At 67.3% G+C, this 55894-nt stretch carries 53 protein-coding genes and 1 tRNA gene; 26 read left to right on the plus strand and 28 right to left on the minus strand.

Annotated elements, in window-relative coordinates; genetic code table 11:
• From AC5FRV_RS05810 to AC5FRV_RS05830, 5 genes are all read right to left on the minus strand, one after another.
• The coding region (locus AC5FRV_RS05810) for a pentapeptide repeat-containing protein (protein ID WP_493560159.1) at positions 1-604 on the minus strand (604 nt) is incomplete at its 3' end.
• A gap of 301 nt (positions 605-905) precedes the next feature.
• Positions 906-980, minus strand: a tRNA-Arg gene (locus tag AC5FRV_RS05815).
• A 58-nt stretch (positions 981-1038) separates the two neighbouring features.
• The gene (locus AC5FRV_RS05820) at positions 1039-2079 is read right to left on the minus strand and encodes an alpha/beta hydrolase fold domain-containing protein (RefSeq protein ID WP_493560160.1); all 1041 of its coding nucleotides are present in this window, start codon (positions 2077-2079) and stop codon (positions 1039-1041) included.
• Between the two features lie 59 nt (positions 2080-2138).
• Entirely contained in the window at positions 2139-2441 is a 303-nt protein-coding gene (locus AC5FRV_RS05825) for a hypothetical protein (RefSeq protein WP_493560161.1), read from the minus strand.
• Between the two features lie 715 nt (positions 2442-3156).
• A complete protein-coding gene (locus tag AC5FRV_RS05830) occupies positions 3157-4227 on the minus strand; it encodes a DUF373 family protein (RefSeq protein WP_493560162.1) in 1071 nt (356 codons plus the stop codon).
• Positions 4228-4360: 133 nt separating this feature from the next.
• On the opposite strand from AC5FRV_RS05830, the gene AC5FRV_RS05835 reads away from it, so the two are divergent.
• Positions 4361-5572 carry a polysaccharide deacetylase family protein gene (locus tag AC5FRV_RS05835; protein ID WP_493560163.1) on the plus strand — a complete coding sequence of 404 codons (1212 nt, stop codon included), beginning with the start codon at positions 4361-4363 and terminating at the stop codon, positions 5570-5572.
• Between the two features lie 40 nt (positions 5573-5612).
• Here AC5FRV_RS05835 and AC5FRV_RS05840 read toward each other — a convergent pair whose 3' ends face one another.
• A complete protein-coding gene (locus tag AC5FRV_RS05840; RefSeq protein WP_493560164.1) occupies positions 5613-7403 on the minus strand; it encodes a vWA domain-containing protein in 1791 nt (596 codons plus the stop codon).
• A gap of 171 nt (positions 7404-7574) precedes the next feature.
• Here AC5FRV_RS05840 and AC5FRV_RS05845 point away from each other — a divergent pair, with 171 nt between their 5' ends.
• The gene (locus tag AC5FRV_RS05845) at positions 7575-8609 is read left to right on the plus strand and encodes a radical SAM protein (protein ID WP_493560165.1); all 1035 of its coding nucleotides are present in this window, start codon (positions 7575-7577) and stop codon (positions 8607-8609) included.
• 128 nt (positions 8610-8737) lie between these two features.
• Here AC5FRV_RS05845 and AC5FRV_RS05850 read toward each other — a convergent pair whose 3' ends face one another.
• On the minus strand, positions 8738-9955 hold the full coding sequence (locus AC5FRV_RS05850; RefSeq protein ID WP_493560166.1) for an LGFP repeat-containing protein: 1218 nt from the start codon (positions 9953-9955) through the stop codon (positions 8738-8740).
• A 764-nt stretch (positions 9956-10719) separates the two neighbouring features.
• On the opposite strand from AC5FRV_RS05850, the gene AC5FRV_RS05855 reads away from it, so the two are divergent.
• The 5 genes from AC5FRV_RS05855 (at position 10720) to AC5FRV_RS05875 (ending at position 15042) form a co-directional block, all read left to right on the plus strand.
• Positions 10720-10887: a hypothetical protein gene (locus AC5FRV_RS05855; RefSeq protein ID WP_493560167.1), complete on the plus strand. Its 168-nt coding sequence runs from the start codon at positions 10720-10722 to the stop codon at positions 10885-10887.
• 151 nt (positions 10888-11038) lie between these two features.
• Positions 11039-11866: a hypothetical protein gene (locus tag AC5FRV_RS05860; protein ID WP_493560168.1), complete on the plus strand. Its 828-nt coding sequence runs from the start codon at positions 11039-11041 to the stop codon at positions 11864-11866.
• A 117-nt stretch (positions 11867-11983) separates the two neighbouring features.
• Positions 11984-12826, plus strand: coding sequence for a DUF1109 domain-containing protein (locus tag AC5FRV_RS05865; protein WP_493560169.1), 843 nt, complete (start codon positions 11984-11986; stop codon positions 12824-12826).
• A 101-nt stretch (positions 12827-12927) separates the two neighbouring features.
• Entirely contained in the window at positions 12928-13395 is a 468-nt protein-coding gene (locus AC5FRV_RS05870; protein ID WP_493560170.1) for a TRAM domain-containing protein, read from the plus strand.
• 861 nt (positions 13396-14256) lie between these two features.
• The gene (locus AC5FRV_RS05875; protein ID WP_493560171.1) at positions 14257-15042 is read left to right on the plus strand and encodes an SDR family oxidoreductase; all 786 of its coding nucleotides are present in this window, start codon (positions 14257-14259) and stop codon (positions 15040-15042) included.
• Between the two features lie 27 nt (positions 15043-15069).
• On the opposite strand, the gene AC5FRV_RS05880 is transcribed toward AC5FRV_RS05875, so the two are convergent.
• Positions 15070-16080, minus strand: a complete 1011-nt coding sequence (locus AC5FRV_RS05880) for a mannose-1-phosphate guanylyltransferase (protein WP_493560172.1) — start codon at positions 16078-16080, stop codon at positions 15070-15072.
• A 382-nt stretch (positions 16081-16462) separates the two neighbouring features.
• Entirely contained in the window at positions 16463-16750 is a 288-nt protein-coding gene (locus AC5FRV_RS05885; RefSeq protein WP_493560173.1) for a DUF7091 family protein, read from the minus strand.
• Between the two features lie 192 nt (positions 16751-16942).
• Here AC5FRV_RS05885 and AC5FRV_RS05890 point away from each other — a divergent pair, with 192 nt between their 5' ends.
• Together AC5FRV_RS05890 and AC5FRV_RS05895 are read left to right on the plus strand one after the other, a co-directional pair.
• Entirely contained in the window at positions 16943-17878 is a 936-nt protein-coding gene (locus AC5FRV_RS05890; protein ID WP_493560174.1) for a replication factor A, read from the plus strand.
• Positions 17879-18487, plus strand: a complete 609-nt coding sequence (locus AC5FRV_RS05895) for an RPA family protein (RefSeq protein WP_493560175.1) — start codon at positions 17879-17881, stop codon at positions 18485-18487.
• A gap of 487 nt (positions 18488-18974) precedes the next feature.
• Here AC5FRV_RS05895 and AC5FRV_RS05900 read toward each other — a convergent pair whose 3' ends face one another.
• Positions 18975-20135 carry an acyl-CoA dehydrogenase family protein gene (locus AC5FRV_RS05900; protein WP_493560176.1) on the minus strand — a complete coding sequence of 387 codons (1161 nt, stop codon included), beginning with the start codon at positions 20133-20135 and terminating at the stop codon, positions 18975-18977.
• Between the two features lie 92 nt (positions 20136-20227).
• Between AC5FRV_RS05900 and AC5FRV_RS05905 the strand changes: the two genes are divergently transcribed.
• Positions 20228-20368, plus strand: a complete 141-nt coding sequence (locus tag AC5FRV_RS05905; RefSeq protein ID WP_493560177.1) for a hypothetical protein — start codon at positions 20228-20230, stop codon at positions 20366-20368.
• 64 nt (positions 20369-20432) lie between these two features.
• Positions 20433-20924, plus strand: a complete 492-nt coding sequence (locus AC5FRV_RS05910) for an HPP family protein (protein WP_493560178.1) — start codon at positions 20433-20435, stop codon at positions 20922-20924.
• 218 nt (positions 20925-21142) lie between these two features.
• Here the strand turns inward: AC5FRV_RS05910 and AC5FRV_RS05915 are convergent, their stop codons facing one another.
• The gene (locus AC5FRV_RS05915) at positions 21143-21934 is read right to left on the minus strand and encodes a type 1 glutamine amidotransferase (RefSeq protein WP_493560179.1); all 792 of its coding nucleotides are present in this window, start codon (positions 21932-21934) and stop codon (positions 21143-21145) included.
• Positions 21935-22021: 87 nt separating this feature from the next.
• Positions 22022-22801, minus strand: a complete 780-nt coding sequence (locus tag AC5FRV_RS05920; RefSeq protein WP_493560180.1) for an alpha/beta fold hydrolase — start codon at positions 22799-22801, stop codon at positions 22022-22024.
• A 97-nt stretch (positions 22802-22898) separates the two neighbouring features.
• Between AC5FRV_RS05920 and AC5FRV_RS05925 the strand changes: the two genes are divergently transcribed.
• Entirely contained in the window at positions 22899-24764 is a 1866-nt protein-coding gene (locus tag AC5FRV_RS05925) for a cation:proton antiporter domain-containing protein (RefSeq protein ID WP_493560181.1), read from the plus strand.
• Positions 24765-24971: 207 nt separating this feature from the next.
• Here the strand turns inward: AC5FRV_RS05925 and AC5FRV_RS05930 are convergent, their stop codons facing one another.
• Both AC5FRV_RS05930 and pspAB read right to left on the minus strand, forming a co-directional pair.
• Positions 24972-25280 carry a hypothetical protein gene (locus tag AC5FRV_RS05930; RefSeq protein ID WP_493560182.1) on the minus strand — a complete coding sequence of 103 codons (309 nt, stop codon included), beginning with the start codon at positions 25278-25280 and terminating at the stop codon, positions 24972-24974.
• Positions 25281-25282: 2 nt separating this feature from the next.
• Positions 25283-25900, minus strand: a complete 618-nt coding sequence (pspAB, locus tag AC5FRV_RS05935) for a PspA-associated protein PspAB (protein WP_493560183.1) — start codon at positions 25898-25900, stop codon at positions 25283-25285.
• Between the two features lie 368 nt (positions 25901-26268).
• On the opposite strand from pspAB, the gene AC5FRV_RS05940 reads away from it, so the two are divergent.
• The gene (locus AC5FRV_RS05940; protein WP_493560184.1) at positions 26269-27849 is read left to right on the plus strand and encodes a sensor histidine kinase; all 1581 of its coding nucleotides are present in this window, start codon (positions 26269-26271) and stop codon (positions 27847-27849) included.
• Here the strand turns inward: AC5FRV_RS05940 and AC5FRV_RS05945 are convergent.
• The 5 genes from AC5FRV_RS05945 to AC5FRV_RS05965 form a co-directional block, all read right to left on the minus strand.
• Positions 27827-28705: a M48 family metalloprotease gene (locus tag AC5FRV_RS05945; protein ID WP_493560185.1), complete on the minus strand. Its 879-nt coding sequence runs from the start codon at positions 28703-28705 to the stop codon at positions 27827-27829. The genes AC5FRV_RS05940 and AC5FRV_RS05945 overlap by 23 nt on opposite strands.
• A gap of 88 nt (positions 28706-28793) precedes the next feature.
• Positions 28794-29639 (minus strand): ABC transporter permease subunit, encoded by an 846-nt coding sequence (locus AC5FRV_RS05950; RefSeq protein WP_493560186.1) that lies wholly within the window; start codon positions 29637-29639, stop codon positions 28794-28796.
• Positions 29636-30559, minus strand: coding sequence for an ABC transporter ATP-binding protein (locus tag AC5FRV_RS05955; protein WP_493560187.1), 924 nt, complete (start codon positions 30557-30559; stop codon positions 29636-29638). Before AC5FRV_RS05955 ends, AC5FRV_RS05950 begins: the two co-directional genes overlap by 4 nt.
• Positions 30560-30700: 141 nt before the next feature.
• Positions 30701-31570 carry a zinc metalloprotease HtpX gene (htpX, locus tag AC5FRV_RS05960; RefSeq protein WP_493560188.1) on the minus strand — a complete coding sequence of 290 codons (870 nt, stop codon included), beginning with the start codon at positions 31568-31570 and terminating at the stop codon, positions 30701-30703.
• Positions 31571-31608: 38 nt separating this feature from the next.
• Positions 31609-33567, minus strand: coding sequence for a CheF family chemotaxis protein (locus tag AC5FRV_RS05965; RefSeq protein WP_493560189.1), 1959 nt, complete (start codon positions 33565-33567; stop codon positions 31609-31611).
• Between the two features lie 95 nt (positions 33568-33662).
• Between AC5FRV_RS05965 and AC5FRV_RS05970 the strand changes: the two genes are divergently transcribed.
• Positions 33663-34541, plus strand: a complete 879-nt coding sequence (locus tag AC5FRV_RS05970) for an NAD-dependent epimerase/dehydratase family protein (protein WP_493560190.1) — start codon at positions 33663-33665, stop codon at positions 34539-34541.
• 94 nt (positions 34542-34635) lie between these two features.
• Entirely contained in the window at positions 34636-35145 is a 510-nt protein-coding gene (locus AC5FRV_RS05975) for a TspO/MBR family protein (RefSeq protein ID WP_493560191.1), read from the plus strand.
• Positions 35146-35193: 48 nt separating this feature from the next.
• Here AC5FRV_RS05975 and tatC read toward each other — a convergent pair whose 3' ends face one another.
• Positions 35194-37080, minus strand: a complete 1887-nt coding sequence (gene tatC / locus AC5FRV_RS05980) for a twin-arginine translocase subunit TatC (protein WP_493560192.1) — start codon at positions 37078-37080, stop codon at positions 35194-35196.
• Between the two features lie 112 nt (positions 37081-37192).
• Between tatC and AC5FRV_RS05985 the strand changes: the two genes are divergently transcribed.
• The 3 genes from AC5FRV_RS05985 to AC5FRV_RS05995 all read left to right on the plus strand — a co-directional run bounded on the left by AC5FRV_RS05985 (position 37193) and on the right by AC5FRV_RS05995 (position 40945).
• On the plus strand, positions 37193-39745 hold the full coding sequence (locus tag AC5FRV_RS05985; RefSeq protein ID WP_493560193.1) for a twin-arginine translocase subunit TatC: 2553 nt from the start codon (positions 37193-37195) through the stop codon (positions 39743-39745).
• Positions 39746-40029: 284 nt separating this feature from the next.
• Complete coding sequence (locus AC5FRV_RS05990; RefSeq protein WP_493560194.1) at positions 40030-40221, plus strand: ribbon-helix-helix domain-containing protein; 192 nt, start codon at positions 40030-40032, stop codon at positions 40219-40221.
• A 40-nt stretch (positions 40222-40261) separates the two neighbouring features.
• Positions 40262-40945, plus strand: coding sequence for a queuosine precursor transporter (locus tag AC5FRV_RS05995; protein WP_493560866.1), 684 nt, complete (start codon positions 40262-40264; stop codon positions 40943-40945).
• Positions 40946-40984: 39 nt separating this feature from the next.
• Here AC5FRV_RS05995 and AC5FRV_RS06000 read toward each other — a convergent pair whose 3' ends face one another.
• The 4 genes from AC5FRV_RS06000 to AC5FRV_RS06015 form a co-directional block, all read right to left on the minus strand.
• Positions 40985-41575 carry a peroxidase-related enzyme gene (locus AC5FRV_RS06000; RefSeq protein WP_493560195.1) on the minus strand — a complete coding sequence of 197 codons (591 nt, stop codon included), beginning with the start codon at positions 41573-41575 and terminating at the stop codon, positions 40985-40987.
• A gap of 251 nt (positions 41576-41826) precedes the next feature.
• Positions 41827-42606, minus strand: a complete 780-nt coding sequence (locus AC5FRV_RS06005; protein ID WP_493560196.1) for an SAM-dependent methyltransferase — start codon at positions 42604-42606, stop codon at positions 41827-41829.
• Between the two features lie 60 nt (positions 42607-42666).
• Positions 42667-43089: a hypothetical protein gene (locus AC5FRV_RS06010; protein WP_493560197.1), complete on the minus strand. Its 423-nt coding sequence runs from the start codon at positions 43087-43089 to the stop codon at positions 42667-42669.
• A gap of 561 nt (positions 43090-43650) precedes the next feature.
• Positions 43651-44520, minus strand: a complete 870-nt coding sequence (locus tag AC5FRV_RS06015) for a DNA adenine methylase (protein WP_493560198.1) — start codon at positions 44518-44520, stop codon at positions 43651-43653.
• 242 nt (positions 44521-44762) lie between these two features.
• On the opposite strand from AC5FRV_RS06015, the gene nirK reads away from it, so the two are divergent.
• Entirely contained in the window at positions 44763-45854 is a 1092-nt protein-coding gene (nirK, locus tag AC5FRV_RS06020; protein WP_493560199.1) for a copper-containing nitrite reductase, read from the plus strand.
• A gap of 102 nt (positions 45855-45956) precedes the next feature.
• Here the strand turns inward: nirK and AC5FRV_RS06025 are convergent, their stop codons facing one another.
• A complete protein-coding gene (locus tag AC5FRV_RS06025) occupies positions 45957-46664 on the minus strand; it encodes a hypothetical protein (protein ID WP_493560200.1) in 708 nt (235 codons plus the stop codon).
• Between the two features lie 144 nt (positions 46665-46808).
• Here AC5FRV_RS06025 and AC5FRV_RS06030 point away from each other — a divergent pair, with 144 nt between their 5' ends.
• From AC5FRV_RS06030 to priL, 4 genes are all read left to right on the plus strand, one after another.
• Entirely contained in the window at positions 46809-47552 is a 744-nt protein-coding gene (locus tag AC5FRV_RS06030) for a DNA polymerase sliding clamp (RefSeq protein ID WP_089812837.1), read from the plus strand.
• A 343-nt stretch (positions 47553-47895) separates the two neighbouring features.
• Positions 47896-48507, plus strand: coding sequence for a cell division protein CdpA domain-containing protein (locus AC5FRV_RS06035; RefSeq protein WP_493560201.1), 612 nt, complete (start codon positions 47896-47898; stop codon positions 48505-48507).
• A gap of 88 nt (positions 48508-48595) precedes the next feature.
• Entirely contained in the window at positions 48596-49387 is a 792-nt protein-coding gene (locus tag AC5FRV_RS06040; protein WP_493560202.1) for a sugar phosphate isomerase/epimerase family protein, read from the plus strand.
• A gap of 126 nt (positions 49388-49513) precedes the next feature.
• The gene (gene priL / locus AC5FRV_RS06045; protein WP_493560203.1) at positions 49514-50590 is read left to right on the plus strand and encodes a DNA primase regulatory subunit PriL; all 1077 of its coding nucleotides are present in this window, start codon (positions 49514-49516) and stop codon (positions 50588-50590) included.
• A gap of 47 nt (positions 50591-50637) precedes the next feature.
• Here priL and AC5FRV_RS06050 read toward each other — a convergent pair whose 3' ends face one another.
• Positions 50638-50847 (minus strand): DUF7472 family protein, encoded by a 210-nt coding sequence (locus tag AC5FRV_RS06050; RefSeq protein WP_493560204.1) that lies wholly within the window; start codon positions 50845-50847, stop codon positions 50638-50640.
• A 166-nt stretch (positions 50848-51013) separates the two neighbouring features.
• Between AC5FRV_RS06050 and AC5FRV_RS06055 the strand changes: the two genes are divergently transcribed.
• Positions 51014-51652 (plus strand): SWIM zinc finger family protein, encoded by a 639-nt coding sequence (locus AC5FRV_RS06055; RefSeq protein WP_493560205.1) that lies wholly within the window; start codon positions 51014-51016, stop codon positions 51650-51652.
• Here AC5FRV_RS06055 and AC5FRV_RS06060 read toward each other — a convergent pair.
• Together AC5FRV_RS06060 and hjc are read right to left on the minus strand one after the other, a co-directional pair.
• The gene (locus AC5FRV_RS06060; RefSeq protein WP_493560206.1) at positions 51646-52506 is read right to left on the minus strand and encodes a DUF4013 domain-containing protein; all 861 of its coding nucleotides are present in this window, start codon (positions 52504-52506) and stop codon (positions 51646-51648) included. The two genes, AC5FRV_RS06055 and AC5FRV_RS06060, sit on opposite strands and share 7 nt — an antisense overlap.
• 90 nt (positions 52507-52596) lie before the next feature.
• Entirely contained in the window at positions 52597-53130 is a 534-nt protein-coding gene (gene hjc / locus AC5FRV_RS06065) for a Holliday junction resolvase Hjc (RefSeq protein ID WP_493560207.1), read from the minus strand.
• A 350-nt stretch (positions 53131-53480) separates the two neighbouring features.
• On the opposite strand from hjc, the gene pyrE reads away from it, so the two are divergent.
• Complete coding sequence (gene pyrE / locus AC5FRV_RS06070) at positions 53481-54026, plus strand: orotate phosphoribosyltransferase (RefSeq protein ID WP_493560208.1); 546 nt, start codon at positions 53481-53483, stop codon at positions 54024-54026.
• A 101-nt stretch (positions 54027-54127) separates the two neighbouring features.
• Positions 54128-55558, plus strand: coding sequence for an NCS2 family permease (locus AC5FRV_RS06075; RefSeq protein WP_493560209.1), 1431 nt, complete (start codon positions 54128-54130; stop codon positions 55556-55558).
• The last annotated feature ends 336 nt before the right edge of the window (positions 55559-55894 follow it).

Genomic DNA, 55894 nt, shown 5'->3' on the forward strand with positions numbered 1-55894 from the left:
TCCTAAGAATACTGTCTCTCTTTGCGGTGTCTCGAAGGCGGTCTCCTCCGGGAATATTAAGATTTCTAAATTTGGCTAAATTGATGTTTGTATCCGTCAAATCAGCCTCGTTGAGACTTGAATCCTCAAATACTGTATTCACCAATAATGATTTCGACAGATTAGCGTTATCGAGATTAACATTCAGGAATACTGATCCAGATAGGTCGCTATAACTGAGATCAGAAAAGGATAGGTCCGAAGCTTGAACTCTAGCATTCTGAAATTCAACCTTGACTAAATTGGCCTTTGAAAAGTCAGCATCTATTATTACTCCCTCAGAGAGAATAGAACTACGTAAATCCACATCCGTTAAATTAGCCTTAGTTAGAGTCACTCCTTTGAGATTGGCCCCGACTAAGTACGCACCTTTCAGCGTCGCTTCACTCAAGTCTGCATGAGAAAGATTGGCGCCCTCTAACCGTGCGTTAGATAAATTGGCCTCACGCAGGTTGGCCTCTGAAAGGTCACATTCGGCTAGATCTGCCCCTGACAGGTCACGACCTTGGAGATCCGCTCCTGGTCTAATCTCCTCTGGTGTGACATTTTCATTGGGGATCTCCATGTACAGTCATACGAAGAGAGGGACAAAAAATCTCTGAATAGATGCTTCATCTACAACGCGTTACTATATAATGTCGAATGTAGCTGTTTCATACGGGGAATCCTACGCTCGGACTTCCGGCATGGGCTTTAGCGTGAAGTACTCTTCCGGTGATTTGCTATCTTTTTCAAGGAGTGGTGCCCGCAGCGAACGAAGTGGGCGAGGACATCCGACGAAAAAAGGTCGAAGGGCACGATGGGACTGAGCGAAACCGACGGTTTCGCGAAGGTCATCGTGCGCGTGAGCGACCGAAGGGAGCGAACGGGCACGATGGGATTCGAACCCACGGCCGTCGGATTAGAAGTCCGACGCTCTATCCAGACTGAGCTACGTGCCCTCGCCGGTTCCTACCCGGGCCCGTGCAAAAAGCAGTGTGGATCCGTCGGTGGGGCGCGTCAGGACTCCGAGGATCCGATAGTGGCGTCGAGGAACCGCTTGATCGGCTCCGGCCCTGCTCGTGGCGCCCCCTCGATCAGCGACCGCGGAGCCTCGCCCTCCCCGGCGTGGACGGTCTCCGAGACGGACTGGGCGGGCGTGGGCTCGTCCGTCAGGAGCTCCATCGCGACGCGTTCGGACTCGATGGACTCGGCGTCGCCGTGGGCGAAGACGTGGTTCAGGCCGTGGAGTTCGTACAGCGCTGCATCGACGCCGGCGTCGGCCAGCGCGTCGGCCAGGACGCGGCTGTGGTCGACCGAGACCACCTCGTCGGCGCGGCCGTGCATCATGAGGAAGGGCGGGGCGTCGGGGGAGACGTGGGTCACCGGGCTCGCCGCTTCGTACTTCGCCTCGTTGTCGGCCTTCGGCCCGCCGATCAGGAGCGCCTCGGGCGTGCCGGGGTCGCCCACCGTCAGCGAGAGGTCGTTGACGCCGTACCAGTCGACGACGGCCTGTACCGCGCCGGACGCCTCGGGCGCGACATCCTTGGCCAACTCCGATTCCGGGTACGCCTCGCCAGCCAGGTCCGTCACGTCGTCGACGACGCCGGCGAGCGCGGCGAGGTGGCCGCCGGCCGAGGCGCCCCAGGCGGCGACTCGCTCGGCGTCGTAGCCGAACTCGTCGGCGTGGGCGCGGAGCCACCGGATCGAGGCCTTCGCGTCGACGAAGTGGTCCGGGAAGACGCCACGGGGCACCGGGTTGTCCGGCTCGGCGGTGTACTCTGCATCCACGCCCTCGGGCACCGCGGAGAGCCGGTAGTCCACGCTCGCGATGGCGTAGCCCAGTTCCGCCGCGTAGCGCGCCGGGTCGGGGACGTTGTCGCGCGTCGCCATCACCCAGGCGCCGCCGTGGAAGTAGACGACCAGCGGCGGGTCCTCGCGCTCGGGAACGAACAGGTCGAGTTGCAGGTCGCCGACGTCGCGCTCGGCGTAGGTGATGCCCTCGTGGACGCGGACGTCGCCGGCGTCGGGCGCTTCGCTGGTGTCGGTCTGTCGGTCCATGCTCAACGCCGACGGCCGGCCGGTACGTAAGAGCTGGTGGAGCGGGCCGGGGCGGAGCGTTATCGCTCTTCGTCCGCCGGTTCGAAGTCCTCCTCGGCCTCGTCGGGGTGTATTCCGATGGCGTCGGCGGTCTGGACCGCGTCGACGCCCCTGACGTGACAGACGGCCTCGACGTCCTCGTGGCGGACCGTCGCCAGCAGGTCGTCGAACTGGAGGCGGCGGTCGATGGTGGCGCCGGCGGCTTCGAGGTGGGTGACGACCGACTCCAGGTCGGCGTCGGGGTCGGTCTCGAACACGAGGTCGATCTCCTCGCCAGGGACGGGGTCGTCGCGGATCGTCGCGACGGCTCTGGAGACGTGCATGCGCGAGGCTACTGGCCGACCCGATTTGACTGTGGCGACTCTGGAAACTGAAACCGAACCGTGACCGCCAACAGGGGAAAGCCCTTGGCGCGCTCGCCTCGTGCGACTCGCTGCGCTCCTCACTTCGTTGCGGTGCTTACGTCGTCGGACGTCGGCGACCGCACCTCGCCCTTTCAGTCCACCGTCAGAGCAAGCTCTGACGAGCCCTGCCTCGCTACGCTCGGCAGGACCCCAGGACAGCACCGCAGCTCTGCCCTTCCCCTTCCACGCGAGCGAAGCGAGTGTGGGCTCGAAAGACGAGGTGTGCCGAGTCTTTCGGTGGGTCGCGCGATAAAACGCGCTCTCACGGCTGCGCCGTTCGAGCAAACGCGGTCGCTTCGCGCCCGCTCCGCTCCCGGCCGACCGCCGCGCGGTTGCGGGAGGAAGCGTGATTCGCGGCGGACGCCGCGAATTCGGGGAGGAGTGGCGGTTCAATCGCGAGCGCCTCCGTGGCGCGAGCAATGCGTATTCCTGGCGGATGAAAGGGCGAGGCGTGGTCGGGGAAGCCGGGACCCTCAAGCACCGGAGCGCAGCGAGGAGCGCAGAGTGGTCCCCGCGACCCGAGCGGGCCGAGGGCTTTCCTTTGTTGGCGGTGTCTCAAAGCACTCCTAGCGAGCCGAGGGCTTTCCCTTGTTTGGGTATCGTCGTCTGCAACGAGCAATCCCGAAAAACCCCTCTACGCAGGCTCTGCACGACCAAATCGCGTCTCTGCAACGGCGAACGCAAGCGTGCTCCCCAGTCCAAGTAACGTCCCGCCGGTGAGCGTAATCGCCAAATACGAGATGCCCACGGAGTCGAACAGGAAGTAGGCGCTGACGCCGTGCAGGACGACGGCGATGGCCAGGACGTAGAAGGGGGCGTTGAGGAAGCGCCACTCGAAGCGGCCGTCGAGGTACTCGTCGGTGACGTGGCCGAGGCTGCTCGTGACGCCGGCGGCGGCGAACCACTGGATGGAGCCGTAGACGAGTGCGGCCAGCACGTCGAGCACTGAGGACCTGTCGGCCTGTTCGAGGGTCTGGACGCCGCTGACGCCGCCGATGACCAGCAGCGCCGCGGCGACGACGTAGGTGATGAGCGTGACGCGGCCGCCGAACAGGCCCGAGCGGACGCGCTCGACGGCGGCGTCGAGGGTCTGCTCGGCACCCAGGCCGCGGGCGAGGATGTAGAGGCCCAGCAGGCCGGAGATGATGCCCAGCGCCGAGCCGGGGAGTTCGAGGCTGTCGGCGACGATGGAGAGGGGATAGATCAGCAGGAGGATGCCCAGGGGAACCAGAATCGTCCCGCGGGTCTCGGGGTCGTCGAGCACCTGCTTGATGGTGTAGTACATCGACTCCAGATCCTGGGACTGGCGGACGACGACGCGGCGGACGCCGTCGATGTGGATGCGCGAGCGGATGACGGGGACGACCGACTCGTCCTGGGCGCCGTCGGTCACGAGCAGGGCGCGGACGTCCTCGCTGGAGGACAGCGACGCGAGCACCTGGTCGACCTCCTCGCCGACCGCGCGGTTGGCCGCGACGTCGTTGCCGTCGACGCCGGTGACGGCGGCCACCTCCACGGCCTCGTCGTCGACCTCGTCGTAGATGTGGATGCCCTCGAAGAGGACGTTCACGTCGGAGTCCTCCGGGTCGGTCTCCGCCAGTGCGACGGCGGCCGACTCGACGGCGTCACGGCCGATGACCGGCGTCTCGACGCCCGTCTTCCGGCCGAGGTCGTCGTCGAGGTCGACACAGAGCACCAGCAGCATTAGGTGTGGGTATGCTACCGGTGTTTAACTTCTTTCGGGACTGCGAAGGGGTGCACGCACCCGGTCCGCCCCGTTGCGTCGATCGCGGTCTTTTTGGGGTCACTCCCTGACCACCTGACGATCACGTACGCACATGACCGACCCTGATTCGGACTCGCGTCCCACGATCGATCGACGGAAGTTCCTGACTCTCGCTGGCGCCACCGGTATCGCCGGCCTCGCCGGCTGCGACGGCGGGGGAACGGCGGGTGACACTCCCTCCGGGACGGCGACGGACACGCCGACGGATACCGACACGCCGACCGAGACGTCCACCGACACGCCGACGGAAACCGACACGCCGACCGAGACGGCGACGGAGCCCCCCGCCGAGAACGGGCCGTTCGCCGAGATACCGGCGCCTTCGGGCGAGGACGTCGAGCGCCCGTCCGGCGACGCGGGCACCCTCCAGGTGCTCGACTGGGCGGGCTTCGAGAGCGCCGTCACCTACACCTTCGACGACGGCCAGCCGTCCCACGTCGCCCACTACGACGAACTCGAAGCCACCGGCGCCGACGTGACGTTCTACGTCTCGGTGAACGCCGAGCCCGAGGGTGCACAGGAGACCTGGAAACAGGCCATCGAGGACGGCCACGAGATCGGCAACCACACCGTGAGCCACCCCCACGACGACCTCTCTGGCAGTAGCTTCGGCGAACCCGAGGACAGCCTGGCGGCCGAGATCGAGGGCTGTACCGAGTACATCACAGAGACGCTGGGCCAGGGGGACGTCTGGACCTTCGCCGCCCCCTTCGGCGAGGGCGGGTGGACAGAACCGGCCCGGGAGTCGGACCTGTTCCTCAACCGCGGCGTCGGCGGCGGCTCGATAGCGCCGGGCGACGGGACGGACCCGTACAACCTCTCGTGTTACATGGCCACGGAGGGCGACACCGCCGACACGTTCGACGGGAAGATCGATTCGGCCCGCTCGAACGGCGAGTGGCTGATCTTCCTGTTCCACTCGATCCGGCCGACCGACCAGGAGTGGTACGCACCGGTCGATATCGGCGAGATCACCGGGAGCGTCGAGCACGCGACTGACTACGACGACGTCTGGGTCGACACCGTCGCCAACGTCGGCGCGTACTGGCGCGGCCAGCAGATCCTCGAATCGGCGGAGACCGAGGAGTCCGGCGACGAGACGACCTGGACCTGGACGGTCCCCGAGGACTACCCATCCCACCAGCACGTGCGGGTCACCGTCGACGGCGGGACGCTCTCCCAGAACGGCACCGAACTCGAGTGGAACTCCAGCGGCTACTACGAGGTCGCGCTCGACGAGGAGTCCCTGAGGCTGGCGCCCTAGGGGGCGTCGCTACCGCTGGCACCCAGGCGGCGTGACGTACTCACCCCTGTTCCAGGATCGATTCCATCGTCGCCAGTTCGCGGTCGAGCGAGTCGTCGCCGATGGCCGCGGCCTCCGTCTCGAAGTAGTCGGCGAACGCGCCGATGCGCTCGGCGTAGCGCTCGGAGACGGTCAGCGGCACCGACTGCTGTTCCCACTCGCCTAACCCCTTCTCTTCGGGTGGAACTTCGATGCCAGTCGTCTCTCCGTCCGCCTCCCCGTCTCCCTCGTCCCCATCTCTCTCGTCCGCGTCGGGAGTGACGGCGTCGTCGCCCGCCCGCTCGGCGACCATCCAGTTCTTCAGGAGGTCGGCGTACCGCGAGAGGAGGACGGCCTTGCGGACGCCCGTGTTGGCGAACTGCTCGGGCCCGCCACCGGGGAACGAGATGGTCGTCTCCGTCTCGCTCCGGTCGCCCTGGCGGTCCTCCCAGCTGGCCGAGAGCCGCATCGCCGCGTCGTCGGACTGACGATCGACCTGCAGCAGGACGACCCCGCCGCGGGTCTTCCCGTCCTTCGTCGGGGACGCGAACAGGGTGTTCACCCCCAGCAACTCGTCGGTGGCGTCCTCGGCAGCAGTAGAGCCGTACACCTGCTTTATGTCGTACCCCTCCGCCTCCACCTGGAGCGAGACGTCGAACGCCAGCGGCGTCACCATGTACTCGAACTCCTCGCCGAGCGTGCGCTCGAACTCGTCGGCGGAGTGGACGGCGTAGTAGTTCGCCCCGCGGATGGCGGTGAGTTCGTCCACGAGGTCGGCGTTGAAGTCGACGCCGACGCCGACGAACGTGGCGTGGAGGTTCCGCTCGGCGTTGTCGGCGAGTTTCTCGCGCAGGCTCTCGTCGTCCGTGTCACCGAGGTTCGGCATGGCGTCGGTGACGACGACCATCCGGTTCTCGTAGGTGGACTGGTCGGCGTCTTCGTACTCCGAAAGGAGTTCCGTCGCGTCGGCGAGGCCGGCGTCGAGGTTGGTCCCGCCGTCGGCCCGGACGTCCTCCCGGATGTGGTCGCGGATGGCGTCCATGTCGGTGGCTTCGACGGGGCGGAGCGGCTTGGCGACGGCCGACTCGTCGTCGTAGAGGACGACGCCGAGGCGGTCGCCCTCCCGGAGCTGTTCGGTCAGGGCGACCAGCGCGTCGCGAGCCACCTCGATCTTCGGCCGGTCGGTGTCGCCCTCGGGGGTCTGTTCGTTGCCGTACTGGTCGTAGTAGTACTCTGAGAACGGCGACGACATCGACCCGGAGATGTCCAGAACCACCACGAGATTCAGCCGCTTGCGGTCGAACTCGCTGGCGTCGAGCCCGGAGTTCAGCCCCACGGTCAGGTACCGCTCGGTCTCGCCGGAGAGGGGGTCGGCGGTGACTGCCGGCGAGTAGCTGGGACAGAACAGCGACGAACAGCTCCCCTGCTGGCCGGTGTCGAAGTAGTAGTTGTAGAACAGTCCCTCGTAGGCCAGGCTCTCGGGCTGGGGGAGGTACCCCTCCTCGACGTTCCGGCGGAAGGCCGCGATGCGCTTGGCGCCGCCGGCCGAGAGGCCGACGCTGCCGCCGTTGCCACCGTCGGCGCTCGCCGACTGGAACGACGCGCCGCCACCGCCGTTCCCGAGAGAGAACAGGCCGCCACCGCCGTCGTCCTGGTGTTCGTCCGGGTCGTACTGCCAGTCGTCGATCTTCTTTGGCTCCTCAGTTTCGGGCCCTGTTCCGGGCGCCGCGAGCGAGGAACAGCCGGCGAGGGCGGTCCCGGCGCCGGCGGCCAGGAGTCGGAGGTATCGTCTGCGGGGATCGCTTTCCACCATAGCCGGTGGTTGTACACAATGTCAGTAATAGACGACGTTGACTCAAACCGCGCTTGTACCCATGGACGAGGGGCGAACCGGCCGCCCGGCGCGACGCGTGGGACCCCACCCCAGGGTTCAGCGGCCGTTTCGCACGCTTTTTCCCGCTCGGGTGAAAATAGGAGGTACCGAATGATCTCCGAGGGTTGCGAGCAGTGCGCGAAAGGCGGCAAGATGGTCATGTTCGTCTACGGCTACTGTGACCAGCGGGACTGTTTCTACTGCCCCCTCGGCGAGAACCGCAAGAACGTCGACCAGGTGTACGCCAACGAGCGGCCCGTCGAGTCCGACGAGGACGTGATCGAGGAGGCAAAGCGCATGTCGGCGCTGGGCACCTCTATCACCGGCGGCGAACCCCAGGAGGCCCTCGACCGGACCTGTCACTACCTCTCCCTGCTCAAAGACGAGTTCGGCGAGGACCACCACACGCACCTCTACACCGGCATCACGGGCGGGCGCGAGAACATGCGCCGCCTGAGCGAGGCCGGCCTCGACGAGATTCGCTTCCACCCACCCCTGGAACTGTGGGGCGACATGCACGGCACCGAGTGGGAGGAGATTCTCTACATCGCGCGCGAAGAGGGCCTCACGCCCGCCTTCGAGATTCCCGGCATCCGCGCCGAGGAGGAGTTCCTGGAGTTCCTCGACGAGGGCGCTGCGGAGTTCTGTAACATCAACGAGTTCGAGATGTCCGACGGCAACTACCGCCGGATGCAGGAGGAGGGCTTCGAACTCAAGGAGGACCACATGAGCGCCGTCGAGGGGAGCCACGACATTCTGGAGACGATGGGCGACCACGAGCGAGTCTACTTCTGTACGAGCGTCTTCAAGGATGCCGCCCAGCACCGCTCCCGGCTGAAGCGGATGGCCCGCAACATCCGCCGGGAGTTCGACGACGTCACCGACGACGGCACGCTCGTCTACGGCAAGGCGTGGGTCGGCGAGGACCACCTCCGCGACCTGGGCGTCCCCGAGGAGTTCTACGCCGTCAAGTCCGACCACGTCGAACTCGCCTGGTGGCTCCTCGAAGAGATGGTCGAGGACGGCGACGTCCCCAAGGGCGAGATCGTCGAGCAGTACCCGACGTATGACGGCACAGTGGTCGAGCGGACGCCGCTGTCTGGCGGCGCGAGCGCGAGCGGCGGTCGCTCGCCGGCCGACGACTAGTAGTCGTACCGAACGCGAGCGAAGCGAGCGTTCGGCCTTTTTCACCGACGTTTTTCGAGGAGAGGGTCCCGCAGCGAACGGAGTGAGCGAGGAACCCCGACGAAGAAAAAGGTCGGACTGGGACGGCCTCAGGCACCCAGGTAGAGTCGCAACTCACCGTCGTCCTGTAGCTGGGCGGCCAGCAGATGCTCCGTCGCCGGCATCGAGATCCGCTGTCCGATCTGGCGCTGGATCTTCTCCTCGAAGCGGTCGCTGACGGTGTGGTCGACGATCTCCTGGAAGCCGAGGGTGAGCAGCTCCTGCCACCAGGCCGAATCCACGTGGTGGCGCTCCCGGACGATGCTGACGACCACGTTTCCGTCCCGCGCCTCGAACGCGAGGAACAGGTCGAGGTCGACGCTGGGATTGAAGCCCCTGACCTCCGCTTCCAGGTCGAAGTCGAGCTCCAGCACCCGGTAGTAGCGGGTGCCCCCGTACTCGTACCAGTGGTGGACCGCGGTTATCTCGGTGGCGCCCGCGTAGAACAGCGCCGTTCCCTCGATGAGCTTCGCCACCTCGTCGTCGACCTGCTGGACGATGCCGGAACCGCGAACGGGCAGGTAGTTTGCCATCCCGGCGCCCGTCTCGGGCCGCCAGTAGACGACGCCGCCCTCGAATATCGAGTACCGTCCGCCGCCGGACGTGCTCAGTTCGTCGCTCATCGGATACCCCAGTGGCCCCTGCTCCCAGCCCTGCTGAGCCCAGAATTCCCTGATCGCGCCGTGGGTCTCGTGAGCACCAGTGTTCCCGTGGGAGTGGATGTGGCCCCACTGGAACTGCTGAAAGTCGCCCTCGCCGTCGGGGGTGTTCTTCTCGTCCGTCAGGGGGTAGCCGAGAACGCTTCGTTCCCAGCCGAGGCTGGCCCACTTCTGTCGGATCCAGCCGTGGACCTCGTTGGCACCGGTGTCCGGGTGCCAGTAGATCGACCCGTTCTGGAAGTGATTGAATCGCCCCTCCCCGTCCGGGGTCGTTCGCTCGTCCGTGACTGGATAGCCGAGGAAGCTCCGTTCCCACCCGAAGCTCGCCCACTTGGCGCGAATCGCCCCGTGAACCTCGAAGGCGCCGCCGGAGTGGGAGTAGATGGACCCGCCCTGGAAGTGCTGGAAGTCGCCGGTTCCGTCGGGCGTGTTCTTCTCGTCGATGACGGGATATCCGAGGAAACTCCGCTCCCAGCCGAGTTCGGCCCACTTCTCGCGGATCCAGCCGTGCGTCTCGTGGGCGCCCGCGTCCGGGTGCCAGTGGATGGACCCGTTCTCGTAGTGCCGATAGCGGCCGACGCCGTCTGGCGTGTCTCGCTCGTCGGTCACCGGCTGGCCCAGGAAACCGTCGGGACCTCCAAGTTCCGCGTACTTGGCGTCGATCGCGCTCGATTCCAGTGGTTGCAGGCGTTGCTGCCCCTGTCCTCCCGCCGGCCGAAACTGGGGACGGACCGGTGGTGGCTGGAGTGACTGCCCTCCTCGCTGGGGCTGGGTCGGGCGGTGCAGGGGAGGCTGCGCCGGGGCTTGCTGTGGTGCTAGCTGCTCCGGGGAGACTCGTTGTCGTCTCTGTTCGCCCGATTGCTGGTCCGGTCGGGACTGCTCTCCGTGCTGAGGCTGTTCTCCGTGCTCTGTCTGTGGATTCTGGTTGCTCATGGATGTACTGGGGCCGTGGACACTCGACGAACTCCGCCACGAGCGAGCGGTGGTCGGGACGCTACGGCGGTGTGTGGGGATGAGTCGACTTCGGCACCCGTGCGAACAAATGACAATCGACGATAAGGTGCCTTCGATAGTTCGGCCGTCTAAGGCGGTCTTACCGGAATTCAGGTGTGATTTCCGTCCCTTTCGCCCCTCTGGGACGGCGACCGGGACGGTGATGCGCTCGCGAGAGAGCGAACTCCGCTCGCTAGTGACAGCGGCCGTCACCGGGCGCACCGTCCTGAAGCGGATAGTTGTGACCCGCAATACATGTCAACAATTCCTATTGGATTAATTTTATACTCAACCATCAATAAAATGCCGCGTGCATGTCACACAGGACACGCAGGGTGATTCTCGCCCTTGGTTTGGTCGTACTGGTAGCGGGTAGTTTCATGACTGGATCCGCAGCAGCCGCGGACGGGGGCTGTGACTACGGACTCGACACGAGTCCGTCGGGTACGTACCCACCTGCAGACTGCGCGGACGACTCCGGTGGCTCCGGCGACTGTGACTGGGGGCTCGATACGAGTCCGTACGGCACGTACCCGCCGACCTGCTGAGGCAATCGGGTTTCTCGCGTTCGCGTACACCGGCGTGGATCCGGGTCCACGCCGATACCTTCGCCAGTCATCTAGCCGAAAATTTATGCTCCGTTTCCGTCTTGGAGCAGGCATGTCCTGGCGAGAACGCCGCCGTCGGAGGCGGTCGTAAATGCTGTCCTCGCCCGATAGACGGTCGCTCCTCTACGCCGTCGTCGGACTGGCGGGACTGGCCGTCGTCGCGTGGTTCCTCCGGAACGTGTTCTTCGACCTGTCGCTCACCGGCCGGGCGGTCCTGCTCGGTCTGACTTTCGTCGCCTTCCTCGTGGGCGCCGGCTTCCATCCCTGGCAGGAAGGCTTCGGGCTGCTAGCGGTGACGTTCTTCTTGTTCTCGGTCGTGTACAGCTCTCTCGCGTATGACGTCGGGAGGGGGACCGCTGCAATCTTGCTGTTCGGTTCGATGTGGGTCGCGATCGGACTCGCGTACCTCCTGCACGAGGGCTGGCTCGCGCTGTCGGCGGCGGAAGCCAGGTACGCACTCCTCGGGGTCCTGCTCGTGTCGGTGTCGTTCGTCGGCGCCGACCTGCAGTACGGCGAGGTCGACTACGACGTCGAACTGCGCGAGGAAGTCACCGTTACCGTTACCGTCGCCGTCGAAGACGGGACCGATCCGCTGGCACAGCAGGTGGTGCTGGGGACGGCGACGGCGACGAACACCTTCGCCTTCCGCGAACCGGTCGCGTTCCCCGACCTGCGCGTCTGCGTGTACTCGCCCGCACGGATGGCCGACCGGGGGGTGTTCTACGACGACGGGTCGTCTCCGTTTTCCCGGAGCGTCGGCGGGCACGGGACGCTGACGACGAACGTGACGATCGGTCTCTCCAGCGAGGAAGCGACCGTAGTGAACGGGACGCTCCCGGTCGAACGGGCCGAATCGTGTCCCGGCGAGCGCGACGAACCGGGCATCGTGGTCGTCGTCCCGGAGGCGATGGGCGGGTGAGGCGATTTCTGGACCGCCCGGAGGACTGGAGAGGGCGGGCTGCCTCGCCTTCTGTCCCGAGCGGTGGGACGAAAAAACTCATAACGGCAACCTGACACTGACTCCGTAGGACCCTCCATGAAACTCGACGTCGACAGCGAACGGTTCCTGTACACGATCGGCGTGGTCCTCGCGGTCGCCGCGTTCCTGTACTTCGTGCAGGACCTGGTCTTCGGGCTCTCGATTACGGTCAAGGCTGTTCTGCTCTTCCTGACGTTCGTCGCGTTCCTCGCCGTGGCGACGGCCCTGGAACGGACGCCGCTCCACGGCGTGGCGCTCGCGCTGTCTTCGGGGGCGTATCTCGTCGGTCTCGGATACGTCGTGCTCCGCTACGACGTCGGTGAGGCGGGGATCTTTCTCGGACTCGTCGTCTCTTCGGCGCTCTTCATCGCGCTCGGACGGCTGTACGATCGCCGTGCGCCGGTCCTTCCCTGGCGGACTGCCGGGGCGGTCGTCCTCGCCGTCGTCCTCGTCAGCGTGGCACTGGTCGCCGTGGACGCGGCCGGCGGCGGGGTGACCTACGACCTCCAGACGAACGAGTCCGCGTCCGTCGGCCCGCCGGCGGACCGGGACTACCCCGACGAACGGGGCCACACCTCCGCCGAGGTCCGTATCGGGACGGTGACGGCGACCAACGAGTTCGTCTTTCGGCGGTTGGTCGCCCTCCCAGAGCTCTCCGGCTGCGTCGTCGGGACCGACGCCCCCGACGACCGGTACAGCTACGTGAGCTACGACTACAGCACCGACTGGCCGGGCGCCATCGGCGGCGGCGACTCGATCTCGGTCCCCGTCGTCGCCGACGTTCCGGTGTCGGTCAACGCGACAGAACCGGTCTCGTTCGCCGTCGAGCGGCGGGCGACGTGTCCCGACAGCGCCGACCGGCCCACCGTGGTGGTGACGACCGACGGCGCGTTCGCGTAGGGCCCGTCCCCTGGTGGTTCCGGTCCGGGCGCTGTCCCCGGAGACGGCGGCGCCTGTCGCGTGACGCAACTGTTTTGGAGACGCGCCAACTACTTCGCTCCATGTCTGACTGTCCACTCGCGGACGACTGCCCCAGTTTCTCCGAGCGAATGAAAGGCATGGGGTGTACCCACTACGGCGACCGCGGCGGCGCCGAGTGGTGTAACCACTACAACCAGCCCATCTCGGAGCTGAAGACCCAGCCCGTCCAGCCCGGCGAGGAGGTCGCCGTCGAGGTCGAGGACATCCACGAGAGCGGCGCCGGCGTCGGCCGCACCGACGACGGGTTCATCATCATGGTCGACGGCGTGCTCCCGCCGGCAAAGTCCAAGGTGAAGGTGACCAAGGTCCGCTCGAACCACGCCCGCGCCGAGGAGATCGAACGCCTCGAACTCGACGACGAAGGCGAGGACGACGACGCGGACGCCGAGGCGGACGCCGCCGACGCCGAGGACGACGAAGCGGAGGAGAGCAGCCGCGGCCCCGACCGCGAGCGACTGGGCAGTCGCGACAACTTCTGGGGCAGCTAGCCCCAGACCGACGGCGCGCCCGACGTGGACAGTCTCGACGCCGCTTCTCTCTGGTGCATTTTTCCGACGTCTGCTGCTCTGTTTCGGAGTGGGTGTGACGATTCGGATTACCGCAGTAACAGCAACGGACGATACCACCTCGAAAGCCCTCGGCGTGCTCCGGCGCCGAAAGACTCGCTTCGCTCGTCTGTCGAGCCCTCGTTCGCTTCGCTCACGAGAATCCCGCGGACCGACTGCGCTCCTCGCTGCGCTCCGGTGCCCTCAGCGGAGCTGAGGACTACGCGAGAGCGAAGCTCTCGCGGTCGCTTATCGGTCCGGGGTTCTCGGAGCCCGCCTCGCCCTTTCATTCCTCCAGGTTCCGCCTCGCTCGCGCGATGAAACGCGCTCACGATTGACTCCGCCACTCCTCCCCGGTCGCGCCTGGCGGCGCGACACGCTTCCTGACCGCCCCGCCGTCAGAACTTCGTTCTGACGAGCATAGCCTCGCGGTGCTCGGCTCAACGCAACCGCCCGGCGGTCGGCCGGGAGGCTGTCTCGTCGGCCGACCAGGGGAAGGGCAGGGGTTGCGGTGCTGTGCTGGCCTCGGAGGACTGAAAGGGCGAGGCGGGGTGGAGGAAGCACGGGCCCGCAAGCACGCGAGGAACGAGCGCGCGCAGGGGGTCCGCGCGACTCCAGCGCGCCGAGGGCTTTCGGGTTGTCGTTGGATCCATTGCTGTCTTCAGGGAGTACGTTGAGGGCTTTCGAGGTGTTGTCGTCTCTCTTCCTTCCAGAGCCACTACTCACAGGTCCATCTGATCGTTACACTCACACACCGACCCCGAAGCCCGTGGACATTTGAGGGTGCCACGCGAGCGCTCACACATGGATCTGGAACTCGACGGCAACGTCGCACTGTGTACCGCAGCGACCAGCGGCCTCGGCCTCGCGAGCGCGACCGCACTGGCCCAGGAAGGTGCCGACGTCGCCATCTGCGGCCGCACCGAGTCGCACCTCCACGACGCCCGCGAACAGCTCGAAGACGCGGGCGAGGGCGACGTCCTGGCGGTCCAGGCCGACATCACCGACCGGGACCAGATAGAGGCGTTCGTCGAGCAGACCGTCGAGGAACTCGGCGGGCTCGACCACGTCGTGACGAGCGCCGGCGGGCCGCCCAGCGGCTCGTTCCTCGACTCAACGGAGCGGGACTGGTACCAGGCCTACGACCTGCTGGTGATGAGCGCCGTCTGGACGACCAGGCTGGCCTACCCCTACCTCAAGGAATCGGACGCCGGCACGATCGTCAACATCACCTCCGGGTCGGTCCGCGAGGTCATCGATGACCTGGTGCTCTCGAACTCCGTCCGGCGGGCCGTCATCGGCCTGATGAAGACCCAGTCCCGCGAGTTCGGGCCCGAGGTCCGCGTCAACGCCGTCCTCCCCGGCGCCCACGAGACGCCGCGGATCCAGGAACTCGTCGAGGACGCCGTCGAGCGCGGCGACTACGACAGCTACGAAGAGGGCATCGAGAACTGGTCCGACGCGCCGCTGGACCGCGTCGGCGACCCGCGAGAACTCGGCGACGTCGTCGCCTTCCTCTCCAGCGCCCGGTCGTCCTACGTCACCGGCGCGGCGCTGGCCGTCGACGGCGGGTCGATGCGGAGCACGTGACCGATCACTGACTGTGACGAGACGAGTCTAGAACAGGTCTCGGTCCCGGAGTTCGGCGACGACGTCACGCACTCGCTGGGCGTCGTCTTTCGGAACGACGAGCGTCCGGTCGTCGAAACTGGCGACGATGAGGTCTTCGACACCCACGAGGCTGACGTGGCCGTCGGTGGCGATTACGTTGTCCGCCGCGTCGACGGCGATGGCGTCGCCGAGGACCGCGTTGTCGTCCTCGTCTTCGCCTCTCCCGGCATCGATCAATCGCTCCAGCGCGTCCCACGCCCCCAGGTCGTCCCACTCGAAATCGGCGGGGACGACGAACACCGACTCCGAGCGTTCGAGCACTGCGTAGTCCACGCTGACGGGGTCGACGGCGTCGAAACCCCGACTCGGATCGCCGTCGTCGAGCGCGTCGACTAGCGGTTCGAGTGGAGAACGCCGTGCTTCTCGCAAGAACGACTCCGGCGTCCACGTGAACATCCCCGCGTTCCAGTAGAAGCCGCGGTCGACGTACCCCGTAGCGGTCTCGCGGTCGGGCTTCTCGCGGAACTGCTCCACCTCGAAGTAGCCGTCCTGCGCCTCGCCGGGCTCGATGTACCCGTACCCGGGATCCGGCCGCGTGGGTTCGACGCCGAGCGTCACGACCCCTTCCGTTTCCACTGCAACTCGCGCTGCTCGCTCCGCGACGGCCCGGAAATCGCCGGCGACGTGGTGGTCGCTCGGCAGGACGAGCATGACGCAGTCGCCCACCTGCTCCCGAACGCGGTGTGCGGCGTAGACGAGCGCCGGCCCGGTGTCCTTCGGCTCGGGTTCGGTCAGCACCGCCGCGTCGGGGGCGTGGTCGTGTATCTCGTCCGCGTACGCCTCGCGCGTGAGGACGTACGTCTCGTCGGCGAACCCCGCCCGGTCGACGGTCTGTCTGAGGAGGGAGTCGTCCCCGCCGAAGGAGAGGAACTGCTTGGGCCGGTCCGAGCGGCTGGCGGGGTAGAGGCGCGTTCCGGTGCCGCCTGCGAGAACGAGAGCGACGAGTGGCCTGTCCATCGGACGTTTGTAGTCGGGCGCTCGCTGTGAAGGTTTGGCTAGGAGAACGTTGTGATGAGCACGACGGAACCAACAGGAGAGGAAAGCCCCGGCGTGCTCGACGGCTGCAACTCGCTGCGCGCCTCCCTCCGGTCGGTGCTTGCTTCGTTTCGCTCGTCGAGCACGCCGCCCCTTTCATTCCCACCCGCCTGGTCAATATCCTCAGCTGTAGTGGCCGGGGGCCAGTGCCGGCGCGACAGCGCCGGACTCGCGACCAGGGGAAAGGCAGGCCGGCACGATCTACTGTACCGCGAGCGAACGGAGTGAGCGAGCGGCCTTTTTTCTCCGACGTTTTTTGGCGGGGGTCGAGCGAAGCGAGGCCCCCGTGAAAAAAGGTCGTCGGTCACCAGGTCTCGACGGTGCCGTCCTGCACGTCCTCGGCACAGCCCTGGCAGTCGGGGTGGTCCGGGTCGAAGCAGGCGGGTCGGCCCTCCTCGTCGAGGGCGACGGCCCGGCGTTCGGCGTAGCGCCGACAGACCACGCGGGCCTTGCCGTCGTCGGTCTGCGGGAGGTCAGCGCGCGCGCTCCGCTTCGCGTCGGCGTAGGCCGTCTTGGCCTCCTGGAGCTGGCGGCCCGCCGAGCGGAGCGTGGACTGGATGAAGCGCTGGATGCTCCCGCTATCGTCGGCCATATCCGGGATTGTGCCCCGGGACAAATCAATCTTCTCGACGGGCCCAGACTGCCGTCGACTACTGGCCGGAATCCCTGGACTGCGGCTCGTTATTCTTCACTTTCACTTCCACTGTGCACCCTCCGTGACTTTATAAGGAAGGGCGGCCAATCTCCGATTGTCTCCCATTGAAATCACGCGGAGACAGCAACCATGACAGATTTGCGTACACACGCCGAAGAGATACAGGAGCAGTTTTCCGACCAGCTCGATATCGACGTCGACGACGTCGTCGAGCGCCTCGAAACCCTCGTCGAGGACTACCAGGTACCGCTGAACGAGGCGCGCCGGAGCGTCGTCAGTAACTACCTCGACGAGGCCGGGATGGAGCGCGACCAGCTCGGCGGCGGTGGGGGCGGGAACGAGCACGTCCAGGTCGCCGAGGTCGACGAACCCGAGCAGTGGATCGACGTCACCGCGAAGGTCACCGAACTGTGGGAGCCCCGCTCCGACTCCGTGGGCCAGGTCGGCCTGCTCGGCGACGAGAGCGGGACGATCAAGTTCACCAAGTGGGCCAAGTCCGACCTCGCGGAACTGGAGGAAGGCAAGGTCTACGATCTGGGCAACGTCGTCACCGACGAGTACGAGGGTCGCTACTCGGTGAAGCTCAACTCCACGACGACCATCGAGGAACGCGACGAGGACCTCGAGGTCGGCAACGACGACGTCACCGTCGAGGGAGCGCTCGTGGACATCCAGTCCGGGAGCGGCCTCATCAAGCGCTGCCCCGAGGAGGACTGCACGCGCGTCCTCCAGAACGGTCGCTGCAGCGAGCACGGCGAGGGGGAGGGGGAGTTCGACCTCCGCATCAAGGGCGTGCTCGACGACGGCGACGAGGTGACCGAGGTCATCTTCGACCAGGACGCCACCGAGGAGCTGACCGGGATCACCCTCGACGAGGCCAAGGAGATGGCGATGGACGCCCTCGACACCGAGGTCGTCGCCGACGAGATGAGCGAGGGGATACTGGGCTACTACTACCGCGTCACCGGGCCGACGTTCGGCCGCTACGTCCTGGTCAACGACCAGGAGCGCCTGACCGACGCGGTCGACGGTGAAGCGGCCCTGATCAGAGCGAGGTCGATCTAGATGTCCGGAGCACCCACCCGCGAAGTCGCCCGCCGCGTCTTCGCAGACGAGTTCAACGACGCCAGCTACACGTTCAAAGAGTCAGACGACGAGCGAGCGCCCGTCTACGTCCTCCTCCCGACCGGCGAGCGAGCCAACCGCATCTTCGTGGTCGGTACGCTCACCGAGACGGAGGACGTCGGCGAGGACAGCGAGTACTGGCAGGGACGCGTCGTCGACCCGAACGGCGACACGTTCTTCATGTACGCCGGGCAGTACCAGCCCGACGCCGCGTCGATGCTCCGCGAACTCGAACCGCCCGCCTACGTCTCCGTCGTCGGCAAGCCTCGCACCTACGAGACCGACGAAGGCGAGGTCAACGTCTCGCTGCGCCCCGAGTCCATCTCGAAGGTCGACGAGGCCACCCGCGACCGCTGGGTCGTCGAGACGGCCGAGCGCACGACCGAGCGCATCCAGCGCTACGAGGACGACGAGACCAACGAGTACGCCGAGATGGCCCGCGAGGAGTACGAGCTCCCCGTGGAGAACTACCGGCGTACTGTGGTTGGCGCGCTGGAAAGCTTAGAGGAGGAGCAGCGGGGGGCGAACGAAGTGAGCGCCCCGGAATGAGCGAGCGGGGAAGGATGACCCGCGAGCAGCGCGACGAGAGCGAAGCGACGGTCTAGCAGGGTTCTCCGTCGCGGGTTTTCTTTTTATGCCGGTGATGGGACGATCGTGAGCGGCTGGACTAGTGAGTCGATCAGTTTGGGTGTAGACGGCAACTGGATCTAGAAACAACGCCCCGAAAGCCCCCGGGCTCTGGGGTCGGGGGGCTTGCTGCGCGCTTCGGTCGCTCCGCTCCCTCAGTGCTTGCTTCGCCCGTCTTCCCCCAGAGCTCGGCCCCTTTCATTCCCGCCTAATTTTCCTGACGAATCAGCCGAAGTGGGTGGACTGAAAGGGGCCGACCGCTCGGGGAAGGTGGGCGTAGTAAGCACCGCAGGCGAAGCCGAGGAGCGCAGCAAGCCCCCCGACCCGAGCGGGAGGGGGCTTTCGGGCTGTTGTTGAGAGTTCCAGTTGCCGTCTCAGCCCGTACCGATCAACACAGTAGTTCTCCTCGTCACTCGAACGCCGAGATTCCAGTCAGATCTTCACCCAGAATCAAGGTGTGGATGTCGTGGGTGCCCTCGTAAGTGTAGACGGTCTCCATGTTGGCGGCGTGGCGCATCGGCGAGTAGTCCGTCGTGATACCGTTGGCGCCGAGCATCTCCCGGGCGGTCCGGGCGACGTCGCGGGCCGTGCGGACGTTGTTGCGCTTGGCCATCGACACCTGCTGGGGGCGTAACTCGCCGCGTTCTTTCAGTTCGGCCAGCCGGTCGGCCAGCAGTTGCGCGGTCGTGATCTGGGTCGCCATCTCCGCGAGTTTCTCCTGCTGGAGCTGGAACCGCCCGATCGGTCCGCCGAACTGCTCGCGGTCGGTGGCGTACTCGCGGGCCACTTCGAAGCAGTCACGGGCCGCGCCGACGGCGCCCCAGGCGATGCCGTAGCGGGCCTGCGTGAGGCAGGAGAGCGGCCCCTTCATCCCCTCGACGCCGGGGAGGACTGCGTCCTCGGGGACCCGGACGTCGTCCAGCACGACCTGGCCGGTAGAGGAGGCCCGCATCGAGAGTTTGCCGTCGATTTCCGGCGTCTCCACGCCCCCGGCGTCGGTATCGACGAGGAACCCCCGAATGGGACCGTCACCTCCGTCCACCTTCGCCCACACGAGCGCGACGTCCGCGATGGGGGCGTTCGTTATCCAGGTCTTCGTTCCGGAGAGGCGATAGCCGTCCCCATCTGGCTCGGCGCTGGTCTCCATGCTCGCCGGGTCCGAGCCGTGGTCGGGTTCGGTGAGGCCGAAACAGCCGACGAGGTCGCCCGACGCCAGGCCGGGGAGCCACCGCTCGCGCTGCAAATCGCTGCCGTACTCGGCGATGGGCCACATCACGAGCGCGCCCTGGACGCTGGCCATCGACCGGACCGCCGAGTCGCCCGCTTCCAGTTCCCGCATCAGGAGGCCGTAGGCCGTCTCCGAGAGGTTGGGCAGGTCGCCCCACGAGAGGGTCGGGGCGTAGAAGTCGAGGTCGCCCATCGCGCCGACGAGACGCTCGGGGAACCGCCCGTCCTCGAACCAGTCGCCGACGCCGGGGGTGACTTCGCGGTCGACGAACTCGCGGGCCGCGTCGCGGACCTGGCGCTCCGCGGCGGTGTAGTCGTCGTCGAGCGCGAGGTAGTCGAGCATGCCGGAGATGGGGCCGCTGGCGTGAAAAAGTGCCCGGCGGCTGAACGGACCGCACAACCTTTATTACGCACTTTCACGACACTCCGGCAACCATGCTGTCGCTCGGCCAGAAGCTGATCGCGGTGGGCATGCTCGCGTTCCTCGAACTCGTCGCCTTCCTCTTCTTTCCGATAGCCGGCGTCATCGGTCTGTTCTTCGCGATTCCGATGGCGATCCTGACCTGCAAACGGTGAGCGCCTCGGCGCCCGATCACTGCGTAACGTCACCGTTATCTCCGGGCACACGGACCGATGTGCTGTGCCGGATCGACACACTCGGCGGGCGTGGCTCCGACAGGCCGGCCGCGCCGGGGCGCTGCTGGCCGGCCTCGGCGGGGTCGTGTGGGCCAGCGGGTTACCGTTCGTCTTCCCCAGTCTCGGCCCGACGGCCTACCTGTTCGCCACCGACCCCGACGGCCCGGAGTCGGCACCGCGCCGCGTGGTCGGCGGCCACGTTCTCGGCGTCGTTGCCGGCCTGGTCGCCTACCACCTCGTCGCCGGCGACGTGACCCTGACGGCCGCGACCGGCTCGGGCACGCTCGCGTCGCTCCAGCTGGCAGTCAGCGGCGTCGTCGCCGTCGGGCTGACGACGGTCGGAATGCTGGCGACCGACACCGGGCACGCGCCCGCGTGCGCGACGACGCTCATCGTCTCGCTCGGCATCCTCTCCTCGCCGCTGGAGGGAGCGATCATCGTGCTCGCGGTGGTCGTCCTCCTCGTCGAACACGAACTGCTACTTCGGGCCGGATGAGACCGGAGAACGGACGGGACGTCATAGTGGTGGTTGTAACTTTGTACCGACGTTCGCCGGCACCGGCCACGTCGAACGCCGGGAGACTCGCTGTACTCGTCTCCCGAGCCCGGCCTCACGCAGTTCGACCGGACGCCGACGGACTCGCGCTGCTCGTCCGTCGAGCCCTGTCTCACTGCGCTCGACAGGACGCCGGTACGGGCTTACAACCACCACTATCAGTCGTCGGCAGCGGCCGAGTCGCCGCCGTCGCCAGTCGTGGTCGGCGTCTCGGCGTCCGTCGCGACGTCGCCGGCTTCGGCGTCGACCGCGGCGTCAACGGAATCGGCCCCCGATCGCGTCTCGACGTAGTCGACGAAGTTGTCGAACAGTTGCTTGGCCTCGCAGGCGGCCTGGTAGTTCGACGGCGTGATGCCGTCGAGCACCTGCTCGATGCGCTCGGCGGAGAGCTGGTCGTCCTTGCCCTTCGTCACCATCTCGGCGGTCTCGGGGTCGTACTCGGGGTGGAACTGGACCGAGAAGACGTCGTCGGCCCGGAAGCCGTGGACGCCGTACTCGTTCTGGGCGAAGCGCTCGGCGCCGGGCGGGAGTTCGACGACCCGGTCGGAGTGGGTCGTGAAGACGGTGAACTCCTCGGCGACGCCGTCGAGCAGCGCCGACTCACCGTCGTGGCTGACAGTCCGATAGCCGATCTCGTAGTCGTCCATCGCTTCGACGGTCCCGCCGAGCGCGTCGGCGAGTAGCTGGTGACCGAAACAGACGCCCAGGAACGGCACGTCGCGGTCGACTGCCTCGCGGACCCACTCGCGCAGCTCCGCGATCCACGGTTCCTCCCAGTAGACGGAGGCGCGCGACCCGGTGACGACGCAGCCGTCGAACGCGAAGTGCTCGGGGAGGTCACGGTCGACGACGTCGTACTCGACGAGGTCGGCGGACAGTTCCCGGCGGAAATTCCGCCGGTTGTCCGACCCGTCGTGGGCGGCGTTCAACAGCGCGATCCTGGGACTCATTCGGTAGTAGCTGACGGCCCCGAGGCTGAAAAGGATGCATACTCGTGGATATATCTGCCACGTTCTCTGACGCGCCGTGGCGAGGCCCTACCGGTCGTCCGTCTGCTCGTCCAGCCATCTCACCAGCGCGTCGCTGACGGCGGCGGACTCCTCGATGAAGCACCAGTGGCCGCCCTCGACGGCCTGGTACTCCCCGCGTGGCAGGTCCTCGGCCAGCGACTCGCCGGCGCTGGCGGGGACGACGACGTCGTCGACGCCGTGCATGACGAGCGTCGGCAGCGTCACCTCGTACAGGGGCGGGGCGTCAAACTCGCGCATCGCGGCGGCCTGGGCGTCCCAGCCGTCGAGAGCGGCGTCGTCTTCCGCCCGCCACTCGGTGATCTGATCGACGACGTCGGGATAGTCCGCCAGGTCCGCCGCGAAGGCGGCGTCCAGCGACGCTCGCAACGCCTCGGAGTCGTCCGGAGAGGCCCGCAAGGTGGTGAGCCGGTCGGTGACGGCGTCGCCGCTGGCGGCCGTGCCGAACAGCGTCAGCGAGTTCGCGCGATTGTATCGGTGGGCATAGGCGAGCGCGACCATCCCGCCGAGGCCGGCGCCGACGAGGTGGACGTCGGCGACCGAGTGGTCCGACAGCACCGCCTCCAGATCGTTGACCAGCGTCGCGACGTCGTACGGGCCCGGCGGCGCGTCGGAGCGGCCGGTTCCCCGGAGGTCCCAGACGAGCGTCTCGTAGGGGCCGGCCAGCGCGGGCTGTTGCCAGCCCCAGAGCCAGGCGCCGGCGCCGACGTCGCCGATAAACGCGACCGTCGGGCCGGAGCCGTCGACGTCGTAGTGAAGCCGCGTGCCGTTGCGGTCGACGGAAGGCATCGGCGGTGCTACGCCGTCGCCGTTGAAGGGGCTTTCCCGTCGCGGCCGTCGCAGGGCGCAGGAGCTATACAGACACGGGCTGATCGTACGGACGACTGTGTCTGGCGCAGGGACTCTCATCGGCGCCGTCGTGCTCATCATGGCCGTGGGCGTCGGTTCACAACTGCTCGCCGACTGGCTAGAGATCCCGAGCGTGGTCTTTCTGCTGTTCGCCGGCGTCGTCGTCGGTCCCGAGGCGCTCGGTCTCGTCAGTCCCGACCTGTTCGGCGACACGGCCCTCCAGGCCATCGTCGGCCTCAGCGTCGGGATCATCGTCTTCGAGGGGGCCTTCCACCTCTCGCTCGACCGGATTCGCGAGGCGCCACGGGAGGCGTTCCGCCTCGTGACCGTCGGCGCGCTCGTCTCGCTGCTGGGGACGGCCGCCGCGGTGTACCTCGTGTTCGACACCTCGCTCGACATCGCCTTCCTCGTTGGATCGCTACTGGTCGCGACCGGCCCGACCGTCATCACGCCCATCATGGACGTCGTCCCGGTCCGCGAGCGGGTCGCGGCCGCACTGGAAACGGAGGGGATCTTCAACGACGTCACCGCCGCCATCCTCGCCGTCGCCACCTTCGAGTTCGTCGGCTCCGATGGCGAGACGCCGCTGGTCGTCCTGCAGGCCTTCGGCGTCCGCCTCGCGCTCGGAATCGCCGTCGGGGTGGCCGTCGGCTTCGCGCTCGCGGGCCTCCTCCGGTTGAGCTACCTCTCGGAGGACAACGCCCCGCGAAACGCCCGGCTGGTTGTCCTCGTCGGTGCGCTGGCGGCCTACGGCATCGCCGAGACGACGCTCTCGGAGGCGGGCATCGCCGCGGCCGCCGTCGCCGGCATCACGCTGGGGAACCTCGACGTCCCCTACGAGGACGTCGTCACCGAGTTCAAGGGCGACGTGACGCTGCTGGTGCTCTCGTTCGTCTTCGTCGTGCTCGCGGCGCTGCTCTCGCTCGACGAACTCGCCGCGCTGGGCTTTCGCGGCCTGGCCGTCGTCCTCGCCGTCGTCCTCCTGATCCGGCCGGTCGGCGTGTTCCTCTCGACCGTCGGCGGCCGACTCACGGCGCGCGAACGCGTCTTCGTCGGCGCCGTGGGGCCGCGCGGCATCGTGCCGGCCAGCGTCGCCACCCTCTTCGCCATCGAACTCCGGCCGGACGACCCGCAGGCGGCATCGATTCTCGTCGGGACCGTCTTCCTCGTCATCTTCGCGACCGTGTTGTTTCAAGGGGGACTGGCCCGTCACATCGCCCAGCGACTGGACGTCATTCCAATGCACACGCTCGTCGTCGGCGCCGGCCGGGTCGGCCGCGAACTCGCGGCTCGCTTCGAGTCCCGCGGCGAGGACGTCGTCCTCGTCGACAGCGACAGCGCCGCCGTCGAGCAGGTGCGAAACGACGGGTTCCGCGTGGTCCACGGCGACGCCACCGACGCGGACGTCCTCCGAAACGCCCGCGCCGAGGACGCTCGCGTCGTCGCCACTGCGACCGCCGACGACGACGTGAACCTGCTGGTCTCCCAGCTCGCCAAGAACCGGTTCGACGTCGAGACGGTCGTCGCGCGCGCGAACCGGCCCGAGAACGTCGCCGCCTTCGAGGACCTCGACGTGGAGACTATCTCCGCGGGCTTCGCCGTCGCCGACGCGATGGACGACGCCATCGAACGCCCCGCGCTGGCCCACTGGCTCGCCGACGAGACGCGCAGCGGCGACGTCCTCGAAGTCGAACTCACCGCCCCCGACGCCGACACCGGCGACCTCACCATCGAGTCGCTGGCGGGGGACCTCCCCGCCGGCTGTCTCGTCGTCATGGTCAGCCGCGACGGCGACGACCGGGTTCCCGACCCCGACACGTCGCTCCAGCGCGGCGATCACCTCACGCTCGTCTGCCAGGAGAACGAGGCGATGCGCGAGGCCGTCGAGCGCATCCGCGGCTGACCGGAACTGGCGATCGAGAAACCGTCGGAGGTCGGAGATTACCGCGACCGGGTCGTGCGCATCGAGAAGAGCGCGAACCCGCCTGCCAGGATCAGGACGCGTCGACGACGTCGGATATCGGTAGGTAGGGGTCGCCGAACAGCCCGATCGCGCCGAGGGCAAGCGCGGCCGTGCCCGGGACGGGCCGGTCGCGGACTGCTCGGCAGATCATTCGGACTTGCAGGCGAGCCCGTCGAGCTGCCCGGCGACGGCCGCGGCCAGCGACCGGTTCTCGTCCGGGTTCTCGGCCGGTTCGAAGTCGTCGAGGTCGCTCAGGGTGACCGTGTGAACCTCGCCGGTGTGGACCCGCCGGCCGTCGGCGTCGGCGACTCGGAGGAGCGTGACGCCGTCCTCGGGAGTTCCGACGACGCGATAGACGCCCGGCGGGAGGTTCCGGTCGACCGGACCGTCTCCGGTCGGCCGGAGGTGGTCGGAGACGGCGACAGCGTTCTCGACTCCCTCGGTGGTCGCCGCCATCCTCACTCCCAGGGGTGGAACCCGCGCCGGTCGGGCCACAGCGGGTACCAGTACTCCTTCTCGCTCTCGACGCTCAACTCGCCGTCGAGGTTGCTCTCCAGTTTGAACTCGGCGCCGGAGTCGCGCTCGTGGTCCTCGTGGGGCTCGGGGACGAACGGGTAGTAGGCGCCGCGGCGGAAGGAGTACACCCAGTAGCCCACCAGGCCGTCGTGGTCGCGCTCGAAGGCGAAGACGGCCGCGAGCAGGCGCGAGCCGTAGCGGGCCTCGATCAGCGTGTCGGCGGCGAAGTGGATAGAGGTGACCAGGTCCTCGAACTCCTCGTCGTGGAGGACGATCCACTGGTAGCCGTGGTCGTCGGAGGTAAACTCCGCGGTCGTGCCGGTCTCCACCTCGCCGGCGTCGAGGATGGCCTCCACCTCGTCCATGGCGTCCCGGAAGTCAGTGTTGTCCACGTCGGCGAAACACAGCGCGGCGTCGCCGGTCGGCGCGTAGCCCAGTTCGGCCTCCATCGTCAGGTAGGCCGTCGACATCCCGAACAGGTCGTCGGGGTCGGCGTCGCGGGTGGCGTCGGCCTCGGCCTTGATGCCGAGGACGCTCTTGAGGCCGTCCAACAGTCCCATGTCCCGACTGTGGGGTGCCTGCGATAAGGTGGTTTCCGTCCCGGACCGGCACCGCCCTGGGGCCGGTAATCGCCGGCGGGCACGTGTCTCTCGCCCTGAAGGACGGCAGGAGGGTTTACGTAGGTGGAGTCGCAGACGTAGAGTCGGATGGTGGCCGCACTCACCGCCGGGCTGTAGTTCCTCGCCGGTGTCGCGTTGCTCTGCATCGCCGTTCGCTCCCGGCGACACTGGGGTGAGCCCGGGGCGGAGCCGTTTACGGCGCTCGCGGTGACGCTCGGTTGTGCGGCCTTCGCGCTCGGTGCCGTCCCGTTCGAGCCCCTCGCTCACCTGGTCGCCCTCCCGCTGATCTACAACGCCCTCGCGGTCCTGTGGGCCGTCTTCGTCTTCCAGTTCACCGGCCGCTGCGACGTCGGCGGGACGCGCCGGCGGCTCCTGCTGGCGTCCCCGGCGGTCTACCAGACGTTCGTCTACGTCGGCTTCACGCTGGCCGCGAGCAGACTCACCGGGGAACCGGTCACGACGGTCCAGTCCGACGCCTGGTACGCGGTCGTCGAGGCGGCCACGGGGCCGCTCGACCCGCTCCTGCACGTGCTCTACGCGGCATCTTTCGTCACCCTGTTCTTCCTTATCGGCTTGCTCATCGCCGCCACCGCGGTCCTGATGAGCCAGCTCGTCCGGTACGACCACCTCGGGCCGCGCGTCGCCGCCCTCCTCCCGATAAGCGTCGTCAGCCCCTGGATCGTCGTCGTCACCGTCACCACCGCCTCGATGGGCGCCACGTTCACGATCGGCCCACTCCGGACGGTGGGGGCACTGGTCTTCCTCGCGCCGGCCTGGCGCTGGTCACCAGCAGGTACGACCTGTTCGCCACGGCACCGGCCGCCGGGACGGTCGGTCCGGAGCGCGTCATCCAGGACCTCTCCGAACCCATCGTCGTCGCCGACCACGACGAACGCGTCATCCGGCTCAATCCGGCAGCCCGCAGCGTCTTCGGCGCGGAGGGCGAGTACGTCGGCAGTTCCGTCGCCGATCTGCTCGGTCACGACGTCGACTCGTTACGGGCGGCCGATTCCCTCGACATCGACGGGATCGACGGGCACCACCACTACGAGGCCAACGTCTCGGAGATGACCGACCGGGACGGGCGCGTCCGCGGTCACGCGGTGGTCCTCCGTGACGTCACGGGTCGCGAGGTCCGCCAGCAGCGCCTCGAAGTGCTCAACCGCGTCCTCCGGCACAACCTCCGGAACGACCTGACGGCGATCCGCGGCCGGGCCGAACTGCTCGGAACCGACGACGTCGACGAGTCGGTGGTCCGGGAGGTGATCGTCGAGACCGCCGACGACCTGCTCGGCCTGAGCGACCGGGCAAGGGAGGTCGAACAGATGCTGTCGATCCCCATCGTCGGGGGTCAGACGTCTCACCTGGCCACTGTCGTCTCGACCGTCGTCGGCGAGGTCGCGGCCGACTACGACGTCGCCGTGACCGTGTCGGTCCCCGAGGACGTCACCGTCGGCGTCGACGCCCGTATCCTCCAGCCCATCGTCCACAATCTCGTCGTCAACGCTATTCGGCACCACGACCGGGCGGACCCGACGATCGACGTTTCGGCCACCGTGGGGGACGGCGGCTTGCCGGTGACGCTCTCGGTCGTCGACGACGGGCCCGGGCTCCCCGACCACGAACGCGTCACCGTCGAACGCGGCCACGAGAACCCGCTCGAACACGGCAGCGGCCTCGGCCTGTGGGCGATCAAGTGGGGCGTCACCCGGATCGGCGGCCACCTCGCTATCCGCGACAACGAGCCCCGGGGCACCGTCGTCGAGATCAGTCTCCCCGGTTCCGGTTCGGAACGCGGCACGACTCTCCCGCCAGCCACCGACTCCGTGGTCGGTGAGTCGTCGCTCGACGCCGGGTCGGCAGACGCTACCGGTCGACGTCGGCGGTGAGTTCCCTCAGCCGCCGGATGCGCTCGGCCGTCGGCGGGTGCATCGAGGGGAGCACGACCGGCGAGTAGCCGGTGGGGACGATGGCGAAGGCCGTCAGCCCAGCGACCCGCCGCAGGTCGCGGTCCGGCCGTTCGCCGTCCGCGTCGTGGAGGGTGCCCAGCGCGGTGGCCAGCGCCACCGGATTCCCGGTGAGTGCGACGGCGCCGCGGTCGGCGGCGTACTCCCGGTACCGGGAGAGGACGACCGTCCCGGGGAGGCTGGCGACGAGCAGCGGGACGGCGAACACGGCGAGGTAGAACGGGACGAAGAGGTAGCCGAAGACGAACGCCTTCCAGCCGAACGAGCGGGCCGACAGCGAGAGCATGACGACCCCGAGGGTGGCGGGGAACCCGGTGACGGTCATCACCGCGGTGTCGCCGTTTTTCAGGTGGGCGATTTCGTGGGCCAGCACCGCCTCCAGTTCGTCGTCGCCCAGTCGTTCGAGGAGGCCAAGGGTGACACAGACCACCGAGCGGTCGCCCCGTCCAGCGGTGATGGCGTTCGGTTCGTCGGTCGGGACGACGGCCAGCGCCGGCGGCGCGACGTCGGCCTGCTGGGCGAGACGGTGGAGGGTGTCGTAGGCCGCCGGGTGGTCCTCGCGGGAGATGGCGACGGCCTTCGTCACGGCGTAGGCGACGCGGTCGGCCTCGCGGACGAGCACTGCGAGGGCGAGGAGGAGCACGACGACGGCGGGGCCGGCGACGCTGGCCGGCACAATCCAGGCTAGCAGTCCCAGTAACGCGGCGTAGCCCACCGCGGAGAGCGCGAGCGCGGCGACCATTCGGCGCTGGAGCGTCGCGTCGGTGCGCCACTGCATGTACGACGCTTCTCATGCTCGTGTTATACAATTGACGGTAGTCGAGTGGCAGGTGGGCCCGGTCGAACCGAGCGGACCGTAGTGCCGGTCAGCCGAGGTCTGCCAGTTCGAAGCGCCAGTATCCGATCGATAGCGGGACTATCGCCCAGGTGAGGAGGATACCGAAGCCGAACGCGTTGACTGCCGGGCCCCCGAGAGAGCCGACGGACGGCGCAGCGATACCGGCGACGAACTCGCGAGCCATCTCGAAGTTCTCCATCGGGTTGACCCGCTGAACGTACGGGTACCACCACGGCCACGTCCCCGGGTCGAGCACGTCGATGCCGTCGGCGGGGCCGCCGCCGAAGACGAGGGACGCGAGGGGGACGCTGACGGTGGACCAGAGTCGGAACGGGCCGAAGAACAGGAAGAGGCCGAGGAGTCCGGCGATCGCCTGGAGTCGCGATGACGCGGCCGCCGAGACGCCGACGGTTACCGCGGCCCAGACGACGCCGTAGGCCACGACATAGGTCGCCATCACCGCGAACAGCCCGACTGGGAGGGTCCCGTAGACGGCGAAAACGACGGCGCCCAGACCGAGCGTCCCGACGAACAGGACGAGCGCGACGAGCGCCGCCCGCCCCAGGACCTTGCCGACGACTACGTCCCTGCGCGTGACCGGGTGACCGAAGAGGACCCGAAGACTACCCGATTCGCGCTCGCCGACCACCGCCCGGTACGCGGCGATGATCGCCAGCGGCGCGACGTAGTTCATGAACGTCTGCGGGAAGAACGCGACGGCGTCGACCGGGCCGTCGATGATCGACGTGCCCGTCATGCCGTGGAACTGGGGAACGGTGACGACGAGGAGGACGAGCGTCAGTCCCCACAGGAGCCGCGAGCGGGCGGCGTCCTCGAACTCCTTCGCCGCGAGGACGAGCGCGGTCGACGTCACGCGTCCACCTCCGTCGCAGTAGATTCGTCCGTGTACGCGGCGAAGACGTCGGCCAGGGACGTCTCCTCGACGTCGATGTCCGTCACCGACGCGCCCGCGCTCTCGACGCGCGAGATGACCGCGGCCTTGATCGCCGGGTCGGAACACGCGACGCGGAGGGAGCCGTCCCCCGCCGTCACGTCGGTGACGCCGTCGAGGTCGCCGAGACCGTGGTCCGTCGGCACCTCGTCGACGGACACCACGAGTGTCGAGGCCGAGTCCGTCGCCGTTCGCAGTGCGTCGACGGAGTCGACCGCGACGAGTTCCCCGTCGTTCATGATGGCGACTCGGTCGCAGACCGCCTCCACCTGGTCGAGGACGTGGCTGGAGAAGAAGACGGTCGCGCCACGTTCGGCCTCCTCCCGGACGATTTCACGCATCGTGCGCGTCCCGTTCGGGTCGAGCCCGCTGGAGGGTTCGTCGAGGACGAGGAGGTCGGGGTCACCGACCAACGCCATCCCCAGCGCGAGGCGCTGTCGCATCCCCTTCGAGAACCCACCGACGGGACGGTCCGCGTCGTCGGCGAGGCCGACCCGCTCCAGGATCGCTGCCGGGTCGTCGTCGCTGGCCTCCAGATCCGCGGCGAACGCGAGGTGCCGCCGCGCCGAGAGACGGTCGTAGAGGTCGTACCCTTCGGGGAGGATGCCGAGTCGCTCGCGGACGGCGCGCGGTTCGCGACGGGGGTCGTGGCCGAGGACGCTGATATCGCCAGCGGTCGGTCGAACGAAGTCGAGGAGGACGTTGATCGTGGTCGACTTGCCCGCCCCGTTCGGGCCGAGGAACCCGAACACTTCACCGCGTTCGACCGTCAGGGACACGTCCCGAACCGCCGCGACGTCACCGAACCGTTTCGACAGCCTATCTATCCTGATCGCCGTCATATCACGTAGCAGAACGAATCCGCTTGTTAACGTTCCGGAGGGTAAAACGGCGTCGTGAGCGACTGCGTGGCACGGCGCGGCGGTTGACATCGAGGCGGTGCGTCTCTCCCGTTTCGTTCGGGGTGGCCGTCTCGCGTCGCCTCAGAACCCTTCGAGTTCCCGTTCCAGGTCGCGCAGGCGCTCGACGCGCTTCTCCGTCGAGGGGTGGGTGCTGAACAGCTTGCCGACGACGCCGGACTTGATGGGGATGATGAAGAACGCGTTCATCTCGGCCTGGTCGCGCATGTCTTCCTTGGGGACCTTGTCCATCCGGCCGGATATCTTCATCAGCGCCGAGGCCAGTGCGGCGGGCTTGCCGGTGATGGTCGCGCCGCCGCGGTCGGCGGCGAACTCCCGGTACCGGGAGAGCGCCCGGATCAGCAGGAAGGAGATGATCCACACCACGAGCGAGGCGAGGATGGCGACGATGACGCCACCGCCGCCCTGTCGGCGATTGCCGCCGCCGAAGAAGGCGCCCCAGCGGACGACCATGAACGCGATGGTCGAGAGGAACGAGGCGATGGTCATCACCATCACGTCGCGGTTCTTGATGTGGGCGAGTTCGTGGGCGAGCACCCCTTCGAGTTCGTCCTGGTCGAGCGTGTCCATGATGCCCGTCGTCACGGCGACGGCGCTGCTCTTCTTCGAGCGGCCCGTCGCGAAGGCGTTGGGCACGCGCGAGTCGGCCACCGCTATCTTCGGCTTGGGCAGGTCCGCCTGCTGGGAGAGCCGTTCGACCGTCCGGTGGAGCTCCGGGTACTCGGACTCGTCGACGGTCTTCGCGCCCATGGAGTACAGCGCGAGCTTGTCGCTGAAGAAGAACTGGGCGAGGAGGAAGATCGCCATCATCGGGAGCATCCAGAAGATCGAGTACTCCCAGAGGACGGCGACGAAGACCATGTAGAGGGCGAACAGCAGGAACATCGTCACCACCATCCGGGCGCGGAGTCCCCAGTCAGTTTTCCACTGCATATGGGGGCCATACGTACTGAGACGGGTAAAGGCGTTCGTTAGTCGTTGACGCTCTCGAGGCGGTCGCTCACGGCCAGCTGGCCCGTTCCAGTGAGTTCCGTGGCGGCGTCGGCCGACCGGACGAGTTCCTTGGCGGCCAGGGATTGCAGCGCCGCGGCGAGCTCCTGCCCGGTCAGGTCCAGCAGCGAGCCCAGATCCGGCGTGCCGTCGGTGGAGTACAGCGCGACCATCACCATCTTCTCGGCGTCGGAGAGCCGGATCCCGCGGACCGTCGCCAGCGTCTGGTGGTACTCCCGGCGGACGTAGCGCCAGACCAGGCGGCGCAGGCGGTCGTCTGCGGCGGTGACGACCGTCGTCACCGGTCGATTGTCCGTGACCCTGCGAAGCTGGATGGCCGGCCGGCTCTCGCCGTCGAAACTCCGTTCGATGCGTTCGACGTCGACCACGTCCGCGAGGTCGAAGGCGAGGCGCGCCGCGTCCCCGGCCTCGTCGGTGAACGCGACGCCGTGGGGTCGGACGTACAGCACCATCTCCGCCGGGTCGGCGTCGGTGACCCGCCCGCCCTCCCGGGCCGGGTCGACGACCGTCATCGGGGTGACGTTGAGGAGGATGCGGTACAGCGCCGACGCCATGTCCCGGCGCTGGACGGGCGGGAGCTGGATGCTGACGGCGAGTTCGTCGCGGCCCGACGGCCGGTGGCCGACGGTGACTGCGTGGGGGAACGAGGCACTCAGGCGACCGGGGACGTCGTCGATGCGGACGTCCCAGACGTCGTCGAGGGGGACCAGCAGGTGGGGCGCGTCGGCGTCCTCTGCCCCCTTCTCCTCGCTCCAGAGGACGAACAGCTCTTCCTGGCCGAGGATGACCCGGCCGGGAATCTCGCGGCCGCCACAGAGTCCGTCGGCGGCGACGCGGGTCGAGAAGTCCGCGACGACCGGCTGTGTGACGACGTCGCGGGCGCAGGTCACGTCGGGCGCCGTCGCCTGGCCACCGCTCGTTGCGGACGGATCGTCTGGTAGGCCAGCGCGCCGGCGGTCAGCACCCGCGACTGCCGACGCCCCGTCCGCTCGGATCGCGTTCTCGCTCGCGTCGGCAGCACTCGGACCCTCCGCCCACGATCCGGCGTCGGTCCGCCTGTTCGGACCACCCGCCGCGGCGTGGTCGGCCGGGTCGTAGTCCACGGACGCCGGCAGGTCGGTCGGCCGCGGGACACGCTCGGGGTCGTCGGTCGCGGTCGCCTGCTCGGCCAGCGCGTCGGCGTCGGCGGCTGCGACGTCGAACGGCTCGGACTCGTAGGCCTCGGTACCGCAGGCGGCCGGGAACGCCGATTCCGGGTCGGCGCTGCCGTCGACCCCAGCCAGGCGGGACATCCGGGTCGTCACGTCGGACTCGCCGTCGGCGGCGTAGGGTTCGACCTGTGCCTCCTCGACGCCGAGTACGGTCGCGGTGCCGTCGGCTTCCAGCCCCAGATCGGACAGAAAGTCGGCCGTCGTGGCGGCGAGTAGCCCCGGCGTGAGGTCGTCGGGCTCGATTCCGTCCGCGGCCTCGCCGGCGGCCCGCAGGAGTTCGCTGGCGTCGTCGGGCAGCAAATCCAGCAGGTACCGGTCGGCCGTCGCCAGCAGCGCCGCGCTGATCCGCCGTGACCAGCCGAACGGAACGGTCCGCGGTGCCCGGTCGGGCGACGGCGACCAGCACTCCTCGTAGAGCACCTCGCGGATCGGGTCCGTGTGCTCCCGGCGGCGGCGAGCCAGTTCCCAGCACCCCGCGCAGGCACAGGGGTCCTTCTCCGGGACCCGTATCTCGGCGCGCTCCCAGTCGATCCACCCCTCGTTGCAGTGCAGCGCCTCCTCGAGGGTCAGTCCCAGCCGGCCGGTCAGCAGGACCAGCGTCGCGGCACGGCTCCGCTCGACGTCCGACTCGAGCCCCAGCGCACCCCTGTACAGCCGCTCGAACGACCCCGGATCGAGCGTCTCCCCCGGGTCCACCCAGTCGTGCATCACTTGCTATCGTCGATCATGCTATATGAAACGTGGCGACTGTTCGCACGAGTGATACTGGGATTTATCGGTGTTCTCCCCCTTGGAACGGATAGATGTCTACCGTACTCGTCACCGGCGGTCTCGGTGGCTCGGGACGATGGATCGTCGACCGACTCGCTACGGAGTGGGACGAGGTGGTCTGCGTCGACCGGGTCCGCGGCGAGAGCGGCCACCGCAACGTGGACGTCCGCCAGGCCGACCTGACCGACCGCGGCGAGGTGTTCGATCTGATAACGGCGTTCGACCCCGACGCGCTCGTCCACTGGGGCGCCATCCCCCACCCCGAGGGCCACGCCGGCGGCACCGTCTTCGAGAACAACGTCGTCTCGGCGTACAACGTGCTCGACGCGGCCGGCCGAATCGGCGCCGACGTCGTCTGGGCCTCCTCCGAGAGCGCCTACGGCTTCCCCTTCGCCGACGAGACGCCCTTGCCTGACTACCTCCCCGTCGACGAGGCCCATCCGATGCGGCCCGAAGACCCCTACGGCACCTCCAAGGTCGTCGGCGAGGAGGTCGCCGAGATGGTCGTCCGCCAGTACGACGTCTCCGTCGTCTCCATTCGCCCCTCGTGGATCCAGTACCCCGGCGACTACGAGTGCAAGAACTTCGACCCAAGCGACGGCGGCGTCGGCAACTTCTGGAGCTACGTCGACGTCCGAGACATCGCGAGCGCCGTCAGCGCCGCGCTGGACGCCGATCTCGACGGGCACGAACCCCTCCTCGTGGCCGCGGACGAGAACTACGGCGGCGATCCGACCGTGGACCTGTTCGAGGACTGGTTCGGCGAGGTCCCCGACGACGTGGATCTGGACGGCGAGGAGTCGGGCATGTCGAACGCGCGAGCGACGGAACTGCTGGACTGGGCCCCCGAACACACCTGGCGCGAAGCCCAGGACGAGGACGTCGAGGGGCCGGACGTGCGGGCGCTGTAGGGTCACTCCTCCGTCTTCTCGCATCCCCCGTCCTCTCGTGGTGCTGCGCCGTCGGCCACCCAACGCACTTGCGTCCCGCGGTCCAAGGGACCGTATGGCACACTCCAGTTCGACGCCCGGTAGCGGTGGATTCGACCGTCGAGACCTCCTGTGGGCGGCGGGCGCCATCGTCCTCGTCAACGCGCTCGGCGGGGCCCCGGCCCTCCTGGCCGGTCCCGACTCGGCGTGGTTCGCCGCGCTCGACAAGCCCGCCATCTACCCGCCGGGCTGGCTCTTCGGCGTCGTCTGGACGACGCTGTTCACGCTGATGGGCATCGCAGTGTATCTGGTGGCTCGACGCGGCCTCGGCTCGCGGCCCGTGCGAGTCGCGCTCGGCGCCTTCGCGCTGCAGTTCGCGTTCAACCTCACCTGGACGCCCGTCTTCTTCGGCGCCCAGGATCTGCTCGCCGCCCTGGGGATCATCGTCGTCCTCGACGTGCTCGTTGCCGTGACCATCTGGGCGTTCGCCCGGGTGGACCGGCGGGCCGCCGCGCTGCTGGTGCCCTACCTGTTGTGGGCCCTGTTCGCGACGCTCCTGAACTACCGCTTCTGGACGCTGAACTGAGAACTCCCTCCAGAAACCGGAGAACCGCCCTCCGTCGAAAGAACCCGCTTACTCCATCCGACGCTTCCGCCAGCGCAGCGTCAAGATCAGCAGTTCGAAGCCGACGATCAGGCCCGCGGTGACGGCCACGGCCTCGCTCTGGGGCAGCGCGAGCGCCTCGACGGTCTGGAGGCCCGGCGGGTTCGGGCTGGCGAAGTAGCCGACGACCAGCGCGAGTATCCAGTAGGGAACCCGAGAGCGGTTGACGACGTCCCAGACGCGGACGTTCCGCGAGTAGTTGCGGACCCCGTAGGCCAGCAGTTCGAACAGGAGTATCAGGACGACGGCGGTGATGATCGGCGTCATCGGCCGCAGTTCGTTGAACGCCAGCGTCGACTTGACGATGGCCGGGAACCGGTCGTAGTAGCTGCCGGGTAGCGGCGCCGCGCTGGCGAGGTAGCCCGCGGCGACGGCCAGCGCCCAGGCGTAGGGCCGCCGTTCGGCGAAGGCCGCCGGCGAGAACAGCGGCGAGTCGCTGTCGGTCCAGCGGAGCAGGAACAGCGTCCCCTCGAACAGGCCGATCATCGTGACGGCGACCATCAGCGGCGCCATCCCGGTCGGGTCGGGACTGAACACGAACGCCAGCGCACCGAACCCACCCCAGAAGTACAGCCGGCGGTCTTCGAGCCACCGCCGAGTGGTGACGCCCATCATGATGGCGAGCATCACGAGCAGCGGGATCTGGAAGACGATGGCGAAGAAGCCGATCATCAGGACGATGAGGTTGAACGTCTCCGTCAGGCCGAAGGCGATCTCGGCGGCCTGCTCACTGTAGTTCGTGAAGTACGAGAACATCGCCGGCAGGACGGCGAAGTAGGCGAACCCGACGCCGACGGTCGCGAGCACCAGGCTCGTCGGGACCGCCGCGAGGTAGTACCGGCGCTCGCGGGGGTAGAGTCCGGGGCGCATGAACCGGTAGGTCTGGTAGACGGCGACCGGGAGCGCGGCGATGATCCCGACCAGCGAGGCGACTTTCAGGCGTGCGAGCACGAGCGCGAGGGGGTGGTAGATCCGCGGGCTCACGGAGTCCGGGCACGCCTCGGTGACGGAGAGTCGCCCGCCCAGGAACGAACCCTCCAGGCAGGTCTGCTGGCCGGGGCCAAGGAAGGAGTACCAGAGGAAGTTGATCAGTTCGTCCGCGTAGAACAGTGTGATGGCGCCGACGCCGACCACGACGAGGCCGACGGCCATAAAGCGAAGGGCCATCTCCTCGACGTGTTCGGTGAGCGGCATCTCCTCGTCGTCGGGCGCCGTCGCGCCGCCGAGTGCGCCACCGCCACCACCGCCACCACCGCCGGCTCCGGCAGCGACTGGCTCGTGGCCAGCGGGGCCGCCGGGCGCCGCCTCGTTCCTGACTGCCGACGCCTCGCTGGGACCGATCTCGTACGCTTCGTCGTCCGCGTCGTCCTTGTCGTCGTCCGCGTCGTCCGCATCGTCGTCGTCGCCGTCGGCAGAACCGGACGGGTCGGCGGCGGTGATCTCGTCGCCGGTGACCTCGTCGGTATCGCTCTCGTCACCGCCGTCGCTCTCGTCGTCGGCACCCGCATCGGCCTCGGCGCTCTCGTCGTCACCCTCGGATTCGTCGTCACCGGACTCTCGTTTGACCTCCTCGACCCAGTCGGGCGGCTCTCTGCCCTCGGTGTAGTCGCTCGGGTCGCCCATCTTGCCGTCGAAGTCGATCGAGGACTGCTCCCGGTAGGAGTCCGAGGACTCTCCGTCGTCTTCTGCGTCGGTGTCGTTCGCGATCCCGGCGTCATTCTCGTTCCCGTCGTCGGCCTCCACTTCGGTATCGTCTCTGGCCCCGGCGTCGTCCCCGGGATCGTCGTCGGGATCGCCGCCGCTGGCACCCGCTGGCCCGTCGTCCTCGCCCGGCTCGGTGTCTCGGCGATCGCCCATCTGTCCCGGGTTTGGCTACTCGCTGTTGTAAACTTTCTTTTCCCGCGGCCCGGCGCGGACCGGAGTCCTGATGAACAAATTGATAACGGGCAGCGGGCTACCAACGGCAAAGATGGCGAGTGGGCTCGACGAGGACACGATGCGGACGGTCCAGAGCGGTCGGGAGACCGCCGGGACCATGCTCCGGACCGCCCAGAAGCACCTGCAGAAGGTGTTCATCGTCTGGGTGGTCGTCCTGCTCGCGACCATCATGGTCCTGCAGAACTTCCTGTGGGAGCAACTCCGCCGCGACCTGCTGTACTCGAAGATGGACCTGACGACGTCGCAGGCCTCCGAGATCATCGCCGTGACGCCGTTCGACGTCATCCTGCTGCAGGTGAAGATCGGCGCCGTCGCCGGGATACTCGTGGCGCTCCCGATACTGATCTACCTCAGCCGCGACGCGCTGCGCGAACGAGGGTACTGGCCCGGCGACGAGGTGGCGACGTGGAAGATCGGCGCCATCGCCGTCACCAGCCTCGCCCTGTTCGTCGGCGGCGTCGTGTACGCGTACGAACTGTTCTTCCCCCTGATGTTCGGCTTCCTTGCCGAGAACGCGCTGAACGCGGACTTCCAGCCCAACTACTCCATCGTGCTGTGGGTCCAGTTCATCGCGTTGCTGGGGATGTCGTTCGGGCTGGCGGCCCAGATGCCGCTGATGATGAGCGCGCTCAGCTACTCCGGCATCGTCCCCTACGAGACGTTCCGGGACCGCTGGAAGTGGGCCGTCGTCGCCATCTTCGGCTTCGGCGCCCTGTTCTCGCCGCCGGACCCGTTCACGCAGATCATGTGGGCCGCGCCGCTCGTGGGTCTGTACGCGATCAGTCTCGGCATCTCGAAGATGCTCGTCCAGGCCAAACGCGCCGGCGAGGAGGTCAGTGCCCGGTCGGTCGCACGGGCGCGCTGGAACAAGCTCGCCGCGGCCGCGCTGGTCGTCGGCGCGCTCGTCACCTACGTCATCGCCTCGCCAGACACGTTCGGGTACATCCAGCGCTTCGCCGCCTGGTTCCCCTCGGACGAACTCACCGGCGACATCCAGCAACCAGCCTGGTTCGGGCTCCCGCCCGAGACGACGGCGCTGATCATCGGCGCGGCCGTCGGCCTGGTCGCGGCCGTCCTGGTGCTGTACTACTACATGATCCAGGAACTCGGCGTCGCCGCCGCCGAGGCCGGGAACTTCGGCGACCCGACCGCCATCGACGTCGGGGCGCTCTCGGCCGACGCGGTCCGGGCGGCCCCCCGCGAGGCCTTCGAGGAGATGGAGGAGTCCGAGGCGCTCAAGCTGGCCGACCAGGCCATGAGCGACGACGACACGGACAAGGCCCAGGCCATCCTCGACCGGTTCGACCAGATCCACGATGGTGACGCCGAGGCCGCCGAGGTCGGCGACGGCGTCGAGGGGCCAGCCGAACCCGAGGCCGAGGAGGAAGGCAGCGTCTTCACCGAGACCTCCGCGGGGATGCTCAACGCCTTCACGGAGGAGGAGACCACCGAGGACGACATCGGCGGCTACTACCACGACCTGGCGTTCATCTTCGACTCGCTCACCTCGAAGGCCATCTGGTTCGTCGCGACGTTCATGATCGTCACGAGCGTCGTCTTCGTCTTCCTCTACTCCGGCATCCCCGGGGCCGGCGCCGCGGCGATGGCCGACGGCGGGACCGTCATCGCGGAGAACGGCACCGTCATGGCGGAGGACGTCGACGTGCTCAACGAGGGCGTCACGGTCCTCTCTCGCAACGAGACGAGCGGACGGGCAGACGCCGTCGCGAGTAACGCCGTCCTGACGACGCGGGAGGGGGCCGGGGACTCCGGGGCGAGACCGAGCACAGCCGTGCTGCAAAACGATTCCGTCCTGCTGTACAACGCGACGGTGACTGGCCAGAACATCTCGGAGCCCGGCGGCCCCTACCGGATCGAGAACGCGACCGTGCTGGTCCAGCAAGAACCCGTCGTCGACACTACCTCCGGCATCGGCATCATCAAGAACGCCTTCGTCTCCCACCTCCCGCCGGAGATGCAGGAGGACGTCCGCTTCATCACGCTCCACCCCGTCGAGCACCTCATCTTCATCGTGAAGTTCTCGACTATCATGGGCGCCATCTCCGTCGTGCCGCTCCTGCTGTACTTCGCCTGGCCCGCCATGGAGAAGCGGGGGCTCGTCGGCGGTGACCGGAACGTGCTCGGCGTGTGGGGCGGCACCGTCTTCCTCACCCTCATCGGCGGGAGCCTCATCGGGTTCCTCTACGTCGCGCCGACGGTCATCTCCTGGCTCGCCTACGACGTCCTCCAGGCGGACATGATCATCTCCTACCGCGTCGCCAAGTTCGGGTGGCTGGTGCTCATGTTCACCGTCGGCGTCGGCCTCCTCATCGAGGTGCCGGTGACGATGCTGCTGTTCCACCGCGGCGGCATCGTCCCCTTCCAGACGCTCCAGGAGCGCTGGCGGACCATCACGCTGGGCGTGTTCGCTGCTTGTGCCCTGTTCTCACCGAAAGATATCTGGACGATGTTCCTTGTGGCCGTGCCGGTCACCATCTCCTTCCTGGTCGGCCTCGCTCTGCTGTGGATATACACCCTGGGCGGCCGACGCGCGCCCAAGGCCAGCCGGAAGGCCGCGGACTGAGGACTGAGAGTTTTTCACCACATTTCGGCAGAGTGGACTGCTATCTTCGATAGCCGGCGGACCGACCGAGTTCCTGGCGGACTGAAAGGGCGAGGCCCGGTTCGGGAACCCCGGACCCGCAAGCACTGGAACGCAGTGAAGCGCGCAGCAAGCCGCGGGAGTGTAACTGGCCGAGGGCTTTCTTCTGTTGGCGGCGGTCCTGTCGCAGTCTCCCGAACAGAAGGGCCCGCAGTTCGTCCCAACAGATCGTATCCCATATTACCGAGAGGCTACCTGGAGAAGACATGCCGAAGATTAGCGTGGAGATTCCCGGGGAACTCCTGAACGACCTGGACCGCCACGTCGGCGACGACGGGAAGTTCGTCAACCGGAGCGACGCCATCCGGGCCTCGATCCGCAAGAACCTGGACATCCTCGACGAGATAGACGACCGACACGGTCGTCTCGAAGACGAGGAGGCGACCGACGATGAGTGACGGCACTGCGACGGCAGCGACGTCGGCCCGCACCCCGTCGATGGCGCCGCTACAGGTGGGGCTCGTCGGGCTGTTCGTCACAGCACTGGTCACCGCGCAGGTGACGGCGGCGAAGCTCCTGGCGTTCGGGCTCCCGTTCTCGCTGCCGCTGGCCGGCGACGCGCTCGTGCTTCCGGGCGCCGCGCTAGCCTACGCGTTGACCTTCTTCGCCTCGGACTGCGTCGCGGAGCTGTACGGCAAACGCGACGCCCAGGTGATGGTCAACGTCGGGTTCGTGATGACCATCGTGTTGCTCGTCCTCGTGCGGTCGACCATCGCTGCGCCCGCGCTCCCCCAGGAGGCCCAGTCGGTCGATCTGGTCGCTTTCAGGAACGTCCTCGGCGCCAGTACGCCGATCGTGATCGCTAGCCTCTCGGCGTACGTCGTCAGCCAGAACTGGGACGTTATCGTCTTCCACCGACTCCGCGAGTACACTGACGGCGACCGACTCTGGCTACGCAACATCGGATCGACGGCGACCAGCCAGTTGCTCGACACCGTCATCTTCGTCGGCGTCGGCTTCTACGTCCTCCAGGGACTGCCGTTCGCGGAGGCCCTGGCGCTCGTCGTCGGCCAGTACGTGTTCAAACTCGGCGTCGCGGTGCTCGACACCCCGTTCGTCTACGGCGTCGTCGAACTGGCGAAACGGACCGACGCGACCGTCGTCCCGGCGCGGGCGGACTGACAGACGCTCTGAGGACTCTTCTCTCCATCTCTCAGCTGCTCACTCGCTCTCACCCTGGTCCCGCCCCAGGTCGTAGAACTCCTCGTTCGGCCGCACGTCCGCGAGGTGGGCCAGCCGGTTCGAGAGGGCGAAGAAGGCCGCGACGCTGCCGATATCCCAGATAGCCCGACGGCTGAAGCCGTGGTCTTCCAATCGTTCGAAGTCGTCCTCCCCTATCTCAGCCGGTCGTTCGGTCAGTTTCACCGCGAAGTCGAGCATCGCGCGGTGGGCGTCGCCGACGTTCGCCGTCCGGTGGTTCGTCGCGAGTTGCTCGGCGAGGTGGGGGTCCTCTGCGTAGATGCGACACAGCGCGCCGTGGGCGACGACGCAGTAGAGACAGTCGTTCGCGCCGCTGACGGCGACGACGATCATCTCCACCTCTTCGCGTTCGAGCTCGGTCCACTCGACCAGCGCGTCGTGATAGGCGAAGAAGGCCCGGAAGTGCGAGGGGCGGTACGCCAGCGCCCTGAAGATGTTCGGTGTGAAGCCCGCTCGCTCCGTCTCTTCCTCGATGCGCTCCCGGAGGTCGTCCGGAAGGTCGTCGACGTCGGGGACCTCGAATCGTCGCATCGCTTCGTCGGGGCGTGTCATACAGTAACACCCGCTCGGGGCGGCCATGAAGATTGGCCCACCGTGACGGGAAACTCTGGTCGCGAATCCACGATGGACCGGCGCAAGAACAGCCTGAAAGCCCCGGCCGGCTACGCTCCCGCGGCCCCTCTGCGCTCCTCGCTCGTTTCACTCGCTGCGGTGCTTGTGGGACCGGGGTTCGCGTAGCCGCCCGCCCCTTTCAGTCCCGCCCACGGCGGTTAATACGTCGTCGAGTTTCTGGCTGGATCGGCTCAGTAGCCGTCCAGCGGCTGTGCGAAGCCGAAGTTCGGCTTGACGTCGTCGACGCGGACCGTCAGCGTCTCGCCCGCCTCGGTGCCGCCGACGAAGAGGGTGTAGCCCTCGACCTTGGCGATGCCGTCGCCCTCGCTGCCGACGTCCTCGATGGTCACTTCCAGTTCGTCGCCCTCGCGGACGGGCGCGGTGAGGAAGCCCTTGCCGACGAGGTAGAGCTCGGAGGAGGCGTCGCGGGAGGCGTCGGGGCGGACCTCGCGGACGTACTCGAACTCCCCTTCGACGCGTTCTTTCAGGTCGTCGAGGTCGCGCCCGTCGAACACCTTCGCCGCGAAGTCGCCGCCGCTGCCGAGCACGTGCAGGGCGATGTCGAACGCCTGGCTCGCCAGGTGGACCGACCGGGCGTGGTCGAGGTCGTAGTCGCCAGACATGTTCGGTGCCATGTCGGAGATGACGGTATCGGCATCGCCGACGATGTCGACGACCTCGTCGACGGTGTCCGCGTCGGTCATGTCGCCGCGGACGTACTCGATGGCGGCGCCGTGGTCGTCGTCCAGTTCGTCGATGCGCTGGCGGTCGACGCCGACGACGGTGCCCCCGTCGCCGACGCGCTCGGCCGCGACCTGGAGCCACCCGCCGGGGGCAGCGCCCAGATCGACGACGGTGCCGCCCTCGCCGAGCAACCCGGCCGTCTCGTCGAGTTGCTGCAGCTTGTAGGCCGAGCGGGCGCGATACCCCTCCTGCTTGGCCCTGTTGTAGTAGTCGTCTTTCCCAGACATATCCGTTGCTCGCAGTAATTCACGGATGGCTTTACCGGTGTCGTTCGAGCGAAAGCCGCGTCACCCCTCGTCGAACCATCGCTCGACGTCCGCGTGAAACTCCTGTACCGTGTTCTGGTGGAACTGTCCGAGAAAACAGAGTGGATGACGCCGTTCACGCGCGTTCGTGTGCCGGAGAAAACGGGTCGGCTCCCGGAGACCGCTGTCGTTGACGAATGCATCCCGGTCGAAGACGACGTGATACCCACCGAAGTTCCCGAGTTCTCCCGCTCGTTCGAAGGTGAGACAGGAGAACCCCCCGTGCTGGAAATCGGTCCGAAGTCCTCTGAGAAAGCTCAGCTTTCGCCCGTAGTACGACGCGATCTCTTCTGATCCGGTGGTAAAGTCGCTGCTCTGGAACGTGACACCGTCTTCCGTGTGGCAGTTGACGAGAACGCGGATCGTCTCGTTGAACGAATAGACCGACGCGAGGTAATTGTGCACCAGCCGTAACGCTTCGAACCCCTCCGTCTTCTCTCCTGTCCCGGTGGCAGATGAACACCGGATTCGTGGCGAGATCGCCGTCGATGTACTCGTCTATCTCGAGGTAATTCTGGTCGACCGTCCGCTTTGCCACACTCAGACGGATGGCGTCCTCGTCACCGAGCCCAGTCGAAGGTGTCACCGCCGTCCCGAGGATGGTCTGGAGTTCGAACTCGAACTCCGGAGAATCATCGACAGACACGCAACACACCTACTCGCAATCGTCGTCGAATTCGACGGCCAGGAGTGCGCGCCTGGCCGTCTCCACGTCGCCACCCACAGCGGCCGCGACTTTTTCCGCGGTCGGTGCATCCCCTTTCTGAACCATTCTGTGTGAAATTAGATCAGCCGCCGAAATAAGTGTTCGGCTCGTCACCGACTCGGGCGACAGAACCAGCAGACCGGGCGTCCCGAGGGGTAGTAGCTGTTTTTGTCCGTCTCATAGTGGTCGTTGTAAGCCCTTACCGGCGTTCGACGTGGCCGGTACCGTCGGACGCCGGCAAAAAGATACAACGACCACTATCAGTCGGAAAATTCACTCAGTTCCCGCCGCCGTCGTTCGTCGGCCGGCACGTTCGTGATGATGACCTCGGCCACCTCACCTCGCCCATCGCCGTCGGAGTTGATCGCCCTGGTCGCCTGGACGATCTCCACCTCGAACGAGTCGTAGTCCTCGTACAGTTCCGCCACGGGCGGGGAGTTCGAGAGGACGACGCGGACGCCCGCCTCGTCCAGGTCGACGGCCAGGTCGCGGAGGCGGCGCTGGTCGTCCCGGTCGAACCCCTCGGCGTGGTAGTCGTTGAAGTCTGCCGTCGTCGAGACGGGCTGGTAGGGCGGGTCGAAGTAGACCAGATCGCCGGCGCTGGCCGCCTCGCGGACGTACTCGAAGTCTTCGTTGTGGATGGCGGTGTCCTGGAGCGCCTCGCTGACGGCGCGGACCCGATCGGCCTGGACCCAGTCGGGGTTGGCGTAGTTGCCGACGGGGACGTTGAACTCGCCGTTCTGGTTCTCGCGGTAGAGGCCGTTGAAGCAGGTCCGGTTGAGGTAGATGAAGAGACTGGCCTCGCGGACGCGCTCGTCCTCCGTCTTGTCGTCGATAGCGTGTAGTCGGTTGAACTCGTCGCGGGCGTCGTAGTAGTAGTCGTCCGAGTGTTCGTGGGTCCGGTTCTCCTCGACGAGTCGCTCGGGCTGGCGCTGGACGACGCGATAGAGGTTCACGAGTCGGCGGTTGATGTCGTTGATCGAGCCTTCGTCGGGCGCGAGGTCGAAGAAGACGGCGCCGCCGCCGAAGAAGGGCTCGTGATAGCGCTCGTGGGACTCGGGAAAGCGGGCAGTGATCTCTGTGAGTAACTGGCGCTTCCCGCCCGCCCACTTCAGCACCGGCTGGACCATCACTCACGAGTGGACCGCTCTGCACCATAAATCCCCGTAAGCGTGGCCGGTCCCGCTGTACCCGCCCGCGTTCGAGTCTCGGGACGGCCAGGGGACTCGTTCTCAGATCGAACAGGGGGTCGTCGCCGATCCGAACACGTTCGGGCCGGTTCCCGATCCCTGAGACCACTTCTCGCCCGCTGAGATGCCGCTACCTGGTATATGCGGGTGGTCGGACAAGCAGTAGGTAGAGGGAGTTAGCTATGTCAAACGTCCCGCTCACGACGCGCCGGCGCGTGTTGCAAGCACTCGGGGTCGGCGGTGCGACCGCCGTCGCCGGGTGCGTTTCCACGCCGGGAACCATCGAAGAACCGCAAGTCGACCAGAGTACCCCACAGGAGCCATCCATGAACCCAGCCAAAGCAACCGACGTCGACCGCGTCGCCGCGGACCCGACCGACATTCCGTCGCCCATCGACCGGGACGAACCGACGACTCACGACATCGAGATGACGACGAAGGAGGTCGTCGCCGAAGTCGAGCCCGGGGTCACGTACACGTACATGACCTTCGACGAGCAGATCCCGGGCCCGATGATCCGCGTTCGCGTCGGCGACACGGTGAACCTCACCGTCACCAACGACGAGAGCAACTCGATGCCTCACAACATCGACCTGCACGCGGTGCGTGGACCTGGCGGCGGCGCCGAGGCATCGATGGTCAATCCCGGCGAGAGCGCGACGTTCCGGTTCAAGACCACCTACGCGGGCGCGTTCGTCTACCACTGCGCCGTGCCGAACCTGGACTACCACATCTCCTCGGGGATGTTCGGGATGATCCTCGTCGAGCCCGAAGCGGGCCTGCCGGCGGTGGACCACGAGCTCTACTTCGGCCAGCACGAACTCTACACCACGGGTGAGGCCGGCGAGGAGGGCCACCACGACTTCGACTTCGAGACCCAGCGGGCCGAGGACCCGACCTACGTCCTCGTCAACGGCGAGAAGTACGCCATCACGCCGGACGTCCACGGCGCGCCGACCGTCGGGACCGACGAGACGGTCCGGGTGTTCTTCGCCGTCGGCGGGCCGAACCTCACCTCCAGCTTCCACCCCATCGGCTCGGTGTGGGACGAGGTGTACCCGCAGGGATCGACGGAGTCCCACCCACAGGTGAACGTCCAGACGACGCCGGTGATGCCAGGATCGGCCGTGGTCGCGACCCTGCACAACCCCGTGCCGGGACCGATCAAACTCGTCGACCACGCGCTGAGTCGGGTCGCCCGGAAGGGCGCGCTGGCCGTCGTCTCGGTCGAGGGCGAGGAAGACCCCGAGATATTCGACGCCGACCCGGCCTGAGCAGTCGGTGAGGCCGCCTCACCGTGGTGGTGGTACCTTTTCACCGGCGTTCGCCGGTGACCGGCCACCTCGAACACCGGCACGGGCGTACAACCACCACTGTCAGCTGTCTGATCCTCCGTTCCCGTCTCCGTTTTCTTCGCCGCCGCGGTTCAGGAGCCAGCCACCGCCGAGCAGGCCGCCCGCTGCGGCGAAGAGACCGAACCCGGGGCCGGCGCCACCGCTGGGTTCCTGGGCGCCGCCACCTGCTGCCGTGTCGGCCCCGTCGCCGGTCTCCGTGATCCCCTCGCCGGGCTTGGTGCCGGCGTCGACGTTCCGGGCGCCTATCTGTTCGAGCTCGACGGCGACGTACCCGCTCTCGCACGGTATCTCGTCGTTGACGATGAACAGGTCGCCACCGCCGATTTCGGCGCGCCGCGGGAGGTAGAGCTGCGTTCGCTGTTCGTATTGGTCGGCCCGGCGGTCGAACAGCGTGACGTCGTACGTGAGGGTGTCTTCGTCGCCCCAGTCGACGACGTCGCACTGGTCAGCGATGCTCGCCTGGACCGGTTCGACCGGGCGGCCGACGTGGATCCACATCCCGACCAGGTCTCCCTCGATGTTCTCCTGTTCCAGCGTGACGCCCGTGGTGGTGACCCGCGACGGCGTCTCGCTGGCCTCCGTCCCGTCGGCCCCCGTCTCGTTCTGGGCAGCGGCGACGCCGCTCGCCGCGACGGTCCCGGCCGCCGCTCCGCCGACGCGGAGCACTGTCCGTCGCGAGTACGCGGTCCCGCTGTCGTCGAACTGGCCGCTCGCTGGCGGATCTGACATCACGTACACAGGTTGGCGGCTGACGGGGAAAGCAATTCCGCGGACGGCATCCGAATGGTACGTTATCGAATTACCGGGCCGCCCGCTCGCGCGTGGGCGTAATGAAGTGACTTTTTAACGGATGGGGGCGTAGCCCGCTTCAAGATGTTCAACGCTATCGTGAGCGCGGACACGCTCCAGGCTGCTCTCGACTCTGTGAGCGTGCTGGTGGACGAGTGCAAGATCCACCTCGACGAGGACGGCATCGAGATCCGTGCCGTCGACCCGGCCAACGTCGGCATGGTCGACATGACGCTGGAAGCCAGCGCCTTCGAATCTTACGAGACCGACGGCGGCCTCATCGGCGTCAACCTCGCCCGCCTCGAGGACATCGCCGGGATGGGCGACGCCGGCCAGCTCGTCCACCTCGAACTCGACGAGGAGACCCGCAAGCTCCACATCGCCATCGACGGTCTGGAGTACACCCTCGCACTCATCGACCCCGACTCCATCCGCCAGGAGCCGGACCTGCCGGATCTCGACCTGCCGGCCCACGTCGTCATCGAGGGCCGCGACATCGCCCGCTCGGTGAAGGCCGCAGACATGGTCTCGGACCACATCGCGCTCGGCGTCGATTCCGCCGACGAACTGTTCTACGTCGACGCGGAGGGCGACACCGACGACGTCCACCTCGAACTCGACGAGGGCGACCTCATCGACCTGACCGCCGGCGACGCCCACTCCCTGTTCTCGCTGGACTACCTGAAGAACATGAACAAGGCCATCCCGAAGGACGCCGAGGTCCGGATGGAACTTGGCGAGGAGTTCCCCGTCAAGATGCACTTCGACTTCGCCGAGGGCCAGGGTAACGTGACTTACATGCTGGCGCCCCGCATCCAGAGCGAGTAACGCCTACTCCGTCTCTCGGTTTTCTCTCTCAGTTTCGGCAGCTAGCCACGTGGTTTGACTCCCTTCGCTAACTACGTGGGTGGGAATGAAAGGGGCGGCCGGTTCGGGGAAGGCGCGGCGGTCTAGCGACCGCGAGAGCGAAGCTCTCGCGTAGTCCTCAGCTTCGCTGAGGGCACCGCAGGCGAGCGGCAGCGAGCCGAGGAGCGCAGCCGGCGCACCGAGCCGAACCGGCCGGGGCTTTCCTTTGTTGTCGGTCCAGCTAGCTACGTCCCCCGGTCCAACCCCTCCGAGTCTTGCGAGCGTCTGACGCATGATTTAGTAGAACGAATACGACGGATCGATCATGGAGAGTCTCGGCGACGCCTACACGGGCTCGCGATTCGAGGGCCGCGACCCGAGACGCGTCTACGCCGGCGCCGCGCTGGTCGCCGTCGGCGTGGTCGCCATCGTCGCGGCCATCGTCGTCGGGACCGGTTCGGTCAACGGAATCGTCGGGGCCGACGGGGTCATCGAGGCACAGGGCATCGCCGGCGTCGTCGCCGGGCTGGCCATTCCGGCGCTGATGATCGGCGTCGTCGTCGTCCTGCCCGCCAGCCGTCGCGAGCGCCTTGGCGTCCTCGCCGGGACCGTGCTGTGTCTCGGCGGCGTCTGGCTGTTCACCCGCTCGTATCCCCACAGCTGGACCGACGGGGCGAACCAGATGGCGTTCCCGACGATGCTCACCTACTTCGCCGGGGGCAGCCTCGCCTTCTGGTTCGTCTTCACCGCCATCGCCGAGTTCCACGTCCGGAACAACCCGACCGACGAGGTCAGCCTGGAACTCAAGCGCCAGGGCGAGACAAAGACCGTCCAGCTGTCCCGCCAGGAGTACCAGCACTACCGGAAGGCCATCCGCGGCGACGGCGGTCAGACCGAGCAGGTGATCCGGGAACTGGAGTCGCGGTTTGAGGACTGAATTCGTTCTCCGAGGGCAGTAGATCAGCTTCTGCGGTTCGACCTCCGCGCCCCGACACACTGACTTGCCGGCCGCGCCACTCCCCCGTATGATCAGTCAGGGATTCATGGTCGGTCAGCGAGCGGACTACGAGGACGCGCTCGCGTTCGCCGACGACCGGGACTTCGACTTCGTCGAGTTGAACATGGAACACGGCTTCGAGCGCCGGACCGTCGACCCCGCTGCTATCGGGGCCACCGCCGCCGACCACGGCGTCGACCTGGTCGCGCACCTCCCGTATCGACTGGACCCCGGCTCGCCCCACGAGCACGTCCGCGAGGGGGCGGTCCAGGAACTGGAGGCAGCGCTCGACGCGGCGGCGGAGATGGGCGCGGACCGGGCGGTGTTCCACGGCGTCTCGAACGCCCACCCGGACACCTGGGACCACGACGACGTCCGGGAGTGGATCTACGACACCGTCCGGGAGGTGACGGCTCACGCGACCGACCTGGGGGTCACGCCCTGCGTCGAGAACCTGAAGTCGCCCTACTTCGACGCCGGTGACTTCCCGGACCTCTTCGAGCGGACCGACGCCGCGGGCTGTCTGGATACCGGGCACGCCTACGTGACGGGCCAGGACGGCGCCGATCAGGCCGACCTGATCCGCGAGCACGGCGACCGCATCGACCACGTCCACATCAACGAGACCCGGCGAGACGAGGAGGACGAACACCTCCCCGTCGGCCTCGGTTTCGTCGACTTCGCGGCCATCGCGACGGCGATGGTCGAGACGGAGTGGGAAGGGACCTGTACGCACGAACTGTGGCCCTACCGGCCGCAGTACGCCGCCGAGAGCCGGCGACGGTTCGAGCGGTTGCTCGACGACGCGTCCGATAACTGACTGCGACTGACCACGGGGGTTGGACGTTCGTTTTCCTGACCGTGGGAGTGTCGTTTGTGACGGACCGATGAGCCCCACCCGATCGGACCACCGAATTTATCCACCCTCGCACGAAACGAGGGAGCGATGCAACCCCTCCACGCGCGCTACCCGTTCCTCCAGTCGGCCCGGGAGGCCGTCGACGCCGCCGACGTGGACCTCGTCCAGGTCGTGGCGACGGAGGACGACGTCGTCGAGCGCGCGCTGGAGCGCGTCGAGTGGGCGATCACCGACGGGAGCGTCGGCGAGCCACACCGCCGGACGCGGGTCGAGTTGCTCTCCTATCCCGTCGCGCGCGTGCTCGTCTCGCTCGTCGACGCCCACGTCTGCACCCGGAAGTACGCCCAGGCCGAGGCCGAGTCGGCCCGCGAGCGCTTCAGCGAGGAGTTCGCGGCCGACGACGAATTGAAGAGCACCCGAACGGAGCGACTGCAACTCGCCGACCTGCTCGCCGAGTTCGACCTGACGAGTTCGGTCCACGAGACTGCAGATGGGTACCGCGTCGACGTCGGTGCCTATCTCGACCTGGCGGCCGACCAGTGGGGCGACGAGTGGCGGCTGGTCAACCGCCCGCTCACCGACGGCCAGGTCCCGGTCACCGAGCAGGAGCTCCACGTCCTGCTCAAACAGGCGATCCGCCACCGGATCGACGACGGCCTGCCGTTTTCGGTACCGGACCCCATCGCCGACGAACTCCCCGACGAGGTCGAGCGCGTCCAGGAGGTGCTCGCGGACCTGGACCTGACCCGGGACATCGACACCGTCGTCCCCGAACTGTTCCCGCCCTGTATGCAGGCGCTGCTCGACAAGGTCCAGAAGGGCGAACACCTCGAACACCACTCGCGGTTCGCCATCGCCACCTTCCTCACGAGCATCGGGATGACGACCGACGAGATCGTCGAACTGTTCCAGGTCAACCCCGGCTTCGGCGAGGAGGCCACGCGCTACCAGGTCGACCACATCCGCGGCGACACCAGCCCGACGGAGTACTCGACGCCGTCGTGTGCGACGATGCAGTCCTACGGCGACTGCATCAACCCCGACGACCTCTGTGACACCATCTCGCACCCGATGGCCTACTACGAGAAGAAGATCGACGACGCCGAGGACGACGAACTCGAGGACTGGCGCGACGCCCAGGAAGCGGAGTCGGAATCAGACTGACCGCAGTAGCGGCGACGACCGGGCCGCCGACCGCGTCACCGACTCGCTCAGAACTCCTTGCGTTCGAGAAAGAGGCCAGCGCCGAGCATCAACAGTACGAAGAGGCCGAGCACGCCGACGAGCATCGTCCCGCCCTCGGCGGTGAGGCTGCCGTTGGCCCCGTAGTTAGAACTGACGTAGACTGCCCCGGCGATAAACAGCGTCACGGCACCGCCCGCCAGGAGGAGCTGGTAGACCGTCTCCCGATCAACGTCCATGCCCTGCCGTTTTTCGGGCCCGGCCAAAAGCGCTTCGAAGGGTGGCTGTCCCCCGGACTGCCCCGAATCACGACGCAGTCTTGCGGTTTCACCGAGCCATTTACGCTCGTCGAGCACCTATCTTTCGACTGGACGCCGACGCAAAGACAGCCGCGTCCGACCTGCTATGACGCTCATCGAACCCCACACGGACGCCCGGAAGACCGCACTCGCACCGGACCTGCGCCGACTCGACGACCGGGCCGCGCGCGCCTGGACCGAGCGGATGGCGGTCCGGCCGCTGGGCGAGGGCCGCTACGCCGTCGACGCCGAGAGCGGCGAGACCTACGTCGTCGACCTGCCCGAGCGCTCGTGTACGTGCCCCGACAACCGGATCCGACACCAGCACTGCAAGCACCTGCGCCGCGTCGCCATCGAGATAACGTCTCACCGCGTGCCCCCGCCGGGGAAGACCCTGGCGCGCTGTGACTCCTGCGGGACGGAGACGTTCGTCGGCGAGGACGCGCCTGGCCCACACCTCTGTCCCGCGTGCAGCCTGGAACCGGGCGACGTCGTGTTCGACCGCGAGACCGGCGACCGCCTCGTCGTCCGGGCCGTCACCGACCGGCGGGCCGACGAGGTCGCCATCGACGCCGCCGACACCACCGTGGCCGACTACCCGACGAACGAGGGGTACCCGACGGACGACCTCGTGGTCGAGGCGAGTTATCTGGGCGACGTTACGAGAGAACGGACCCGGGACAGGCGCTATTCGTTCCCCCTCTCACGGCTGGAACTCGCCGACGACGTCGAGCTCGTTCAGTAGCCCGTCTCGGTCCCGGGCTGACTGTCGTCTCGGACCGGTGGTCCGTCCCCGGCAGCGTCACCCGCCTCCGCCAACCCCGCCTCGTTCTGGTAGGCCTTCGCGAACATGTAGAACGCCGCCACCGTGACGAAGAAGGTCGCGAACGGCAGAAACGGGTAGAGGAGGTAGCCGAGCAGTATCACGGTCAGCATGCCGACGAACGTCTGGATCCCGAACAGGACCCCGACCTGGACGAGCCACGCAATCGCGTAGTCGCTCGACTTCGCGACCGGGAGGAGGCGCTCCGTCGAGAACGACGACCGGACGTCGCCCGTGTCGGCGTAGACGCACACCGAGATCGGATAGAGGTAGCTCACCGCCAGCGAGTACGCCATCACCACCAGCGAGAGGAGCGAGAACACCAGCAGCGAGAGCAAGCCGAGCGCGGCGACGGCCGACTCCGCGTCCGACCCGCCCATCGCCGCGCCGCCGCCGACCAGTGCGACGAAGCCGACGGTGACGACGATTCCCAGGAGGACCAGCGGGAGCGCGTACCCCAGCCCGATGAGGACGGAGTAGCCGCCGTCGACGAGCAGTTCCTGCCAGTCGCCGAACGCCGGCGGGTCCTCGTTTCCGTCGTACGTCGCCCTGACGACGCGGACGTAGTATCCGGCCAGGAGGAGGGCGACCGCCAGCCAGACGGGTGCCAGCAACAGGATCAGAATGGCGACCGGTGCGAGAAAGATGGAAAGCACGATGAGTGCGAAGACCGCAACCGTCAGCAGCGACGGCACCCCCCCGCCGACGAGAAATCGCTTCAGTGCCCCATCTCCCCGGAGCGGATAGCCGAACGCGTCCTCGTAGTCGATGGCCATTTGTGACGACATTCTGCCGCCCGTATAAACCAGTTTCCCGTCAGTTGCCTCCCGCGAGCGTTCGCGTGGCTGCCGAGTATCGGGAGGCCGTCACTGCAACATCGCGGCGGCGTCCTCGACGGAGAGGTCCCCTCGTTCCAGCGCGGCGAGGACGTCCAGCGTCGCCTGGTCGGGTTCGTCGTCGGCCGCCCGCCGCTCCTCGATCTCGTCCAGCGTCACCTTCCGCGTGTCACCGGCGAACTCGGGGAAGTCAGTCCCCTCGGCGACGGCCGTCTCCTTCTTCACGCGGTAGTTACCCCCGTCGGTGATGTAGAGGTCGCCGGGGTGGAAGAAGTACCAGTCCTCGCGGTCGAAGCGGACGCCGACGCGCGGTTTGGCGCCGAAGTTCCGGGAGAAGAAGAGCAGCGCGTCGATCTCCTCGCCGTCGAGGTAGATGGGGTCACCGGCGCTGGATTTCGCCTCGATGGCGTAGAAGGTGTCGCCGTCGCCCGCCAGCACGTCGGGGAGCTCGCGCTCGGTGGCCGACCCGCTGGCCGGCGCCCGCATCACGGCGAAGCCGGCCTCGTCGAGGGCGTTGACCAGTTCGCGTTCCCGCCTGTCGCCTTTCGCGTTCGAGTTCGACATCGTCGGTCGTTAGCGGCCGCTCCCGGTTCGCGTCTTGCTCGAAAGTCGATGGAAGCGAGCGGTTCGGCGGTCCTCGGTCGCGTTCGAATCCGGCATCTGTCGAGTGCTTGCACCCGGAGCGTTTAGCCCTGTTGGGACCGGAGCGAAAGTGAAGGCGGGCTCGGGGTTCGCGTTCTTCCGTTGCTCGCTCGTCCTTCGACGGCCTCTCCTGGTTCGAGAGACGGCTCGCCGTCTCTCGTCATCACGAAAGAGCGCGTGCGCTCTTTCGAACGACTTCGCTCGACGCCGTCCATCGCTCGGGCTCTCCCGCTTTCCGACCCTTTTACCTCACACCACTCCCAGGCTATCCTATGACCAACGACGAACTCATCGCGGCGCTACGCGACGCGGACGCCGTCAGGTACGGCGAGTTCGAACTCTCTCACGGCGGCACGAGCAGCTACTACGTCGACAAGTACGTCTTCGAGACGGACCCGCACTGTCTGGAACTCGTCGCAGAGGCTTTCGCCGAGCGGCTCGGGAAAACTAAGCTCGCCGGCGTCGCGCTGGGGGCGGTTCCCCTCGTCGCCGTCACGAGCGTCGAGACGGGGCTGCCCTACGTCATCGCCCGCAAGCAACAGAAGGAGTACGGAACGGCGAACCTGATCGAGGGGAACCTCGACGAGGGCGAGGAAGTCGTCATCCTCGAAGACATCGCCACGACGGGCCAGAGCGCCGTCGACGCCGCCGAGGCGCTGCGGGAGGCCGGCGCCGTCGTCGAGCGCGTCATCGTCGTCGTCGATCGGGAGGAGGGCGCCCGGGAGAACCTCGCCGACAGCGGCCTCGAACTGGAGTCGCTGGTCACGGCCTCCGAGTTGCTGGCCGACGCGCCGGACGACGCTGACGTCGGTGCCTGATCGGCGGACTGGCAGTTAGCCCGCCAGGGGCTGTCGAATTTCTGATATTCGTTGCGCGAGTCAGTACCCCTAAGAGGTGTCCTTCTAATTATCGCGTAACCATGGCCGTGGGAGACACGCTAAACGACGTGTTCGACCTCGACGAACACGACACGACCGTCCGGACGGAACTGCTCGCCGGGTTGACGACGTTCCTGACGATGAGTTACATCGTCGTCGTCAACCCGACCATCCTCTCGACTGCTATCCAGCCGGCAGGGATCGGTCCCGACCGGACCTTCCAGATGATCGCCGTCGTCACGATCATCGCCGCCGCGGTCGCTACGATGGTGATGGCGTTCTACGCCAACAGACCGTTCGGCCAGGCGCCCGGCCTCGGATTGAACGCCTTCTTCGCGTTCACCGTCGTCGGTGCGCTCGGCGTCGATTGGCAGACGGCGCTGGCCGCCGTCGTCGTCGAGGGGGTCGTCTTCATCCTGCTGACCGCCGTCGGCGCGCGCGAGTACATCATCCGGCTCTTTCCCGAACCCGTCAAGCTGTCCGTCGGCGCCGGTATCGGGCTTTTCCTCGCCATCATCGGCCTGGAGGAGATGCGCGTCGTCGCCGGCGACCCGGCCACCTTCCTCACCTTCAGCCCGGTCTTCGCCTCGGACCCGGTCGCCGTTATCTCTGTAATCGGCCTGTTCGTCACGCTCGCGCTGTACGCCCGTGGCGTCCGCGGGTCTATCGTTCTCGGCATAATCCTGACCTCGATCATGGGCTACGCCGCCTCGGCGCTGGGCTTCTCGGCGTTCCCCGCCGACGAGGTTGCCGGGGGGGTCATCCTCAAGAGCGGCATCCCGCTCGCCCCGGACGTCCCCATCGTCTACGACGCCGCCAGCTACAACATCGCGCCGCTGGCCGGTGCGTTCGTCGACGGCCTCGGGAACGTCGAGGCGTTCTCATTCGCCCTCATCGTCTTCACCTTCTTCTTCGTGGACTTCTTCGACACCGCCGGCACGCTCACCGGCGTCTCCCAGATCGCGGGCTTCCTCGACGAAGACGGCAACCTCCCCGACATGGACAAGCCGCTGATGGCCGACGCGGTTGGCACCACCGTGGGCGGCATGCTCGGCACCTCCACCGTGACGACGTACATCGAGTCGGCCACCGGCGTCGAGGAGGGCGGCCGTACCGGCCTCACTGCCCTCGTCGTCTCGTTGCTCTTCCTGGCGTCGCTCGCCGTCGTTCCGCTGGCAGCGGCCGTCCCGACCTACGCCTCCCATCTCGTGCTGGTCGTCATCGGCATCGTCATGCTGCAGAACGTCGTCGAAATCGCCTGGCAGGACTACACCTACGCCATCCCCGCCGGCCTCACCATCATCGTGATGCCCTTCACCTTCTCCATCGCCTACGGCATCGCCGCCGGCATCATCTCCTACCCCATCGTCAAAGCCGCCCAGGACGACTGGCGCGACGTCCGCGCCGGCCAGTGGGTCCTCGCCGCGCTGTTTGTCGTCTACTTCTTCGTCCGCACCGGCGGCGTTCTCTGATAACGGGGTTCGGGGGTTCTCGTCGTTTCTCTCTTCTGCGTCGACGCCGCTGGAGTGTTCGGTCAGTACGGATGTGAATTGCTCAGGTGGTTCTCGGTTAAGCTAGTGAAAAGAACAGCGACTACAAGACCCAGAAAGCCCTCGGCGCGCTCCGGTCCCGCGGCCCACCTGCGCTCCTCGCTGCGCTCCGGTGCTTGGTGGACCGGGGTTCCCGGACCGCCCCTCGCCCTTTCAGTCCTCCGAGGCTCGCACAGCACCGCAGCCCTGCCCTTCCCCTGGTCGCGAGAGCCTCGCTGTCGCTCGGCTACTCGCTCCCGGCCGACCGCCGCGCGGTTA

This window comes from Halomicrobium sp. HArcel3 (assembly GCF_058933135.1).

Bases quoted from the DNA above. Each gene is read 5' to 3' on its own strand.
- AC5FRV_RS05965 (WP_493560189.1), bottom strand. From the start codon at position 33,567: ATGCACGACTGGGTGGACCCGGGGGAGACGCTCGATCCGGGGTCGTTC.
- AC5FRV_RS05990 (WP_493560194.1), top strand. From the start codon at position 40,030: ATGCCGAAGATTAGCGTGGAGATTCCCGGGGAACTCCTGAACGACCTG.
- AC5FRV_RS06035 (WP_493560201.1), top strand. From the start codon at position 47,896: ATGGAGAGTCTCGGCGACGCCTACACGGGCTCGCGATTCGAGGGCCGC.
- AC5FRV_RS05915 (WP_493560179.1), bottom strand. From the start codon at position 21,934: ATGAGTCCCAGGATCGCGCTGTTGAACGCCGCCCACGACGGGTCGGAC.
- AC5FRV_RS06015 (WP_493560198.1), bottom strand. From the start codon at position 44,520: ATGGTCCAGCCGGTGCTGAAGTGGGCGGGCGGGAAGCGCCAGTTACTC.
- AC5FRV_RS05975 (WP_493560191.1), top strand. From the start codon at position 34,636: ATGGCACACTCCAGTTCGACGCCCGGTAGCGGTGGATTCGACCGTCGA.
- AC5FRV_RS05970 (WP_493560190.1), top strand. From the start codon at position 33,663: ATGTCTACCGTACTCGTCACCGGCGGTCTCGGTGGCTCGGGACGATGG.
- AC5FRV_RS05885 (WP_493560173.1), bottom strand. From the start codon at position 16,750: ATGGCCGACGATAGCGGGAGCATCCAGCGCTTCATCCAGTCCACGCTC.
- AC5FRV_RS05830 (WP_493560162.1), bottom strand. From the start codon at position 4,227: ATGCTGCTGGTGCTCTGTGTCGACCTCGACGACGACCTCGGCCGGAAG.
- AC5FRV_RS06055 (WP_493560205.1), top strand. From the start codon at position 51,014: ATGACGCTCATCGAACCCCACACGGACGCCCGGAAGACCGCACTCGCA.
- AC5FRV_RS06000 (WP_493560195.1), bottom strand. From the start codon at position 41,575: ATGACACGCCCCGACGAAGCGATGCGACGATTCGAGGTCCCCGACGTC.
- AC5FRV_RS05995 (WP_493560866.1), top strand. From the start codon at position 40,262: ATGGCGCCGCTACAGGTGGGGCTCGTCGGGCTGTTCGTCACAGCACTG.
- AC5FRV_RS05955 (WP_493560187.1), bottom strand. From the start codon at position 30,559: ATGACGGCGATCAGGATAGATAGGCTGTCGAAACGGTTCGGTGACGTC.
- AC5FRV_RS05870 (WP_493560170.1), top strand. From the start codon at position 12,928: ATGTCTGACTGTCCACTCGCGGACGACTGCCCCAGTTTCTCCGAGCGA.
- htpX (WP_493560188.1), bottom strand. From the start codon at position 31,570: ATGCAGTGGAAAACTGACTGGGGACTCCGCGCCCGGATGGTGGTGACG.
- AC5FRV_RS05835 (WP_493560163.1), top strand. From the start codon at position 4,361: ATGACCGACCCTGATTCGGACTCGCGTCCCACGATCGATCGACGGAAG.
- nirK (WP_493560199.1), top strand. From the start codon at position 44,763: ATGTCAAACGTCCCGCTCACGACGCGCCGGCGCGTGTTGCAAGCACTC.
- AC5FRV_RS05875 (WP_493560171.1), top strand. From the start codon at position 14,257: ATGGATCTGGAACTCGACGGCAACGTCGCACTGTGTACCGCAGCGACC.
- AC5FRV_RS05880 (WP_493560172.1), bottom strand. From the start codon at position 16,080: ATGGACAGGCCACTCGTCGCTCTCGTTCTCGCAGGCGGCACCGGAACG.
- AC5FRV_RS05820 (WP_493560160.1), bottom strand. From the start codon at position 2,079: ATGGACCGACAGACCGACACCAGCGAAGCGCCCGACGCCGGCGACGTC.
- AC5FRV_RS06075 (WP_493560209.1), top strand. From the start codon at position 54,128: ATGGCCGTGGGAGACACGCTAAACGACGTGTTCGACCTCGACGAACAC.
- pspAB (WP_493560183.1), bottom strand. From the start codon at position 25,900: ATGGGACTGTTGGACGGCCTCAAGAGCGTCCTCGGCATCAAGGCCGAG.
- AC5FRV_RS06030 (WP_089812837.1), top strand. From the start codon at position 46,809: ATGTTCAACGCTATCGTGAGCGCGGACACGCTCCAGGCTGCTCTCGAC.
- AC5FRV_RS05895 (WP_493560175.1), top strand. From the start codon at position 17,879: ATGTCCGGAGCACCCACCCGCGAAGTCGCCCGCCGCGTCTTCGCAGAC.
- AC5FRV_RS05890 (WP_493560174.1), top strand. From the start codon at position 16,943: ATGACAGATTTGCGTACACACGCCGAAGAGATACAGGAGCAGTTTTCC.
- AC5FRV_RS05920 (WP_493560180.1), bottom strand. From the start codon at position 22,801: ATGCCTTCCGTCGACCGCAACGGCACGCGGCTTCACTACGACGTCGAC.
- AC5FRV_RS06005 (WP_493560196.1), bottom strand. From the start codon at position 42,606: ATGTCTGGGAAAGACGACTACTACAACAGGGCCAAGCAGGAGGGGTAT.
- AC5FRV_RS06025 (WP_493560200.1), bottom strand. From the start codon at position 46,664: ATGTCAGATCCGCCAGCGAGCGGCCAGTTCGACGACAGCGGGACCGCG.
- AC5FRV_RS05905 (WP_493560177.1), top strand. From the start codon at position 20,228: ATGCTGTCGCTCGGCCAGAAGCTGATCGCGGTGGGCATGCTCGCGTTC.
- AC5FRV_RS05900 (WP_493560176.1), bottom strand. From the start codon at position 20,135: ATGCTCGACTACCTCGCGCTCGACGACGACTACACCGCCGCGGAGCGC.
- AC5FRV_RS06060 (WP_493560206.1), bottom strand. From the start codon at position 52,506: ATGGCCATCGACTACGAGGACGCGTTCGGCTATCCGCTCCGGGGAGAT.
- AC5FRV_RS05845 (WP_493560165.1), top strand. From the start codon at position 7,575: ATGATCTCCGAGGGTTGCGAGCAGTGCGCGAAAGGCGGCAAGATGGTC.
- AC5FRV_RS05825 (WP_493560161.1), bottom strand. From the start codon at position 2,441: ATGCACGTCTCCAGAGCCGTCGCGACGATCCGCGACGACCCCGTCCCT.
- AC5FRV_RS05860 (WP_493560168.1), top strand. From the start codon at position 11,039: ATGCTGTCCTCGCCCGATAGACGGTCGCTCCTCTACGCCGTCGTCGGA.
- AC5FRV_RS05945 (WP_493560185.1), bottom strand. From the start codon at position 28,705: ATGCAGTGGCGCACCGACGCGACGCTCCAGCGCCGAATGGTCGCCGCG.
- AC5FRV_RS05840 (WP_493560164.1), bottom strand. From the start codon at position 7,403: ATGGTGGAAAGCGATCCCCGCAGACGATACCTCCGACTCCTGGCCGCC.
- AC5FRV_RS05985 (WP_493560193.1), top strand. From the start codon at position 37,193: ATGGCGAGTGGGCTCGACGAGGACACGATGCGGACGGTCCAGAGCGGT.
- tatC (WP_493560192.1), bottom strand. From the start codon at position 37,080: ATGGGCGATCGCCGAGACACCGAGCCGGGCGAGGACGACGGGCCAGCG.
- AC5FRV_RS05865 (WP_493560169.1), top strand. From the start codon at position 11,984: ATGAAACTCGACGTCGACAGCGAACGGTTCCTGTACACGATCGGCGTG.
- pyrE (WP_493560208.1), top strand. From the start codon at position 53,481: ATGACCAACGACGAACTCATCGCGGCGCTACGCGACGCGGACGCCGTC.
- AC5FRV_RS05930 (WP_493560182.1), bottom strand. From the start codon at position 25,280: ATGGCGGCGACCACCGAGGGAGTCGAGAACGCTGTCGCCGTCTCCGAC.
- AC5FRV_RS05855 (WP_493560167.1), top strand. From the start codon at position 10,720: ATGACTGGATCCGCAGCAGCCGCGGACGGGGGCTGTGACTACGGACTC.
- hjc (WP_493560207.1), bottom strand. From the start codon at position 53,130: ATGTCGAACTCGAACGCGAAAGGCGACAGGCGGGAACGCGAACTGGTC.
- priL (WP_493560203.1), top strand. From the start codon at position 49,514: ATGCAACCCCTCCACGCGCGCTACCCGTTCCTCCAGTCGGCCCGGGAG.
- AC5FRV_RS06040 (WP_493560202.1), top strand. From the start codon at position 48,596: ATGATCAGTCAGGGATTCATGGTCGGTCAGCGAGCGGACTACGAGGAC.
- AC5FRV_RS06050 (WP_493560204.1), bottom strand. From the start codon at position 50,847: ATGGACGTTGATCGGGAGACGGTCTACCAGCTCCTCCTGGCGGGCGGT.